The sequence below is a fragment of the Flammeovirga sp. OC4 genome, from assembly GCF_000812565.1.
Taxonomy (GTDB): domain Bacteria; phylum Bacteroidota; class Bacteroidia; order Cytophagales; family Flammeovirgaceae; genus Flammeovirga.
This window is the reverse complement of the sequence record NZ_JTAM01000045.1, coordinates 1-57,671: the sequence shown is the minus strand read 5'-3', so window position 1 is coordinate 57,671 and position 57,671 is coordinate 1. Positions and strand designations below refer to the sequence as shown.

The 57,671-nt window shown below is 34.6% G+C and carries 43 protein-coding genes; 12 read left to right on the top strand and 31 right to left on the bottom strand.

The annotated features are described in order from the left end of the window. Nucleotides 1-83 precede the first annotated feature (83 nt). Together PL77_RS19955 and PL77_RS19950 are read left to right on the top strand one after the other, a co-directional pair. Nucleotides 84-4,013, top strand: coding sequence for an Ig-like domain-containing protein (locus PL77_RS19955; RefSeq protein WP_172665909.1), 3,930 nt, complete (start codon nucleotides 84-86; stop codon nucleotides 4,011-4,013). 72 nt (nucleotides 4,014-4,085) lie between these two features. Next, nucleotides 4,086-5,030, top strand: a complete 945-nt coding sequence (locus tag PL77_RS19950) for a hypothetical protein (RefSeq protein WP_044209356.1) — start codon at nucleotides 4,086-4,088, stop codon at nucleotides 5,028-5,030. A 135-nt stretch (nucleotides 5,031-5,165) separates the two neighbouring features. Here the strand turns inward: PL77_RS19950 and PL77_RS19945 are convergent, their stop codons facing one another. The 21 genes from PL77_RS19945 to PL77_RS19845 all read right to left on the bottom strand — a co-directional run bounded on the left by PL77_RS19945 (nucleotide 5,166) and on the right by PL77_RS19845 (nucleotide 30,426). Continuing rightward, the gene (locus tag PL77_RS19945) at nucleotides 5,166-6,194 is read right to left on the bottom strand and encodes a DUF3667 domain-containing protein (protein WP_044209353.1); all 1,029 of its coding nucleotides are present in this window, start codon (nucleotides 6,192-6,194) and stop codon (nucleotides 5,166-5,168) included. A gap of 93 nt (nucleotides 6,195-6,287) precedes the next feature. Then, nucleotides 6,288-8,213, bottom strand: a complete 1,926-nt coding sequence (locus tag PL77_RS19940) for a 7TM diverse intracellular signaling domain-containing protein (RefSeq protein WP_044209350.1) — start codon at nucleotides 8,211-8,213, stop codon at nucleotides 6,288-6,290. Between the two features lie 484 nt (nucleotides 8,214-8,697). Then, on the bottom strand, nucleotides 8,698-9,777 hold the full coding sequence (locus PL77_RS19935) for an iron-containing alcohol dehydrogenase family protein (protein WP_044209347.1): 1,080 nt from the start codon (nucleotides 9,775-9,777) through the stop codon (nucleotides 8,698-8,700). A gap of 6 nt (nucleotides 9,778-9,783) precedes the next feature. Then, complete coding sequence (locus PL77_RS19930; protein ID WP_044209345.1) at nucleotides 9,784-10,977, bottom strand: DegT/DnrJ/EryC1/StrS aminotransferase family protein; 1,194 nt, start codon at nucleotides 10,975-10,977, stop codon at nucleotides 9,784-9,786. Nucleotides 10,978-11,265: 288 nt separating this feature from the next. Continuing rightward, nucleotides 11,266-12,330, bottom strand: a complete 1,065-nt coding sequence (locus tag PL77_RS19925) for a hypothetical protein (protein WP_044209343.1) — start codon at nucleotides 12,328-12,330, stop codon at nucleotides 11,266-11,268. Nucleotides 12,331-12,618: 288 nt separating this feature from the next. Next, nucleotides 12,619-13,449 (bottom strand): hypothetical protein, encoded by an 831-nt coding sequence (locus PL77_RS19920; RefSeq protein ID WP_052444584.1) that lies wholly within the window; start codon nucleotides 13,447-13,449, stop codon nucleotides 12,619-12,621. A 240-nt stretch (nucleotides 13,450-13,689) separates the two neighbouring features. Next, complete coding sequence (locus tag PL77_RS19915; RefSeq protein ID WP_156152451.1) at nucleotides 13,690-15,654, bottom strand: hypothetical protein; 1,965 nt, start codon at nucleotides 15,652-15,654, stop codon at nucleotides 13,690-13,692. Nucleotides 15,655-15,874: 220 nt separating this feature from the next. Then, the gene (locus tag PL77_RS19910) at nucleotides 15,875-17,902 is read right to left on the bottom strand and encodes a LysM peptidoglycan-binding domain-containing protein (protein ID WP_044209337.1); all 2,028 of its coding nucleotides are present in this window, start codon (nucleotides 17,900-17,902) and stop codon (nucleotides 15,875-15,877) included. Between the two features lie 236 nt (nucleotides 17,903-18,138). Then, nucleotides 18,139-18,780: an O-methyltransferase gene (locus PL77_RS19905; protein WP_044209334.1), complete on the bottom strand. Its 642-nt coding sequence runs from the start codon at nucleotides 18,778-18,780 to the stop codon at nucleotides 18,139-18,141. A gap of 18 nt (nucleotides 18,781-18,798) precedes the next feature. Beyond that, the gene (locus tag PL77_RS19900; RefSeq protein ID WP_044209332.1) at nucleotides 18,799-19,284 is read right to left on the bottom strand and encodes a PaaI family thioesterase; all 486 of its coding nucleotides are present in this window, start codon (nucleotides 19,282-19,284) and stop codon (nucleotides 18,799-18,801) included. Nucleotide 19,285: 1 nt separating this feature from the next. Next, nucleotides 19,286-20,002 carry an RluA family pseudouridine synthase gene (locus tag PL77_RS19895; protein WP_044209328.1) on the bottom strand — a complete coding sequence of 239 codons (717 nt, stop codon included), beginning with the start codon at nucleotides 20,000-20,002 and terminating at the stop codon, nucleotides 19,286-19,288. Then, nucleotides 19,983-21,050: a cell wall metabolism sensor histidine kinase WalK gene (locus PL77_RS19890; protein ID WP_044209325.1), complete on the bottom strand. Its 1,068-nt coding sequence runs from the start codon at nucleotides 21,048-21,050 to the stop codon at nucleotides 19,983-19,985. The genes PL77_RS19895 and PL77_RS19890 overlap by 20 nt, the downstream gene beginning before the upstream one ends. A 103-nt stretch (nucleotides 21,051-21,153) precedes the next feature. Next, a complete protein-coding gene (locus PL77_RS19885) occupies nucleotides 21,154-21,843 on the bottom strand; it encodes a response regulator transcription factor (RefSeq protein WP_044209323.1) in 690 nt (229 codons plus the stop codon). Nucleotides 21,844-21,990: 147 nt separating this feature from the next. Further along, a complete protein-coding gene (locus PL77_RS19880; protein WP_044209321.1) occupies nucleotides 21,991-24,288 on the bottom strand; it encodes a peptidylprolyl isomerase in 2,298 nt (765 codons plus the stop codon). 190 nt (nucleotides 24,289-24,478) lie between these two features. Continuing rightward, nucleotides 24,479-25,459: an outer membrane protein assembly factor BamD gene (locus PL77_RS19875; RefSeq protein ID WP_052444583.1), complete on the bottom strand. Its 981-nt coding sequence runs from the start codon at nucleotides 25,457-25,459 to the stop codon at nucleotides 24,479-24,481. Nucleotides 25,460-25,766: 307 nt separating this feature from the next. Beyond that, nucleotides 25,767-26,780, bottom strand: coding sequence for a DUF4097 family beta strand repeat-containing protein (locus PL77_RS19870; RefSeq protein WP_044209319.1), 1,014 nt, complete (start codon nucleotides 26,778-26,780; stop codon nucleotides 25,767-25,769). Continuing rightward, nucleotides 26,752-27,531, bottom strand: coding sequence for a hypothetical protein (locus tag PL77_RS19865; protein WP_044209316.1), 780 nt, complete (start codon nucleotides 27,529-27,531; stop codon nucleotides 26,752-26,754). The genes PL77_RS19870 and PL77_RS19865 overlap by 29 nt, the downstream gene beginning before the upstream one ends. A 12-nt stretch (nucleotides 27,532-27,543) precedes the next feature. Then, nucleotides 27,544-28,071, bottom strand: a complete 528-nt coding sequence (locus PL77_RS19860; RefSeq protein WP_044209314.1) for an RNA polymerase sigma factor — start codon at nucleotides 28,069-28,071, stop codon at nucleotides 27,544-27,546. Nucleotides 28,072-28,238: 167 nt separating this feature from the next. Then, nucleotides 28,239-28,661 carry a Fur family transcriptional regulator gene (locus tag PL77_RS19855; protein ID WP_044209311.1) on the bottom strand — a complete coding sequence of 141 codons (423 nt, stop codon included), beginning with the start codon at nucleotides 28,659-28,661 and terminating at the stop codon, nucleotides 28,239-28,241. A gap of 145 nt (nucleotides 28,662-28,806) precedes the next feature. Next, nucleotides 28,807-29,436, bottom strand: a complete 630-nt coding sequence (locus tag PL77_RS19850; RefSeq protein ID WP_044209308.1) for a hypothetical protein — start codon at nucleotides 29,434-29,436, stop codon at nucleotides 28,807-28,809. A 45-nt stretch (nucleotides 29,437-29,481) separates the two neighbouring features. Next, complete coding sequence (locus PL77_RS19845) at nucleotides 29,482-30,426, bottom strand: MlaD family protein (protein ID WP_044209306.1); 945 nt, start codon at nucleotides 30,424-30,426, stop codon at nucleotides 29,482-29,484. Nucleotides 30,427-30,690: 264 nt separating this feature from the next. Between PL77_RS19845 and PL77_RS19840 the strand changes: the two genes are divergently transcribed. After that, nucleotides 30,691-33,696 (top strand): putative LPS assembly protein LptD, encoded by a 3,006-nt coding sequence (locus PL77_RS19840; protein WP_156152450.1) that lies wholly within the window; start codon nucleotides 30,691-30,693, stop codon nucleotides 33,694-33,696. A gap of 13 nt (nucleotides 33,697-33,709) precedes the next feature. Continuing rightward, nucleotides 33,710-34,228, top strand: a complete 519-nt coding sequence (locus PL77_RS19835; RefSeq protein WP_044209302.1) for a thioesterase family protein — start codon at nucleotides 33,710-33,712, stop codon at nucleotides 34,226-34,228. 514 nt (nucleotides 34,229-34,742) lie between these two features. Here the strand turns inward: PL77_RS19835 and PL77_RS30880 are convergent. The 3 genes from PL77_RS30880 to PL77_RS19820 all read right to left on the bottom strand — a co-directional run bounded on the left by PL77_RS30880 (nucleotide 34,743) and on the right by PL77_RS19820 (nucleotide 39,165). After that, complete coding sequence (locus PL77_RS30880; protein WP_172665908.1) at nucleotides 34,743-35,465, bottom strand: response regulator transcription factor; 723 nt, start codon at nucleotides 35,463-35,465, stop codon at nucleotides 34,743-34,745. A 69-nt stretch (nucleotides 35,466-35,534) separates the two neighbouring features. Beyond that, complete coding sequence (locus PL77_RS19825) at nucleotides 35,535-38,222, bottom strand: CHAT domain-containing protein (RefSeq protein ID WP_044209300.1); 2,688 nt, start codon at nucleotides 38,220-38,222, stop codon at nucleotides 35,535-35,537. A 4-nt stretch (nucleotides 38,223-38,226) separates the two neighbouring features. Further along, nucleotides 38,227-39,165: a hypothetical protein gene (locus PL77_RS19820; RefSeq protein WP_044209298.1), complete on the bottom strand. Its 939-nt coding sequence runs from the start codon at nucleotides 39,163-39,165 to the stop codon at nucleotides 38,227-38,229. A 140-nt stretch (nucleotides 39,166-39,305) separates the two neighbouring features. On the opposite strand from PL77_RS19820, the gene PL77_RS19815 reads away from it, so the two are divergent. Then, nucleotides 39,306-41,111 carry a glycoside hydrolase family 3 protein gene (locus PL77_RS19815; RefSeq protein WP_172665907.1) on the top strand — a complete coding sequence of 602 codons (1,806 nt, stop codon included), beginning with the start codon at nucleotides 39,306-39,308 and terminating at the stop codon, nucleotides 41,109-41,111. Continuing rightward, on the top strand, nucleotides 41,104-42,300 hold the full coding sequence (locus tag PL77_RS19810) for an exo-beta-N-acetylmuramidase NamZ domain-containing protein (RefSeq protein WP_052444580.1): 1,197 nt from the start codon (nucleotides 41,104-41,106) through the stop codon (nucleotides 42,298-42,300). Before PL77_RS19815 ends, PL77_RS19810 begins: the two co-directional genes overlap by 8 nt. Nucleotides 42,301-42,313: 13 nt before the next feature. Here the strand turns inward: PL77_RS19810 and PL77_RS19805 are convergent, their stop codons facing one another. Further along, nucleotides 42,314-42,553, bottom strand: coding sequence for a VF530 family DNA-binding protein (locus PL77_RS19805; protein WP_044209297.1), 240 nt, complete (start codon nucleotides 42,551-42,553; stop codon nucleotides 42,314-42,316). A 620-nt stretch (nucleotides 42,554-43,173) separates the two neighbouring features. On the opposite strand from PL77_RS19805, the gene PL77_RS19800 reads away from it, so the two are divergent. Further along, a complete protein-coding gene (locus tag PL77_RS19800; RefSeq protein WP_044209295.1) occupies nucleotides 43,174-43,557 on the top strand; it encodes a VOC family protein in 384 nt (127 codons plus the stop codon). A gap of 439 nt (nucleotides 43,558-43,996) precedes the next feature. Here the strand turns inward: PL77_RS19800 and PL77_RS19795 are convergent, their stop codons facing one another. From PL77_RS19795 to PL77_RS19780, 4 genes are all read right to left on the bottom strand, one after another. After that, nucleotides 43,997-44,860 carry a hypothetical protein gene (locus PL77_RS19795; RefSeq protein WP_044209293.1) on the bottom strand — a complete coding sequence of 288 codons (864 nt, stop codon included), beginning with the start codon at nucleotides 44,858-44,860 and terminating at the stop codon, nucleotides 43,997-43,999. Between the two features lie 763 nt (nucleotides 44,861-45,623). Next, on the bottom strand, nucleotides 45,624-46,994 hold the full coding sequence (locus tag PL77_RS19790; RefSeq protein ID WP_044209290.1) for a histidine-type phosphatase: 1,371 nt from the start codon (nucleotides 46,992-46,994) through the stop codon (nucleotides 45,624-45,626). 450 nt (nucleotides 46,995-47,444) lie between these two features. After that, on the bottom strand, nucleotides 47,445-47,993 hold the full coding sequence (locus PL77_RS19785; protein ID WP_044209288.1) for an outer membrane beta-barrel protein: 549 nt from the start codon (nucleotides 47,991-47,993) through the stop codon (nucleotides 47,445-47,447). A gap of 114 nt (nucleotides 47,994-48,107) precedes the next feature. Then, nucleotides 48,108-48,734, bottom strand: coding sequence for a hypothetical protein (locus PL77_RS19780; protein ID WP_044209287.1), 627 nt, complete (start codon nucleotides 48,732-48,734; stop codon nucleotides 48,108-48,110). A gap of 328 nt (nucleotides 48,735-49,062) precedes the next feature. Between PL77_RS19780 and PL77_RS19770 the strand changes: the two genes are divergently transcribed. From PL77_RS19770 to PL77_RS19750, 5 genes are read left to right on the top strand one after another with little or no spacing between them, the layout of a single operon-like run. Continuing rightward, nucleotides 49,063-49,275 carry a helix-turn-helix domain-containing protein gene (locus PL77_RS19770; RefSeq protein WP_044209285.1) on the top strand — a complete coding sequence of 71 codons (213 nt, stop codon included), beginning with the start codon at nucleotides 49,063-49,065 and terminating at the stop codon, nucleotides 49,273-49,275. A 13-nt stretch (nucleotides 49,276-49,288) separates the two neighbouring features. Next, on the top strand, nucleotides 49,289-51,352 hold the full coding sequence (locus PL77_RS30875; protein ID WP_052444579.1) for an AAA family ATPase: 2,064 nt from the start codon (nucleotides 49,289-49,291) through the stop codon (nucleotides 51,350-51,352). Nucleotides 51,353-51,354: 2 nt separating this feature from the next. Beyond that, nucleotides 51,355-52,596 (top strand): McrC family protein, encoded by a 1,242-nt coding sequence (locus PL77_RS19760; RefSeq protein WP_044209284.1) that lies wholly within the window; start codon nucleotides 51,355-51,357, stop codon nucleotides 52,594-52,596. A gap of 2 nt (nucleotides 52,597-52,598) precedes the next feature. Further along, a complete protein-coding gene (locus tag PL77_RS19755; RefSeq protein WP_156152449.1) occupies nucleotides 52,599-53,654 on the top strand; it encodes an HNH endonuclease domain-containing protein in 1,056 nt (351 codons plus the stop codon). A gap of 32 nt (nucleotides 53,655-53,686) precedes the next feature. Next, nucleotides 53,687-54,313 carry a bifunctional 2-polyprenyl-6-hydroxyphenol methylase/3-demethylubiquinol 3-O-methyltransferase UbiG gene (locus PL77_RS19750; protein WP_052444578.1) on the top strand — a complete coding sequence of 209 codons (627 nt, stop codon included), beginning with the start codon at nucleotides 53,687-53,689 and terminating at the stop codon, nucleotides 54,311-54,313. Between the two features lie 46 nt (nucleotides 54,314-54,359). Here the strand turns inward: PL77_RS19750 and PL77_RS19745 are convergent, their stop codons facing one another. Both PL77_RS19745 and PL77_RS19740 read right to left on the bottom strand, forming a co-directional pair. After that, nucleotides 54,360-55,520, bottom strand: a complete 1,161-nt coding sequence (locus PL77_RS19745; protein ID WP_044209280.1) for a hypothetical protein — start codon at nucleotides 55,518-55,520, stop codon at nucleotides 54,360-54,362. Nucleotides 55,521-55,609: 89 nt separating this feature from the next. Further along, nucleotides 55,610-57,163: a BCCT family transporter gene (locus PL77_RS19740; RefSeq protein ID WP_156152448.1), complete on the bottom strand. Its 1,554-nt coding sequence runs from the start codon at nucleotides 57,161-57,163 to the stop codon at nucleotides 55,610-55,612. Between the last annotated feature and the right edge of the window lie 508 nt (nucleotides 57,164-57,671).

The window sequence follows — 57,671 nt, the reverse complement described above, 5'->3', positions numbered from 1 at the left end:
AACATAAGCTTGGGATCTAATACCGGTCAATAATGATCATGAGGTCCCAAGCTCCCTTTATAACACTATTAATCAGTATGACAATGAATCGAATTATTATTATTAGCGTATTGTTGCTACTATCATTGGGGGGATACGCCCAAGAAGCAGTAACAATTACTTACGACTTTCAAAATGGTTTTGGTGCTTCGACTACAGGAATTGGGGATCATGTGATTTATCCTCAAAGAGCAATTGTCGGTGGATCAAAATTAGTAAATCAAGGGATTACAGAGAATATGGCTGTAACCCAAATCACCAATAACAACGCTACAAATTATAGTAATACTTTTTTCCGTTTTGATATCCATACCAATACAGGAGCTAAGTTTAAAATTAACAAGGTAAGAGTGATCCAGAAATCAGATCACGCAGGAGATCCAAATGCTATTGGAGAAGATGGCACAGGTAATACTTACATGTTTAGAATTGGAACTCAAACAAACGGTAACGCTATCTCAAATAGTGATCCTGAGCAATCGTCAGGAAATCTATTGTTTTCAGATGAGTTAGAAGAAACGGAATACATTCCTCATGAGAATTACAGCAACGTTAAAAACGGAGAGTACCTTTCTGTTTATTTGACTGGTCGAGGAGAGAGAGTAGGCGGAAACCCTATTCCCGAAGAAGATGGAGGAGGAGTTTATGAGGATGATATTTTCAATTGGTATGTAGACAAAGTAATCATTGAGGGTGAATACGTGGCAGGTCTTTCAATCCCAACTTTTGAAATAGATTATGCTTTAGATAATAAAGACATGACAGCAGTTTCTACCAATCAAAATATTTCTGCAACTGAGATGACGAGACAAGGAGGTGAGTCACAATGGAAGCAAGATAAAACGTTTAGTATGCGTTTGGCCAATAATAACAATAACCTAGGTTTTAATAAAGTTGGTTTTATTTACGATATGACTGTTGCAGAAGGCTACAAAGCGATGATTCATAATTATGAATTAATATTTGCAGGGTCTGGAGAATACAGTAAATCAAGGGCATATAGAGCTTCTATTTATCATGATAAAGCAAGAGACGGGGGAGGAACAAGAGTCGATTATTATCAGCTTGATGTTTTATCAGGAGTAGAAAAATATGGAAATGGGGTCAATGAAATGGACTTTATGAGTGGACTTTTCCAAGATAACTTAGTTTTTGAAGATAGTTACTCATTTATGGTGGGTTTGAACAGAACAGGTAAAACGGATGGTTCATCACTAAGAGAATATTTTACTTTTGATCACGTCAGTATTCGTGGTACTGTAGTCCCAACAGATGCTTATGAACTTTACAGTGAAATAGTAGCAGGGCAAGATTTATTGGTCAATGCTGTCATTGGTACTGGCGATACAGAGTATCTACAAGAAATTGTAAATCGCTATAAAGAAGCTTTACAAGCGGCAGTTGATTTTACTTTTGATGAGACAAAAACATCAGCGGAATTAACAGCGAAGAAAACGGAAGTAGAAGTGTTAAATGAGCATTTCAGAAACAATACAAATAGCCGTAGTAATGTAGCTCCTGTAGTTCAGGAAGTGACTTTATCAACTACAAAAGGAGAGGCGGTGCAATTCAGTTTAGAAGGTACAGATGCTGACAATGATATTATTAAACTAAGTATCAAAACACAGCCTCAAAATGGAGTACTTGAAATGGTAGGTGATGCTTACAAGTACACACCAAATCAAAACTATCAAGGAATTGAAACTTTCACTTATGTGGCAAATGACGGTCGTACAGACAGTAATGAAGGTACAATAGCTATCACTGTAATGAATGAAGGGAATAGTGCCCCTGTTGCTGTATCTCAAACATTGGATATTATTTCAGGCAATGAGTTGAACATCACTTTGGAGGCTACAGATGCTGATGGAGATGACTTAACGTATGAAATTGTAACTGACGTAGCCAATGGTACTTTAACAGGTGATGTACCTAATTTAAAGTATGTATCTAATGCAGACTTTGAGGGTGAAGATAGTTTTACATTTAGAGCTTTTGATGGAATTGCGTACAGTGAGGCAGTGAAAGTGACTATTACTGTAAACCCTGTTCCAAATACGGCCCCACAAGCAAAAGATCAAGTCGTGAAAGTAATGTCTGCTCAAAGTGTAGCAATCACTTTAGAGGCAACAGATGCTGATGAAGATCCACTAACGTATGAGTTGGTGACTGAGCCATCAAACGGTACATTAACAGGGGAATTACCAAATCTGACTTATGTATCCGATGCAGGATTTGTAGGTGATGATAGTTTTACTTTTAAAGCTTTCGATGGTACAGATTATAGTAATGTTGCTACTGTTGAAATTGTAGTGAGTGATCTACCTAATACAGCTCCAGTGGCAGTGGATCAAGATTTATCGGTTACTTCTGAACAGAATTTATCTGTTGTATTAGAAGCTACTGATGCAGACGGAGATGCTGTTACGTATGAAATTGTGGACCAACCAACAAATGGTACATTAACAGGTGAATTACCGAACCTAACTTATGTATCCGATGCAGGATTTGTAGGTGATGATAGCTTTACTTTCAAAGCATTTGATGGTGTGGCTTATAGTAATGTAGCCACTATAAGTATCACTATTGAAGCAATTCCAAATACAGCTCCAGTTGCTAAAAGTCAAGAGGTGGAAGTGACTTCTGAAGAGTCCATCAATATTACTTTAGAAGCAACTGACGCTGAGGATGACGAACTAACTTTTGAGTTGGTTGATGAGCCTACTAACGGGACTTTGACAGGAGATTTACCTGATTTGATTTATGTTTCTAATGCAGGTTTTGAGGGTAATGATAGCTTTACTTTTAAAGTAACAGATGGGCAAGTGTATAGTGAAGTAGCTACTGTAAGCATCACTGTCAACCCAATTCCAAATAACGCTCCACTAGCTATTGCACAAAATCTGGAAGTAATGTCTACAGCTTCACTTCAAGTAACATTAACGGCAACGGATGAGGATGGAGATGATTTATCGTATGAGCTTGTTGATCAGCCTTCGAATGGAACATTGACGGGTGAATTACCAAATTTAACCTATCAATCCAATGACGGATTTGATGGTACTGATACATTTACTTTTAAAGCATTTGATGGTAAAGATTACAGTAATACGGCCACAGTAACCATTACAGTAACACCGTTTGTCAATAACAAACCTGTTGTAAATGATCAAGAGTTTTTATTCAATCAAGGAGAGACCGTTTCTTTTGTACTAACAGGCTCGGATGATGATAACAATGATCTGACATTTAGTATTGTAAATCAACCTACTAACGGAACAATAACTGGTGATGTACCTAACTTAAGCTACACACCTAATGAAGGGTTCCATGGAGAAGATCATTTGACTTTTGTAGCCAAGGACGGTTTTGAAAATAGCGAAACAGGAACAATTACATTTTTGGTTAGAAATACTGGAGAAGAAGAAGAGGAAAATAACGCACCTGTTGTAGAAGATATCACAGTAGAAGTAAGAAATTCTAGTGCTGTATTTATCGAACTAAAAGGTACTGATCAAGATGGTGATGATTTGAGTTACCATATTATCAAAAATGTGACTTCAGGTCGATTAGATCTTTTGGGTAGTAGCGTAGAATATTACCCGGAAGCGGGCTTTGAAGGAGAAGTGACTTTCACTTATGTAGCCAATGATGGAAAAACCGAAAGTAATATAGGTACAGTTACGATCACCGTTACAAATGATGATGTAACGAGTATTGAAGATGAATTAGCACAAGATTTAGAGGTGACTTATACCAATGATGGTATTCAAATTAAAGATAAATCTCAAAGGAGTCAGTTTGTAGCATTGGCACTTTATAATTTGGATGGGCAGGTACTTTTGAGTGAAGAGCATCAAATTCCATCTAATGGTTCAGTAACAATTCCATATCAATTCAATAAAAATAACTTATACCTCATCAAAGTGGGTGTGGGTAGTCAATTCCTAATTAGGAAGGTAATTTTCAAGTAATTAGTGAAAAGTGTGTAATAAATAGGTTGCTGAAATGACTTGGTGGCCTATTTTCTTTCAAACATTAAAAAGATGAGAATCAAACAAATAACAGCGGTACTTCTGTCTGCACTAATGTTGGTGGGGTGTGTAAACGCCAACAAAAAGAAGACAAACAATATTGTACAAACTCCATCGAATGAGAAGTACAAGGGCAATTTGGAAATTGTAATTGCTGATGTAAAGCAAGCACAAATCCACAATAAATTAAAGGATACGACGCAGATCAATCATTTATTGGACGGTTTTGAAAAGATGCAAGTAGATGGTGTCCGTATCACAATCTTTGGTGAAGAGGTGAACCCTAACCCAAAGATGTATGATTACCTATACCATGAAGCAAAAGCCAGAGGATTTAAGATATTCGCCAATCCTGCACTTTGGGAAGGTGCTCGTAGAATTGTCAACAGAATCAATAAGGGTAAAAATACTGGCCAAAAAGTATTAGGAGATGATCAAGCCACTGATTTATTAGTAGAGCGTATCTTGAAGTTCTCTAAAGAATATCCCGTAGATTGGATTTGTCCTTTTAATGAAGATGGGCAGCCAGGTCAATATTGGACGGCAAGCCAAATCAGTGAAACCTATCAAAGATTGGCTGAAAATAATATTGAAGCTCAATTAATAGGTCCATGTACTTGGGGCGTGGGTTCAGGAACGAAGATCTTGAACAAAACAGATATCAAAGATTACATTGCTGTAGCAACAACACATAACCTTGGGTTTGAACACAACAAGTGGTCTAAATTCTTTAAGTCGGCCAAAGGCTTGAAAGTATGGGATTCAGAAACCAATATGAACAAGAAATTTAAAGATAAGGATATCCGAATTGAAGCAGCTATTAAAGCAGGAGTTAACGGCCTTGTTCTTTATGATTCTTGGAAAGGAATAGATTTAAAAACGGGAGATTTGAATGAAGAGGGAGAGAAGTGGGTTGAAAAATACCTAGAGAAAGAAGTAAAAGTCTCTAAAATCTAAAAATAAAGACGTCTATCCAATTTTAGCATGCTTGTAATTGATATGAAGTTACAAGCATGCTTTTTTATTGTCTTCGCTTTGTGTTTAGAACAAAAGTGAGGAAGAAAGAACCTTAAAATTAGATCCTATAAAACTCTAAAAAATCAATAAGCTAATCAGAATTTCAAATAAAATGATCCAGAAAATCATAAAACTATGAAATGAAGATGCTACAAATAACTTAATAATAGTCTTACTCCATCCTTGCTTATAGAATTTTTTAAACATCAATAATACCATTACCATCCAATAAATAAATAGCCCATTAGCTACCCAACTCATCGTTTCCCATGGAATTAGAGTAGACAGTATGATAGCCCCAAAAATGAACAAAGAAAAGGCATGTAGATGAACGGAGAGCAGCAAATGTTGAATGTATAAATTTTCCTTATTTCGGATGTATAAAAGTTTTAAGTACAACCCAAACAAAGGAACTAACAACATAATTGCAATAGGAATATTTTCTATAACCGTTTGAAAAAAAGTAACCCCTTTTTCTTTATAAAAATATTGAGCCTGCTTTATCATTTTCACTTGATACCACGATGTAATACCCAATGAATCTTCTATAGTTTGATCATCTACGGTTTCGGTTTCTCGAATAAACCACATGATATCTCGAAGCCTTTTATCATCTTCCTCCGAAATAAGTTCATCGTTTTCTTCATGATTTGGGTACTCATTTTTTATCGAATCTACTAAAGCTTCTACTTTATCTGATTTGTCATTTCCTTCATCGATATCTATGGAGAGAAATTTTTCGTTTCTATCTTTTGGTAAATGCTTTTCAAGGTCCAAGCTGAAAGAGTGCTTGTCAATAATGACATTGTTGAAAATGAAGAGGAAGAATAAACTTGAAATCAGATACAATCGGACGGGATGTACATAACTTTGTCGTCTTCCTTTTAGAAACTCTTCAGTGAGAAATTGAGGTTTAGTGAAAAACGGGATAAAAGTGTGCTTTAATTTAGAGTCAATACCAAAAGCTTCATTGATATAGTCTTTGATGATGGTGAGAAAGTTGGTGTTGTAATCTGCCCTGCTTTGACCACATGAAGGGCAATAATGCTCACCCGGTGAAAATTCATGACCACAGTTAGTACAGTTTAAATCTTGCTTTGTCATTTATAATTATTTAAGAGAAGGAAGTTTAGTCATTTAAAAAAGCATGCTCAATTTTGAAAAGGTAATTGGAACATGCTTTTAAAAATAGATTTATTATGGAAGAAAACCAATTAGCAACATATCATCGATCTGTTTTTGATTCCCTTTCCATTGTTCAATATCAGCTTCAATTTTTTGTCCTTGTGTTTCCACGTTGAGATCACCGTATTTTTGTATGATATCAAGAAGGCCTTTTTTCATTAATTTTTTACCTTTTTCCCCGCCAAACTGATCCTGTATACCATCAGAGAAAATGTAAAATCCTTTAATATCATCCGTGAGTGGAATATGATGAGACGTAAATCTCATGGCATCATAGTGTGGATGAATGTTTCCTCCAACAGATTTCTTATCTCCTTTTATTGTTTCTATTTTGTTGTCCTCTCTCAAGATCACAAGAGGGTTTTTAGCTCCGGCGTAGTATAGGTTTTCTTTTGTATCATCCCAAATACAAAGAGAAATATCCATCCCTTCCTTATTGTTATTATTTTTTTGGTTGAAATTTTTCTTTACATGTTCATCCAACTGATCTAATACTTCATTGGGTGAAGGTGACTTTGAGGCTGCCACAATCTCTCTGAGTAAATTACTTGCCATCATAGAGACGAATGCACCTGGTACACCGTGCCCCGTACAATCTACCGCTGCAAAGAAATGGTGATCACCCATTTTCTCATACCAGTAAATATCACCACTTACAACATCTTTAGGTTTGTAGTAGATGAAGAAGGACTGAATATTAGCCTTTAGTTCTTCGTCAGTTGGTAGTATAGATTTTTGAATTCTTTGAGCATAGTTAATAGAAGATTCCAAGTCAGAATTCTTCTTATTGATCATCTCATTTTGTTGATATACTTGCTCTACCAATACACTTAATTCCTCGTTTGTAGCGTTGAGTTCCTCAGTCCTTTCCGTAACTTTCTCTTCCAGTATCTTATTCTGATTGATGATAAGATTACTTTTCTCCATCTCCAACTCATTAATTTTCTGACCAATTGCAAGGGCTAAGAAGAACATCTCGAAAGTAGAGCCAATTTGCCAAGCATAGTCCGTGAGTTTGTTATAAGGAATGATATCAGCACCAGCCAATACAAATACCACAGCAGCACACAAATAACAGTTAAAGGCAATTAAGAAAAGGCGAGCTTCTTTTTTCCCTTTATTGATCAATGTGATTGAAGAGTACAGCATAATGATGGCTCCAAAAAGCCCACCGATCTGATTGAGGATGGAACAAGCCAAATTAAAACCAAAAAGAACAGCAAGTATAGCAATTCCAAATACACCCATCCCTGTATAATACAAAGCTCTAAGCTTTGGCAGGGTCTGTTTGATCTTAAGGAATTTATAGCCAAAAACGACAGAAGCTAGCCCTGCAATGGCAGGCCACATTGGTCCTCTTTTCGCAATAAAATGTATATTTCCCCATAAGTGTGCATCGTGCCCCTGGAAGTGTGCAACCATCAGCCCAACGGCTAATACATATAAAACATAATACAGGTAGGTATCATCTTTCACACTAAAGTAAACAAACAGGTTATAGATCAACATAATGAGAATGAATCCATAATAAATACCGTCTGCTATACTTGTGTCATATACATATTGCAAATAGGATTTTGAAGATCCATAATACAACCAAAATTGAAGATAATTGGCATCTATTTTTAGATAAAAATAGCGGTCTGGATTAAAATCACTATTGATATTAAAATAGGTATTTGGAATCTTATATTCTTTGTCAAAAAAGTTTTTGGTGTACCCATCCTCTTGTAAATCATAGACAGCATCATCAATAGGAGTGTATAAGTTTACCTCCTCAATTAATGCGGTTTTTAAATGTAAAATAGGTTCATGGAAATTATTCTGAAGCTTAAAACGAATCCAGATAGTAGCTTTGTTATTTCCGAAGTTTAAAACTTTTTCACCTAAATTTTTAAACTCTTTATTTTGTATCGTATTTATATCAAATTGATGCAATTAATCTATGAATACCTCTGTTTTATCACTAATATTAATGGGGGTAGAGGCGTAAGTAGACGTTAATTGAGCTAATAAGATAAATAGAAAAACTAGTTTGTATTTATTCATTTTAGTTTAGATAGATGGAAAAGTAAAATGCAAGTACATTGTCTTACATAATATAAAAATCAAAAAAGTCACATCTTAACAAGAGTGCATTCTCATATAATACAGCTCTAATTTATTAAAACTAGGGCAAAAATAATATAAAAAGTAGTTGAAAGTTAATGAAATAATAGCATTTCAGATTTTAATATTACAAAAAAGAGTTGTAGGATATTGATAGATAGTGAATTAAAGTCTTTTTGGTGATTTTGGTTACTCTAGGGAGGTTATAGGTGATCGATAGGCGTTTATAGTGCAGTAAGTTCAAATTGAAAACAAAAAAGGTAAGCCTATAACAAATTACAGACTTACCTTAAAAATGAAAGATTATGGATGATTATAATCTTCTATATAATTTCTTGATATCCTCTTTTGTCCACTTCTCTTTCCAATCAAGACCAATAGCGTGGTTCCACATGTGAGGAAGGTTGTAAGCAACTTCAGCCATAGCATCAATTGTCTCTTCAGACCATTCTTTCGAAAGACCTTGAGGAAGATCAACATTGTGCTTCTCAATCATTGACTTGAATTCGTTTACAGCATCACCATAGAATTCCTCTAAGTGATAGAATGCTAAACAGTTTGCATAACCATGTCTTGTACCTAAGATTTTTGATAAACCATAAGATAAAGCGTGACATGCACCCACCTCTGAGTATGTTAAGCTAAGACCACCGAATAAAGAAGCGATCATTAGTTTTTCATCATTTTCTAGGTTTTGACCTGCGTTTTCACCTAAGTAAACCTCACGGCAAAGTGCTAAAGCTTGGTCACCGTATGCTTTAGAGTAAGCATTGAAGTAAAGACCGCTTTCCGCTTCGATACAGTGGATATAGCAATCCATACCTGTATAGAACCATTGGTTCGTATCCACAGTGCTTAATAACTCAGGGTCAAGAACAGCTTGGTTGAAAACTGTCCAGTCACACTTCAAACCTAATTTCTTAACAGGGCCAGTCAATACTGCTGTCATAGAACATTCAGCACCTGTACCTGCTACTGTAGGAACACCCATGTGATAAACACCCGCTTTCTTCACCAAGTTTAAGCCTTGGTATAATTGTGAAGAACCTTCGTTTGTTACCATCAAAGATAATGCTTTAGCGATGTCCATAATAGAACCACCACCAATACCAATGATACCAGCAGGAACACCTTTCTCAGCAAGAATTTTGTCACGAAGATTATCTACTTGGTCAGTAGTTGGCTCGTATTGATCGATGTCTTCAAAGAAAACCATGTCTTCTGCGTGAGCAGGAATACGATCAGCAAGTTCTTTACCTTCGAAATATTTATCTACGATGAAAACCATAAATTTATCGTTCTCATCACGTTTAGCAGCAAGAATATCGTCAATTTGATTAAACGCACCTTTACCGTAAACGATTTTATCTATGTTTTTAAAATTCTTATGCATGATATATTATTCTACTACTTCAACAACACTTTTTAATTGAGCAACTAATTGATCTGCAAATGCATGGATCTCTTCTTCAGTCCAAGTCGCACGGATACCAATTGATAATAATCTACCAATGATGTTTTGTGACTTTGGAAGCTCAAGGTTGTCCCAATCTTGACGGTGTTCGTAGTCGTGAATCGCTAATTTGTATGGAGATTTTAATGCTTTTAAGTGATCCCATTGGTTGATGAAGTGGTACATGTTCGTATACCAGTAAGCAACACCTTGAACCTCTTTAGAAGCTTTCTCAGCTAATTCAGGAGTTTCCATAAAGAAGTTTAAGAAAGTAGCCGAATCACCTTCTTCGTCTGGAAGACAACGGAAAGTAATGAAAGGTACTTCATTCTTTAATCTCTCTTTTAGGATTGCTTTGTTTTTCTTGTTGTTGGCACGGATCATCTCCAATTTACGCATTTGAGCTACTGCTACAGCTGCGTTCAATTCACCTAATCTGTAGTTGAATCCCATTACAGGGTGAGCTTCCATACCTCTGTTGTCGCCAACGTGAGAGTGACCATGGTCAGAGAACTGAGCCATCACCTCATATTTATCTTTATCGTTTGTAAAGCAAACACCACCTTCACCGGCAGTAGTGATTTTGAAGAAGTCAAATGAAACAGCACCTGCCTCACCGAATAAACCTACGTGTTTTCCTTTGTAGAAAGCACCTAAAGCTTGTCCAGCATCTTCTAAAAGTTTGATATTATGCTTATCACAAACGGCTTTAATTCCGTCTAAGTCAGCTGCAGCACCACACATGTGTACTAATAATACAGCCTTAGTTCTTGGTGTAATAGCAGCTTCGATTGATGCAGCACTTAAGTTTAGTGTCTCATCTACCTCAGCAAATACAGGAATACCACCAGCAAATAATACTGCTTCAATAGGAGCAATAAAAGTAAAAGGAGTACAGATCACTTCATCACCGTGTCCGATTCCAGCAGCAGCCATCATACAAGCTACAGCCGCAGAACCACTTGATACAGCGTGAGCGTGATTAGCACCAGTATATTCTTCAAATAATTGCTCAAATTCACGAGCTTTCCAATGACCGTTACGTTGGTCATCGTGATTGTATCTGAAAAGCATTCCTGACTCTAATACGTCATTTACTTCTTTTCTCTCTTCTGCACCAAAATATTCCGTTCCTGGCATAATTATATAATATTTTTTTACTAAATTTTTTCTATTTCTATAGTGCGGCAAAGGTACAAAAATTTACGATTGGATATATTCATCAAACATGAAATTTTTGGACTTACTCTGAGATATAACATTTCAAAATGCCAATAGGACAAAAAAGACTGTTAATAATTGTTTGAGACTTTATTTTTAGCCTTAGAAACAACTGGAAAGAGAATTAAAAAAGGAGAAAAAGAGCCGAATAGAATAATCTAATCCACGACTCTTTTCCTCCCTCTTACCTCTTAAGGTCTTCCCTCATTATAGCGTAACTCCTTTCAGTACGTTTTTACCTTTAAAACCAAATCTATAGTTCAGACCAAATACAATTTGATTTCTACTTCCTAAGAAAGAATACAACGCTGTAAATTGGTATCTTTTATTGTGCTGGTAATTGATACCTAGTGACATACTCCATGGATAGTATAAAGCTTTGTCAAACTCATAGTATAATGTCATTGGATCTGGGTTGTTTAACAAATTACTTGCACCTTGGTAAATAGGCTCTAAAATCTGTTGTTCAGTAGGGTTTAATTGTCCATACCAAGTATCTAAATTCTGACTTACTCTTTGCTTTCCTTCTGGCGTGATACCCACTAATTTCTCAATATCAACCGATCCTCCACTTGATTTATTTAACCCCAAGTATTGAACACCTACCATCGCGACGATGTTTCTGTAAGGCTTTTTTCTAAAACGGAACATATGTCCCACTCTAGCATTGATTACATTGGTTTTGGTGGCTTTGTCTGTACTACCTGTCCATGTATATACTTGAGTAAAATCGGCAGAAAGCACAATAGGACCAAACCCACCGGCAACTACAGTACCCCAACCTACTGAAGGACCTTCACTTTTTGCCGTGAAATTGGCATTGAAAGGTAATCCTAAACCAACCTCAGTATCAGATTTAATATAACCGCCAATAGCATACAAGTCTAGAAAGGGCAGTAGCCAAAAATCATATCTTGCGGATACAGCTTGAACGTGAGGGGTTACGTTATTGAATCGTGCAAAGCCATCAACATTTAATAGCTTGTTGGCATTTAAACCTACATTAAGGTTACTCACCATTAGGTCCTGTTTTGAATAGGCATAATTTATCATCAATCCATTAGGGAAAGGTAAATCAAAACCCATCTTTCTAAGTTTTGAACCCATGATTGGGTAATGCCAAGGATACTCGGTTCTTTTTAAACTATCAGTATAATTTTGATAGATGTCATCGATGGCAAGATTGGATACAGAACCTTGTCCATATGAATTATTTGAAAGTATGAATAGTGTAAAAACTAAAAGGCCAAATTGTAAAATTTTCTTTTCCATGTTTCGTAGCAGAGATGATTGAATAATGTTTGGATTAAATTCAAATTGGGCTTATTCCCTCATTGATTACATTACAAATATCTTAGTTTGACGACCGAAACAGTTACATAAAAATGTTGATGATTTATACATTTTGATCAAAATTAAACCTGCTGTTAATCAGAGGTTTTGTTTATTCTTGAATTTTATTTTGGTACAGTTGTTTTGGCATGAAACCATAAAAAAGTACCCTCTTCTTAGGAGGGTACTTGATGTGTGTATTGCAACTATATGTAATTAAATTATATACTACTCTGGGAAGATAAAAGTGATGGATGCTCTAAAACCATATTTTGCTTTTTGAGCAGCAGGAGCAGCGACATTGAATCTTGGACCTGCTGATAATTGTACTTTTTGTTTACCTAATGAAGCTACGCCACTAATACTAGGAGTAATCCAGATTGTTGTCGAATTATCCATCCAGTTTTGTGTTAACTCCATCATTGCTGAAGCACCAGCACCTGATTTCCAGTTATATGTAGCAAATGGTTGAAAATAGAATTCGTTTACATCTGCTCTAGCAACATCACCTGCTACACTCCAAATTTGGTTGACTAAGAAACCGTAAGTGAATGCATTTTGTTGTTTCAAGGCAACGAATGTTGGACCCAAACCAAACTTACCTGTTCCTAACATTTTATTAGTAGCGGAAGGAACTAAAAACGCTGGACCAATACCCCAAATCAAACCATTTTTTGTTTTGGCAGGGCTAAAGAATCCACTTAATACCATATCGCCAAGTCCAGATTCTGAATTTCCATATCCTGTAACATTGTCTTGGTGTACCACTGGTAATACCATACGTGTGATAAGGTTAATGTCTTTACTTAGTTTAATTGGGACTACAGGCTGTACATTCATTGTATGTCTGGCACCATCGTGTTCACCAATACCAAAGTCCATATTATTTTGGAAAGGTGCACTGATAAGACTGGCTACCGGATTGGCTAATTTTTTTGCAATTTCTTCATCAGCACTTTTGTCTTGAGCAAAAACTGAGGTTGAACCAACTAAAGCAATAAAACCTACCGTTAAAATGGATTTAATTCTTGATTTAATTTCGTACTTAAAATTTTTCATTTTTATATAGCAATTTTTGAAATGATTAGGGTGAATAAAAAAGGAAACTTCCTCATTTGATCATGATACAAATATCAGCGTTTGAGGATTGGATTAGTTACAGGAAATCTTTATTGATTTGCACATTTTGGTCAAGTTAAAACTTCTTGCAAAATATCTTTAAGCATAAAAAAAGCCCCAATGATACGTATTGAGGCTTTAAATGTGTATGTATTAACTAAAAAACTATTGTTTGTATTCTTACTTATGTTCTAAAGTGATGGTTGCTGATGTGAAGTTGTTTGCAACTTTTACATCTTGATACGCTGCATTGTAGAGGTACAGTGAAATAATAAGAGACACTCTATCTTCAGTGATTACTTCTTTAAATAAGTCACCTTTAGCAATTTGTGTAATTAAAGATTGTACGATATTTTCAACGCCTGTTTCTTGAATATCTATCAATACGTCTTGTATCAAACCACTCACCTTGTCATGATTAATATTGTCCTTGATGATGTCCAATTCGAAGATCATATTGGCAATATTATCAGAAATCAATTTTGTATTAAGATTTGCAAATCCATCTACAACAGGATATAGGAATTGATAAAGATTTTCTTCACTTATAATTCCCGTAATTGCACCATTTATGGCTTTCGCAATTTGAAAGGATAGGTATTCTGCATCTGTATCTTCGATGATAAGAAGTAGTTTTGAAGCAATAAAATCATGTACTACAGGAGACGCGATCTCACCAATTTTACTCATCAAAGAATTGATAACAGGAACAGCTTTTTCATGATCAATTTCTTGAAGAGAACTAATGCCACTCACAATAGTGTTTTGAATGAAATCATGATTCAAGAATTGATTGATGATCAAAGCACTGACCTCTTGTGTAGTCTTCTCTGCTCCACCATTCAATGAAATGACAGGTTTGGCGGCAATGAAAGCGGTTTTCAAAGTGGATTCCATTGCATCATAATCTGGTGATAAAGTAATACCATCAAAAGTATTATTGATCAGAGTAATGATATCCTCAATTTTTCCAGTTGCCTCTTTGGCAAGGTCTCCCATTTTTAAAATCGATGTATCTTCAATTTTCTCTACAAGTGGAAATAATAAACTGTAAAAGCTGTTTTCATTGATCCATTGTTCTTCTACAAGTGTTGTGATTTTATCGGCAACATCATTAATTGTTTCTTGATCTAATGTTGTAAACTCAGTCCATATTTTAGTTGAAATTGCATTGATATTGTCTTCAGATAAGATACTACCAATGAGTGTCATTATAACTCCCGTGATTTTATCAGAACTCTCTTCAGGTGAGGCAACGATTTGGTCTATTTCAGGGTAAATGAGATCATAGATTTTTTCTTTGCTTAAACTATTATGAACTAGTTTTACAATTTCATTACTGATTTTTTGAGTCACTTCTTCAGCGTCAATATCCGTGATTTTATCCAACTCTTTTTGGATCGCCTCAGAAAGTTTTTCTTCCAATCCTAATGACTCAAGGTAATTGAATAATTCTTCTGCAATTTTATCTGCAGTTTCTTCTGGAGGTAAATGTTCAATAAATTCTCCTTTACCAGCAATCCAACCGACTATAGCATCATTAATGATACGTTGGATGGTTTCATTATGATAAAGTAGAGTGGTAATTAATCCTGCAATTTTATCAGGAGTACCATTTGCTGCATATTTTAATAACTTATCGTTGGCACTTTGTATCACCGAAGAAGCAGTTTCTTCATTTACATGTAAAGTGAAATGTTGTAAACTCTCATCATACTTATAGTCATAATTAAGGTCAATGGCTGAATTGGTAATTCTAATTTTATTTGAATTAATAATGAGATACCTACCGATGCTATCTGAAAGAAAATCTAATTCTTTATTAGTGGTAATAATATCTCTATCTACTGTAAATTCATGAATGGTCGCTCTCATATCATCTGAGTTATAGATCATATCATCCAGATCATAGGTGCCCTGTTTGAGCAGGTCCGTTTGAGCAGGCCATAAAATGGGAGGTGCTATACCATCACTTTTGGTAACGATCTCAAAATTATTCAAGTACCATTGATGTTCATTCAGTATAGATTTTGTGTTTTGTACATCTTCAATAACTGGATCGATGGGTTGCTCACAACCTATCATGAACAAATTTACAATAGGCAATAAAAATAGATTTCTAAGTTTTTTTGAAAGGGTCATCATAACGTTTATCTCTTAATTAGATTGAAATGATAGAAATATATGTATTTGATTACCTTACAAAGGTCTTGGATTTATAAAGGAATGACTTATATAAAAAAATTAAGAATTTACACATTATTGTCAATTCGAAAAAAATGGAGAGCTAGAGTAGGAGAGATGATAAAAAAAAGCCTTGGTAAAAAGAGATTACCAAGGCTATTCGTTGAAAGGTTCAATGACTCTATTTTACTTGCAATCGTTGACCAATCTTTATTTCATTTGTTGTCATGCCGTTCAAATCTTTGATTGAACCAACCGTTACACCATATTTTCTAGAAACAGAGAACAGTGTATCACCTTTTTCTACTACGTGATATTCTGCAATACCTGGAGAACTTGCCGTTTCAGTAAATGATTCTTCAGCAAAACTTTCTTCTGGAGCAGTAAGGCGAAGTGTTTGTCCTTCGTTGATGGCTCCACTTGTAGGTAAGTTGTTCCACTTGATCAAGTCTTTATGATAAATACTGTATTTTCTTGAAATAGCAAACAACGTTTCTCCTTTTTGTACTGTATGCGTTGTCGCATTTGTATCAACTGTTTCGCTTACAGTAGGAGTAGCTGCTACTGCTGTAGCAGGTTGAGCTGCAATTACAGTTGTATTTATCACTGTTTCATTTGGTGCTTCCAATGGCTTTTCCGCAGCAGCAACGTTGTAGTTCTCTGCAGCAGGTTGAGTAGCCGCAGCTGCCACTTGATTATAATTATTTTGAGCACCGTTGGCTTTGTCAATTGGAATTTGAAGCATCATACCATTTTTCGGTTGATCTCCAGGGTTTAAACGCCCACGATTCTGAGTATAAATATCATTTTCTGTCAATCCATAAGTTGCCGCAATTGATTTGACAGTTTCGCCCCTTTGAGTAGGGTGAGCGATAATTTGTCCTGTATAAGGTCCTTCAGCATCAATATTAGTATTACCTCTTACGGCATATACACCTGAAGTAGCTGCTGGTCCACTAGCGGCTGATGGATTAGATACATAAATCTTATCACCAGGTTTTAAAGCTTTGTTGTTGTTCCAAGCTTGAAGGTTTTGAGGCGTTACGCCAAATTTACGAGCAATTCCGTAATAAAATTCTCCTTGTTGCACAACATAAGTTTCAGGAGCAGCAGGTTGTTCAATGGCTGCAGGCTCTTGAAAAGCGGGTTGTTCTACAGCTGGCTGTTCAACTGCAGGTTGCTCTGCTCCAACTGTTACAGCACCTACAGTAATCGCTTCTCCTACTGTGATGGCTTGATTGCCAGCTGCAGCTGGAGTAACTGTTACTGCTGCGTTATCAGCAGGAGGAATAATCTCAAAAGAGCTTTCATTAATAGCAGGTTGTTCTGTAGCTACATTTGTTTCTACAGGAGCAGCCGCTACTTCTTCTTTGATTACTTTTTCTTCTTCCTTCCCAACAATTAATACTTGTCCCTCTTCTAAAGACAGATCATCACCAATGTTATTCCAATTTTTCAGGTCCAACATTGTCACATTGTACATTCTAGAAATTGTGAAAACACTTTCACCATCTTGTACTGTATGTGTTTTAGAATTGGGATTTAAAGAAGGAACGCTATCATTGGCCACAATAGAGATGACCGTTGCAGGGTCTGCTATTGTTTCTACTAAAGATGAATCTGCTGTAACCTCTTCTTTTACTTCTTCAGGGATGTCAATCACCTTTGGAGGAACAGATTTAGGTCTTGTTTTTTGTAAGAATAAAACTCTACCTCTTGCTAAAGGCTCGTCAGGTTTCATTCTATTTTTCTTGGCTAAGCTTTTCAGTTTGATACCATATTTTTGAGAAACTTCCCATAAGTTTTTCTCATCAATCGTGGTATGAGTAGCCGTAGTTGCTTTACCCTTTTTTGATTTAAGGTAATAGACATGGCCTTCCATCAAGTCATCATAGGCGTCCATGTCATTGTATTTGTATATCTTTTTTACATCTACATTGAGAGATGTAGCAATTAAAAGCAAGTTTTGATTTTTACCAGCAATAAAAGCAGAGATGCCATTGGCGTCAACAAGAGTAATTTCCTCACCATTAACTATTTTTGAATGAACATTCGTAATGATTGGATAAGGGTTATCTTCCTGAAGCGGGGATTGATAAATGGCATTTTGTGGGTTAACGTTAGTATTAATTTCAGAGGTAATTCCATTAAACGAGCTAAACATTGCACCCACGCTCAAAAGGAAACCAACTGTATATATTTTCTTCATAATGAGGTATTAATTACACCGTAAGTTATAAGATAAACATCATAGGGATTGAAAAGATTAGTTTAAATCTACCTCAGTTCGGTTTGAATACCTTGTAGTAGTAGGTTGAAAACTATTTTGATTAGGATAAAATCAATCTAATGCTCCCATTTTCTTAAATCCTAGTACTTAATCGTTAGAGCAAAAATAATTTTTTTGTATTACTCTTACTAAAAAATAAGTATATTCTTACAAATCTACAATTTTTGAGCCATTAAAATACCATCTCTTAGGGGTAAAATGAAACTTTGGACTCTTTTATCAGAGGCAACTTTTTCATTAAAAGTCTTGATGGCCATTGTCATTTTATCATTAGCAGATTCATCAACTACTTTTCCTTTCCATAACACATTGTCAATCAATAAGAAACCGCCTTCTCTAATCAGTGGGAGACAAAGTTCATAATAAGCATCATTATTCATTTTGTCTGCATCAATAAACACAATGTCAAAATTAGTGTCTAATGAAGGAATAATTTCGAGTGCTTTTCCAATATGTAGATGAATGATGTGATCGAGGTTAGCTTTTCCTATATACTCACGGATGATATTTTCTTTTTCATCATCCACTTCAATAGTGTGTAGTTGACTATTTTCTGGCATCCCTTGTGCCAATGCTATAGCTGCATAGCCTGTAAATGTGCCTATTTCAAGGACATTTTTGGCATTCATACTTTTGGCTAACATGGTCAGGAACAATCCCTGAGGATGTCCTGATACCATGTGAGGCATATTTTCTTGTAAATGAGTGGCTCTGTCTAACTCCTTTAAAATAGGGTTTTCATCCGTAGAAACCTCCTCAATATATTTATCAATCTCAGGGTGAGTGATGTTTAGCATTAAAATAGGGGATATTGATTAATCAATAAAAGGATTCTCACCTTGTTCATCTGCACTGTTGTAAACTCTAATTGCAATGACATCTGCTTCAGCAGTTAAGGTATCGCCAGACCAAGCTTCGCATTTCATTACCACTTTTTTACCTTTTTGTTCCGTTACTCTTGCAATTAGTTTTACAGGAACAGCAATAGGAGTAGGTTTTAAGAATTTAATATTCATTGTGCCTGTTGCATATCTGTACCAAGGTTTTGAGTCTAATGCTCTACCTTCTGATTTATATGCATACGCCATAGCAGTACCCATACAGTGACAATCTATGATAGTCGATAATATACCACCACTTAAGAGGTTGGCCCATCCGTGGTATTTTTCTTCAGCTTGCCAAATACAGTGTGCTTCGTCTCCTTCCCAATACCCTTTGATATGTAAACCATCATCATTTTTCTTCCCACACCCAAAGCAAACATTGCCCTCCATGTGATCTTGAAAATAAGGAGAAATCATATTATTTATATTTTCTAAGTTGAGTAATAACAGCTCTCATATCTTTTGGATATTCTGCTTCTATTGAGATTTCAGTACCATCCACATCTTTAAATTTTAAAGACCTTGCATGAAGTGCTACACGAGACATCAACGGCTGTTCTTCTGTGTTGTTTTTTAAGTTGAATTTTCTGCCTTTAATGACAGATAAATAGGGTTTTTCACCACCATAAACTTCGTCAGAAATAATAGGAGAACCAATATACGCAAGGTGAATACGAATTTGGTGCATTCTTCCTGTTAGCGGTTTACAAGCCACTAAAGAATGAAATTTATAGATTTCCTCAGTTTTAACAATGGTCTGAGAAGGTTTACCTTCAATATCAATCCTCACATTTCCTCTGCCAGAAACAAGAATATTTCTGTCAATCATGTTTCCTTCAAAATTTTCTACACCATCAACTACTGCGTGATAGATTTTCTCTACTTCTCGTTTTTCAAACTGAATAGCAAGGTTTCTATAGGCTTCAGGATTTTTGGCAATAGCCATCACACCTGAAGTTTCCTTGTCTAAACGGTGGCATAACTGCGTATCTCCACCGTATTTTTTGGCTTCTTGGTATACAGTAGGTAGTGTTTTATCTCTATCTTCTAATGATGATATATAAGGAGGTTTATTGACTAAAATATAATTGTCATTTTCAAAAATGATCCACTTCTTAAAATTCGGAATCTTCATTGTTTACTTCTTTGGATAACTTTAAATCGAAAGAAAAAGCTGAGCCTTTTCCTTCTTCACTTTCCAATGTGATGACTGTATCGTGTCTTTCCAAAATATGCTTACAAATGGCCAATCCCAAACCAGATCCTCCTTGTTTTTTCGTTCTACTTTTTTCAACTCTATAGAACCTTTCAAAGAGCCTACTATGGTCTTCTTTAGGAATGCCAATGCCATTATCTTTTACACATACAGTAACCGTATCTTCATTGACCTGCAAAATTACTTTAACAAATCCATTTTTGTTATTATACTTAATTCCGTTAACAACTAAGTTGATTACCACCTGTTTTAGACGGTTGTAATCAGCATCAACATAGATAGGATCATCATTTGGAGCCTCTAAAGTAACAAGAATATTTTTCTTTTCTGCTTTTTGCTCTACTTGTTCTAATACATCAACGATCATCACTTGCAGATCAAACTCTTCAAATTCCATAGAAATCTCTCCAGCTTCTATCTTGGAAACAGTCAAAAGATCTTCTACTAAAATGTTTAATGAGTTGAGTGATTTAGCAGCTTTTTTCAGGAAACGATCTCTCACCTTTTTATCATCTACTGCTCCATCTAAGAGGGTTAGGATAAAACCTTGGGTAGCAAAAATCGGTGTTTTTAGTTCATGTGAAATGTTAGCGAGGAATTCCTTTCTGTATTCCTCCATTTGCTTCAACTGAGCAATTTCCTCTTCCTTCATCTCAGCATAATTCTTAATCTGCGACTTAATGCCAGAAATAGGATTCTTTTCTTTCTGCATTAAATTAAATGTGTCAGGAGAGGAGATCTGTTTATTTCTTAATTCATGAATTTGTCGATGGATATTACCTACCTCCTTAAAGAAGATGAATTCTAATACAAAATAGGTCAGTAGGAAAGAGGAGGAGAATGAAATGAGCATTCCCACCAAAATACCTGTATGTTCAATACCTGTTGTAATGGAAAGAAAGGCACCAGTAATACCTCCAATACAAAGGGCTAGTAATAATGAAACTGATCTGGCGTTGAAAAACATAAAATGATGTTGGAAAATAAAACCTCATGACCTAAGAAAGGTAATGAGGTTTTTTGATTTATTAGTATGATTTAGAGTAGGATTATAGGGAAAATGAATTTTCCTAAATTTCAAATTTATAACCAACCCCTTTTACAGTTTTGATATATCCTTCTCCAATTTTTTCTCTCACTCTTCTGATGTGAACATCAACAGTTCTTGCTAATACATACACATCAGTACCCCAAATGTTTCTCAATAGATCATCTCTATTAAAGACTTTATTTGGACTTTCTGCTAAGAAGTAAAGCAATTCAAACTCTTTCTTAGGAAGTGTTTTTGCTTCACCGTCGATGTACAAGGTATAGCTTGACTTATCGATAGAGAATTTATCAATATTGATGACATCTTTTTTCTTAGAAGAAGATTTATTCTTTCTTTTGAAAATAGACTCAATTCTCTTCATTAAAGCTCTTGGCTTTACGGGTTTCACGATATAATCGTCAGCACCAACATCAAATGCAGCTACTTCTGAATACTCCTCCGCACGTGCTGTTAAGAAGATCACATGAGCATCTGATAATTCAGGATTCTCTTTGATCTGTCTACACGCTTCCACACCATCCATCACTGGCATCATAATATCTAAAATGATCAGTTCAGGGTGAAACTCCTTGGCTACACCAACCGCTTGCTTTCCGTCGTTAGCGGTCTTCACGTTGTACCCTTCTTTTTGTAAGTTGTAACTTAAAATCTCTACAATATCCGGCTCATCGTCCACCACAAGAATTTTTCTTTCGAGATCTGCTGCCATTTTAATTTGAAATTGATGTTAATTTATAATCTGAATTTAGCTCTAATTTAGAGTGGAAAGTTCATTCTTCAAAGAAATAAGGTCATCCGGAGGGATATACTTGTAATCTATTTACTGTTTGTTAACATTAAATTCAAAGAATGAGTATTATATGCTTTGTTCTTTTTGGTAGAGCGAATTTAACTGCATAGAATCAATCACAACATTGTGCTTGTGATATAACTCTTTTACCCAGTTTTTCTCAAGGTATTCTTGATAATTGGCAATAACGCTCCCTTTACACTCGTCCAATGATTTTACACTTGGAGCTAAGATATCTTTAATCTCAACGATGAAGAATCTATTGCTCTCTTCAAAAGTATATCTTCCTTTTTCTAATTTCAGGTGATCCATGTGTGGAATTTCATCTTTTACAAAAGTACCTTCTTTAAACGATACAGAAAGGTTGTTGTTACTGTTCTTTTGTTGTACAAAATCAGCTGTATTTGTTGAGTAGTATTTTACATCGACAACACCAATTGCACCTTCTTCAAAGTTAGATTTGATTCTGTCTTCTGAAACGCCATTAGCAACGTATTGATTGATGATTTTTTGGAGACGCTTACTTTTCATGGATTTGTACTCTCCTTTGTTCACTTCTACATTAAGGAGTACAAATAGAGATTTATCTTGCTTCAATACTTCAGCACTTTTCTTTATATCACTAAGTCTACTTTTGTAGAGGTATGAGCTGTTTTTCTTGAAAGTGATAGTAGAAACATCAGAAGGATACACTTGATAGTAGTTAGAATCCAACATCTCAATGGTTTCTGCCATTATTTGCTTACTTCCCGTATTATAAATAGACATCACTGCTCTAGTATCCCACATGTAGCTGTTCTTGTTCGCTTCATAATAGGCTTCCAAAGCATCCGCATCTTGACTCGCTTTATTCCATACACAATCTTCCATTACTCTAAATAATAATAGACCGTCTTGGTATTCTTGTGCTAAGTGCTTGTACTCTGGATATTTTTCAGGAAGGTTTTCTTTTTCTACCTCCAATAATACCAACTCAGAGTATTTGTTAAAATGATCTTCTAAAACTTCTTCTAAATCATCATTTTTAGAAGTCTTTTCATGTTCAACAAGGTAGTCTAAGAAATCATTGACCGTAACATCTTTTCCTTTAAGTGTGAAAACTTTCTTCTTTAAGGTTTTAATGTCAATCTCTTCCGATTTTTTCCACTCATTCGTTAAATAACTACTGTCTACTAAAGAATACGCAAGTGTCTTATGTTCGTCAATAACAGTGTAGCTATTGTCTTTTTTCAGTTTCTTAATAAAATCTTTTCTACTGGTTTGTGATCTACTATCTCTTTTTACTTTTGTCACCAAGCCAGGGTACATTGTTTCATAAGGGGCAACAGGCTCTTTTTTGTATAAACGGATAATATGCCATCCAAAATCAGTTTTCACCGGCTGGGCAATTTCACCAACTTTCTGCAAAGAACTCACACCTTCTAAGAATTGAGGAGGGAAGCGTACTTCACTTACCGGAGGAAGAATACCATTATTTTGTGATGATCTTTTGTCATCTGAGAAATTTGTACACAATGCATTCCAATCGCCACCATTTTGTAAGCTGTCATAAATACTAAATACTTTTTGCTTCGCAATTTCCTGTTTCTCCTTTGTATCTCTTGGACCACTATTGATCATGATATGTTGAACTTGTAGGTTTCCAAAGCGTTCTCTCTTATCATTTACTTTTAATAGATGGTATCCAAAACGTGTTTTGATTATATCAGAAACACTATCAATTTCCGTGTTGAAAGCAGCCTCTTCAAAAGGGTAGACCATTTGTAAAGAAGTAAAATAGCCTAAGTTACCTTTATTTCTTTTTGCAGAAGGATCTTCAGAATATTGAAAAGCCAACTCTTCAAAGTCTTTTCCTTCTTGAAGTTCTTTTTTGATGGATAAAACTTTATTGTAGGCGGCTAATGTATCCTCAGGAGATGCACCTTCTTCTAACTTTATTAAAAGGTGAGAAGCATTGACCTCAATTTTTTGTCTTTCGTAAGCTTGTTTTACTAAACTGTCATTAAATACAGATTCGGTCAGGTAAGGCTCCTCTAGTTGATGTAAATACATCTTGTATTCTGATTGGAAATCAGGAAGAGTATCATATCCTAAAGCAACAGCTTCTGCTACTTTTAGTTTAAATTTGATGAAAAGATCAAGGTAGTTGTCTACGCTTTCCTGAGAATAATAGGTGCTGTCATTGACATAGTTTTTCTCGTATAGATAGACAAAGTTTTCTTTTGATATATTGTCGCCATCAATACTGATGATTTTTTCTTCTTTGGTTAAGTTTGATTTCTTCCCGAATGGTGAATTAGCACAACTAAAAAATGATAGGGAAGTTGTAATTAATAAGAAAAAATTTAATGTGTATTTTAACATAACTTGATTAAAAAAATTCCAACAAAAGTAGTAGGAAAGTGAAGGACGATTTAAACCGCCGGTTGTGTGTTCAATGTATTACTACTTGAGAAAGTTTGTTTATGAACTTAAATATGTCTCTTTTCTCTGAAAAATTCAAACGAAAAAAGCCACCCAATTGATTTAGGTGGCTTCTCTGTAAGGATTTGATTTATTTATCTCCTCTTTCTGCTTCTTGCGTTTGTTCTAAATTCTTAGATCTCTTTCGCTTTTCTCTCTTAGACTCTTTCGGTCCTTGTTCTTCCAATTTCTTGGCTTCTGCTTGAGAGATTTTACCAGCAGCAGCTTCTTCTTCAATTTTAGCTTTCTCTTTTTCCCAAGCTTCTTTCTTTTGCATGTGCTTTTTCAGTTCCTTATCTACGCTTACTTTAAGCTTAGTAGCATCAGCGTAAGAACTTGCATTTGAATATCGAGCGCCAAACTTCTTGTACGTTTTTAATGACTCTTCAAAACGTTCTTGTTGTTTGTCGAAAACAGAAATTTTAGCCAATTCGTATTCAGCTTCCATTTTCTTATACATCACCTCAGGTTTAAAATCTGAGTCAGGGAAATCTTTCATGAAGTTATCATAAGCAATTGCGGCAGCTTTATAATAACGTAAGTGAGAATATTGCTTTGAAATTTCAAAAGCTTTCAATTCCAACCTAGCTCTTAGCTCATCAATCAAGTCATTACATTGAGTAGCATACTGACTTGTAGGGTATCTGTTGATGAAGTTCTGTAACTCTTCAATAGCAGTTTCAGTACCTGACTGATCCAAGTTGTAGTCCGGCGTATCTTTGTATAAAGAGTAACCGTTCATAAATAAAGCCTCCTCTGCAAACGGGCTTCGGTTATACGTTTCATAGAAACTTTTGAAGTGATGAGAAGCAATCAAATATTGCTTTTGCTCATATTGACTATAAGCATAGTAAAATTGAATTTTCTCATATTCGGCTGCACCAACAAATGCACCCATAATGTCTTCAAATAAAACAGAAGCTTTATAGAAGTCTTTATTATCGTAATAATTTAGAGCAGCATCATATTTTTCGTTGATGTCTCTACTTTTTGATATTTTCGAAAACTTAGAACAAGAGAAGGAAAATGTACCTAAAATTGCACAAGCTAGTATGATCTTCTTTCTTAACATAACTGCAAAACTAGATTTGTGTACCCTTAAATAAAAAGGAAAGCATGGCTTTGTCTCTAAAAAGTTTGTAATCTATTGATTTAGGGAGAATTAAAATTTTGGCACAATTCATATTTTTTTGTATCCAATAAAAATTTAGCGTAAAAATAACAGAATAAGTACCTAGTCAAAAATAAGTGCATGAAAAAAGTGAGGTAATACACTCTTGATTTTAAAAGTACACTTAATCTGCATTAGGTCATTGCTAAAAACAAAGACCCCCTTTTTGTGCAAAAGGAGGTCTTAGCGATAAAATTATTTTTTGATTTTAGTTGAATTTAATACTTCCGTAAGCTGATTTGACATAGATTTTTTTGCCAGAATCTTTTCTAATTCTATACCCTTCGTATTCAGATGAAGTATTGCGTTCTATGGACTTGTAGATTTCTACTCCTTCGGCATTGTTTTTAAAACTGCCATATCGAGTTTCTGCATTGAACTGGAAAGGAGTATCTTCGTCAAAACCAATTTTGATGGATCCATAAGCGGCATCTGCATTGATTTCATTAAAAGAACTAGCCACTTCATTGACTTTTATACTGCCATAGTCTGATTCGTAATTCAGAGATTTTCTCAGAGTATTGACTTCGAAGTTTGAATAAGCACTTTCTCCTTCGATTGATCCTGCCGTACCGATATTGATATTTCCATACTTGTCGTCAATTTCCAATTTATTCGCTTGTCCAATATTTAATTTGCCAAGGTACCTAGATCTGATTTCGCCTTTTTCAATAAAATCAATATCGCCACTACCATAACTGATTTTTATCTCATTGGAAGGGCCATTCAAGTCCTTTGTTTTCAATGAACCATACGCTACCTCAAGTACTGAAGTGCCGTCAATGGACTCGGTAGTAATTGAGCCATATTTATTGTAAAAGTCGATATTAATATCTTGAGGTGCAGTGATAGTATAGATGATTTTAAACCCTTTCTTATTATTGATGTTTGTAGAACTTGGTACGATGGTCTCAAATTTTACATTATTTCCAGAAGATTGGTTGACGATTCTAATTTCATCCAATAAGGTAATTGCCTTTTTTTCTGAAGTATGCCATGCTTGGACTTTTGCTTCTACCACTACATTTTTTTGACTAGGTGAAGTTTCTAAAATGATATCTCCAAACTTGTTTTCAATACTGATCAAAGATGTTTTATCAATCTTATTGAAGGTCTCTGTTGTTATTTTCTCTTTTAAATTAGGATGCTGAGCAAAACCTAATGAGATCGTTAAGAAGAAAATAAAAAATGTACTATATATTATATTGCTTTTTGTTTTCATGATTCCTCTTTGGTTTAGTAGAGTTGATAATAATTTCCATTTGTTTGTTGAGTAGCTCGATTTGAAGCTCTAAGTTGATCACCATTTGTTTTCTGACAATCGCTGGTTCAGCACTCAGAGAAGCTTCTCTTTTGAGTGCTTTGTAGTTCTTTTGCAGGTGTTTTAATTGTACATTAAAATCATCCAAAAGCTTCACATCTTCAAAATCTAAAGCAGTGATTTGTGTTTTTTTATTGGAAATAAGCGTCATGTAATAATCTTCTGCTTGTTCCCATTCTTCGTTTTGAGGTTGAACATTAATCGTATTTTTACCCGAATTAAAATTGCTGTTGCCAAACCATCCGATACCGACACCAATGATCAAAATTGCAGCGATTGAAAGCCATTGTTTACTGAATTGTAATTTTACTTCCTTTGTGGCAGTTTTCTGGCCCTCCTCATCCTTCTCCAATTCGTTTTCAATTTTGTCCCAAAGTCCTTTTGGAGCGTCAAACTTATCAAATGATGAATTTTCAATGACGTCGTCAATCAAGTGTTCTTGAAGAGGTTCATCATAGAGTTCCTTTTCAATTCTTGTCCACACTTCATCAGAAGGTTCAAGGTGGTCTTTTATATCGGATCTTGAACGAACAACTTCTCTTTCAAGGTTGTCGTTTAATATTTCTTTAAATCTTTGATCACATCCTTCAGAGGGCGTTAAGACATCTAACTTTCCTCTGTTTTCCAGGATGAACTTTTCAATTTTATCCATCGTTAAGAGAATTTAGAGTGATACTTTTAAAATTTCTTTCAGTTTCTTTTTAGCTCTGCTGTATTGAGATTTAGAAGCAGATTCACTGATATTTAAAATTTGAGATATCTCCTTATGGTCATATCCTTCTAACAAATACAAAGAAAAAACAATACGATAACCGTCGGGTAAGAGTTGAATAGCCTCGCGAATTCTATCAATATTCAATATCAAATCAATATCCTGTTCACCATCATTTTCGATTTGCTCTGGAATTCGACCTTCTTCCATTTCTACAAGTTCAAGACGTCTCTTTTTTACGTGATTAATGGAGTGATTGACTACAATCCTTTTGAGCCATGAGCCAAATGAAGAAGTACCTTTGAACTGATCAAGGTTCCGAAAAGCACTTAAAAATGCCTCTTGTAGTATGTCTTCGGCCTCTTCAAGATTATTGATGATGCGAACACATATATTGTACATTGCCTTCGAATATTGTTGATAGAGTTCAAATTGAGCTTTTCTATCGCCCTCTTTGCATCTTTCTATTATCGCTGTCATAATTTTTTCTTTGTTTACCTTAAAGACAGCATAAGATACCTAGGGTTGCATGAGAAATTAAAAAAGTAGCAAATTATTTTAAAGCAGTGATTAAAATTTTATTACAAATTAAAAATGAAGTAAGTGTTGACGAAGAGGAGTAAATCAAAGTAATATCAAATTAAGTATTACTCTTTACAATTTTTGCAAATACCCACAATCAAATAGTTGGTCTCCTTTGCAGTATATCCTTCAGGTAATTTTACCGGAACAATTGGCAAGTCATCCATGCACTCAGTATCACCACAAACTTGACATTTAAAATGTATGTGCTCGTGATTATGTTCAGTACTTGTGCAGTGGTCGGTATTACATATAGCGTATTTCACTATAGAAGTCTCATCAATTACTCGGTGGATAATTCCTTTATCAATAAATGTTTTGAGTGTACGGTAAATAGTCGCACGATCGCACAGGCCAATCAGTTTCTCTTCAATGATATTTTCACTTAAAGCAACATTGCTGTTCATGAAGATATCAATAATACTTATCCTTCCGTTTGTTCTACGCAGTTTGTAGTTGTTTAATATTTCTATGGCTTGTGTACTCATACTGCAAAATTAATTTATCGCGTATGAAATACATATTCAGATTTCAAAATTTTTTCATTTTATGTATATAAATAACAAAAAAAGCCTTACTACTCTTCATTTTCGAAGGATAGTAAGGCCGTTTTTTTAGTTCAAGAACTTTAATTTAGTCAATTACAGAACCTGACCTAACAACGAATGATTCGCAGAAAGCATGAAAGATGGGTACATTATCAATTTCTAATGCAGTACCAATTTCTTTAATTTTTTCTAACTCTACTTCTGTGATTGCTCTTTCATTTAATAAGTCATCATCTTCTTCCATAAATAAGAAAGAAATGAACTTGACAAAGATAAATGGGGCATTCAGAATATCTCTTTTAAGATCACCTGTTAATGAGTTAGGGTTTTTAAGCGTTTCCAAAACAACATTGTTCTCTTTTAAAGAAGAGTGCATTGTAATTTTGATCAATTTGTAAAAACGATTTTCCCATTCAGAGAAGTTGTAAGAAAGGTACTTTAACGCAGGAGCAAGAGGGTCGTTCTTTTGGAAGAAACTTCTTCTTGACAGCTTACGAGCTTTTCTTCTTAAAGTGATTTCCTCATAGTGGCTTACACTGCCGTTGGCTAGTGCAATACCAATGGATGGCGTGATCAAGATGATCGAAATAAAATCATCATCACTTAGATCCATAAATGCAGGGTCCACTTTTAAGAAGTCTTTCTTAAGTGCTTGCATTTCATTAAAGAAATCCGCGTCTCTAACGAGCGTAATTAATTCACTACCTGTAATCATTTATATATTGTCGTTTAATTTTTTGTTAGTACAAAATACGTATATCTATTTTTTCTTTTCTTTAGGTGCTTTGTCTTTCTTTCCAAAAACAGAGAAGTGTACATATCTCTTTGGGTGTGCTTGGAAATCGATGAATAAAGAATCTAAATCAGCCATTGTTTTGACCAATTGATCATGAAGTTCTCTTTCTGTTAGTAAAGCACCTACAGTACCATTTGGATTATTAACGTTTTCTAAGGTCTTGTTGGCTGAAGCTAAAAGTTGTTGTGCCTCTTTTACAGTTTGAGCTAAAGGAGCATCATTTAAAGAATCAGCAAGGTGATCCATTTTTACTAAAATAGGTTCCAATTGCTTAGAAGCTGATGCGAATTCGCTTGACATGACCTGTAAGTTGGCTAAAGTCTTGTCCAAACCTCCATTGTCTACTTTTTTCATAATAGAATTGGCAGAGGCCAAAGTGGCATCAGCAGTGACGCCTGCTGTTCTAAATTGAGACATCATCTGCTTGGCAGTATCAAGAGTAGCCTCTAAATTGGCAAAAAGTGGGTCCATTTTTTCAACAATAGAAGCCACCATACCATTTTCAACACCACCTGCAATTGTACTTTCAGGAGTGGCGAGTTCACCAGTTCCAGTACCCTTTAGTATAACCTGTTTGTCGCCTAACATACCTTTGTCAGCAATTACGGCAACAGTATTTTTGTAAACTTTAATGTCTTCATTGATATCTAAAGACACTCTCACCATATTATTTTGGTTTTGTAATAGCTCCATGCTCGAGACTCTTCCAACTATGTAGCCGTTTATGGTGACATTATTAGAGACTTGAAGGTCTGCGGCACTTGGGTATTCGACATAAAAAGTATTTTGGTTTGAAAAAATGTCGATCCCTTTTAAGAAGTTATAACCGAAGTAAAGCACGAAGGCCGAGATAGTTGCGAAAATACCTACTTTTACTTCGTGTGAAAATTCAACTTTGATTGTGGACACAATTATAATATTTGATTTGAAATCTTATTTGTTCTAATGTAGCTTGCAGCTTAATTATGACATCTCAAATTTATCAAAGAATATCATTTATTCTATATTTCTTTCCATTTTTGATAATGAAGACTCGAAATAATAGCTTAAATTTGTCAAATATGACTTTCATATAATGTCATCTGATACATGATTCGTACTTTGTTCAAAAAAATAGATATACTTAATTTTTTGCAAAACCTATTGTTTGGTCTAACCGGAGCTTTATTTTTTATGATGTTTATATCATCAGAAGCAAAGGCTAGCAAATATGCTTTCGACTTGGAAGAAGAAGAAGCGTATTTTAGAATTTATAATGACACTGCCAAAAGTAGGCAGGCAGCTAGACAATTAGCCGTTACTTTGAATAGGCTAAATGCTGGTGCTAAAAATGAACTTATATCCAATTATGCAATTGCAATGAAAGCTTTTGCGGATTCCGTTCTATTTAGAGGAGATAGAGATCTTCAACAAGTACGTGAAGATTTGGCAGAACCGGAGATCGTTGATCGAATCAATCAGTTAGACGCCGCCTTAAAATCTACCGACCCTGATGATTGGGAAGAAGCCAAGACATCTGGTGTATTTGACGATCTAGAAGAAGTAATTTTCAATTATAGTGATTACGATCTTCCACAAGAAGACATGATTGAAACACTAGATCTTTGGAAAAAGGAGGGAGATGATGCTATTGCCGCCACCGAAGATGCTTTTGAATCACCTGTTGATTATACCTCAGACTCATCCAATTTTGTGATGCGTACACAAACCATGTATATGGTGGGTAATGCCGAAGTAGAATTTGGTGAGCAAAAGCTGAATGCCGGAGATATACAAATGAACTTTGTAACCCATATTGTCCGAGCTCAAGGTATTCCAGATTCCACGGGAAAGATTGTCGAAAAACCTATCTTTAAGGATGGTGAGAAGACATTCAATGCTAATGAAATGATCTATAACTATGAAACGGAAAAAGGTCTAATCAAAGGTATTGTGACAGAAGAAAGTGATGGTATTATTACTTCACAAGTGGTGAAAAAAACTGCCGGACCAGAGATGTATATGGGAGACAACGTTTATACAACCTGTCGTTTGGAACATCCTCACTTTGGTTTTAGAACAAAAAAATTAAAAGTAGTACCTGAAAAAAGTATTGTATCAGGACCTTTCTTGGTTGAATTAAATGAATCCCCTTTACCATTGGGATTTTTATTTGGACTTTTCCCTGCTACTTCAGATAACACTTCTGGTTTTGTAATGCCTACTTATGGTGAGTCTACAGATAGAGGTTTTTATTTAAGAGAGGGTGGTGTTTTCTTGGCACTAACAGATTACTTTAACTTGACTGTTTTAGGTACGGCCTACTCTTTAGGTGGGTGGGGTTTGAATGTGTCATCTAACTATCGTAAAAGATATGCCTTTAGTGGTAACACTAGGTTCTCCTTTGTAAATAACCTTTTTCAAGAAAATGATGGGTCGATTACGGTAAGAAATGATTATCAAATTCAATGGTCGCACTCTCAAGAAAGTAAAAAGAACTCAAGGTTTTCAGCAAACATTAATATCGCGAACTCAGATTATAACAGAAACAACTCTTTGAATCCAGGTGACTTTTTACAGTCTTCAATGAACTCATCGATCAGTTATAGTAACAACTTTGCGGTTGGAAATGTCAATATGTCTACAACGGCTCAGACACGTTATCAACAAAACGTTCAGACAGGTGAGGCTTCTATTACTCCAGAAGCCAGTTTTAACGTAGCTCGTACAAGACCTTTTAAATCTTTATTTAAGAAGTCTAATGCGATTTCTGAGATTGGTTTCACTTATAATATGAGAGCATCTGGCTCGGTGACCAACAAGCCAGGACAAGGAAGATTGCCTTTCGATGTAATTGGTGATGACGGTGATATTTCAGATGGTACAGACGAATCGGGAAGATACCCTGATTTATTGACCAATTTTGGAGATTATTCTGATGATTTCAAATGGGGTGTTACCCATGATTTGCCGGTGTCTACCCAAATGAAGGTTCTAAAGTATTTTACTTTTTCACCAAGCTTCAGTTACAAAGAATACTGGCACCCTTTCAAGTATGATTATACTTTTATTGAAGAGGAAAACGCAGTATTGGTAGATACAACAAACGAATTGACAAGATATCAAGAATATAGTACAGCAGTAGGTTTCAACACCAACATGTTTATGTTTTATAACATGAAAGGAGGTTCGGTGATCCGTCATACTATTCAGCCTAACGTTTCGATGAGTTTTAGACCTGATTTTGGAGATCCACGATTTGATTACTACCAAAATGTTCAAACTTCGACTACGGATACAAACGGTCGTGAAATGTTTAGATCAGAAGGTGGTTTAGTCGGAAAACCATCGTCGGGTAGGAGTAATAACCTGAGTTTCTCCATCAATAACATCTTGGAATTGAAGTCCGGTAAAAAGGACGAAGAAACCGGAAAGGCGAAGAAAACAATGCTTTTGAACAACTTGCAAATTTCATCAGGTTACGACTTTGAACGAGATTCATTGAATTGGTCCGATATCAGTGCTGGTTTCAGAACAACGCTTTTCAAGAAAGTAGATGTTTCGGTACAGTCGCGTTGGAACCCTTACAAATACGAAATTGTATCAACAGCCTATGATGAGGATCTCAAAAAAGAAGTAGTGAAAAGTCAATATAAATCAAAAGAACTTCTTTGGGATACAGATGGTCAGTTGGCGAGTTTAAGTAACCTTACCGTTTCATTGGGTACTCGATTAGCACCAAGAGGAGCAAAGAAGAAACAAGAAGAAAAATTGGATCAGTTACAGCCAAGAAATGAGATGGAACGTCAGATGCTGGAGCAGATGAAAAGAAACCCTGATCTCTATCTAGATTTTGATATTCCATGGTCGCTTTCATTAAACTATAACCTAAACTATAATAAGACAGGTGAAGCAGAACCGACCGTAACACAAACGTTTACTTTCTCAGGTGATGTATCACTGACACCAAAATGGAAATTTGCTTTCCGTTCAGGTTATGACTTTAAAGAAGGTGCTTTCTCCTATACTTCGTTTGATATTACAAGAGATTTACACTGTTGGCAACTCACTGCGAACTGGATTCCATTTGGTCCTCGACAATCATATAATATCACTATTGCGGTGAAGGCTGCAATGTTGCAAGATTTGAAATGGGAGAGACGTAACTCATGGATTGACCGTAACGACAGATTCCAATAAAATAAACCTATTTATGCCTTTTTATCACGATTTACAGAAAAGTTATCCGAAGGAAACGGAGTCGAGAGTAATTATTCGTTTTCAAGATTGTGATCCTTTCAGACATTTAAATAACTCTAAGTATTTTGATTATTTCTTCAATGCTAGAGAGGATAGGGTACCACAATTGTACGGTTATAACACTGCAGACATTTATAAAGAATTTGGTACAGGTTGGGTGATTTTCAATCATCAAATTTCTTACTTGCGACCTGCTGCAGTTGGAGAGTGGGTAAGAATAAAGTCAAGTATCATTCATGTAGATCATAATTCCATTGTGGTAGAATACTATATGATGAATGATGCGAAAACACAACTTAAAACGGTATTGTGGTCTAAAATGAGGTATATTGAGGCAAATACTGGAAAAAGTACTGATCACCAAGAAGCCGTTTTTGAATATTTGGATACGATCCGAAATAAGGATGTGGATATTTCAAAAACTTCTTTTGAGGAAAGAATTACACAGTTGAAAGAGAAGATTATTAAATAATCTCTATTCAAAATATTGTAAACTAAGTTATCGTTGATTCTAGTAGTTCGCTTTATAAGGAATAAGTGGTTGTGTATAGTGGTTCGCGAGGACGTTGCAATGCAATGTCTCTACAGAATTGCATTTTAGACGATAATTATAAAACACTTTACTTTTGATCTGTAATCAGAGAATCATTTAGTAGTTACTCACCCGGCCTTGAAGGGAAAAGCGTTAAGAATTTCATGTATTGAGCCGTTAAAAATGATTTTGTTGTTTGAGCTTTAGCGAGTTTGAAATCATTTAGGCGAGAGGAGTGGAATTTAGCTTTTGACTTCTAAGCCTAGCTTTTTTGCTTCGTTTTTTCAGCAATGGAAAAAATGAAGAAGAAGGGAGCTTGAAAGTAAATCATAGAAAAATTGTAGAAATGGTGATTGATAGTTAGCGATCACTTAGCTTAAATGGGAAATCTGGGGTAGGTATTAAAAAAGGTTTTTAACAGCATTGATATGTTGCTAAAAACCTTTTACTTTTTCTACGCTGAGGTTCTAGTTGTGGTGGAGATGGCATAGGAAATCTCCTTTGTGATTTTATCTAAGTCTGATGCACTTGTTTTCAAGTGAGTGAGAATCTCCTTGTTGTAGCCACTGTCTTGTTCATTGAATAATTCCAATAATCCCATTATTCTGCACAAAGGACCTCTTACTTTGTGTGAATTGATATGGCAGTATTTCTCAATTGCTTCATTCTGACTTTTCAACATTGCCTTTACTGTTTCTAGCTCATTTGAGATGGGTGAACTTGTCAGATTAGAATGCACCGTTTCAATACTATGATTGATGTTTTGCATAAACATCATAATTTCTCTTTTTAGTACATCAATACGGGCCATTCTTGCGGTAATGCTACTAATAAGTTCCTCATGCGTAAAAGGTTTTGTGAGGTAGTCATCAGCCATTAAATCCATGCCTCTTCTGATATCCTGTTTATCACTTTTGGCAGAGAGGAAAATAAAAGGAACACCTACAGCTAATGGATTTTTTCTTAACTCCTGCAAGAAAATATATCCATTCATTTGAGGCATCATGATATCACAAAGAATGATATCAGGCATTCTATTTTCAATCATTTCAAGTGCTTCAAGTCCTCCTTGTGCGGCTAATACATTAAAGTCATTAATCTCAAGTAAGTCGATAATACTGTCTAGTAGATTTTTCTCATCATCAATTACTAATACTGTGGTTTCGTTACTCTTCATAAAAAGAATAGTTTTTGGGAAAAACATTTATAGTCAATTCCAACAACAACCCACAGCATTCAGAAGTTCCTAATGATGACCAATTAATGTGAATGGAGCCCAATAATATGGACTGAAGTAAAGACCATCTTGGATAAGTTTAATTTTAGCTTTTTGAAGTGAGGTAGAAATAGACTCTCCTGCCGTAATTCCACTATAAAAATGTTTCATTAATAAAGCCGTAGAGTAATCATTGATGTTCCAAAGGGAAACAATAGAATTCTTTGCTCCAGCATATTTTAATGCTCTCGATAGACCGATTAATCCTTCACCCTTACTTAATTTACCCATACCTGTTTCGCAGGCAGACAGCGTCACCAAATTGACATCTAAATCAAGATTATAAATGTCAGCTGCGTATAGAAGTCCCTCATGACCTTCTTCGTCTAATAAATAGATAAAAGATTGATTAGGGTGCTCTGAATCTACAAATCCATGCGTTGCGAAGTGAAGGTAGTTGTACGTGTTGACACTATCACTTTTTAGGATACTTTTTCTAGCATTTGCATAGGTGTAATTTTGAGCATTCCATCCTTTAGTTCTGAATAAAGCACCAATCTCGTTGACTTCAGAAAGTGTACCGTATAAGCTACTCAAGATTTCTGTACCGGAACTGTCTGTGAAATTTACGGGAGCCCAACTTGCAAAGCTTGGCGTAACATCTTCTTCTTGAGTAGTTGAAAAAGCAAGAGTAGCCGAGAAATTATAGTTGACGGCAAATTTGTTGACAAGGAAAGGGTATTTGTTGAAAGGTAAATTCTTATCCGTTACTTCTTCTGTTAAGAGTAAATCCATCGGGATGTTGTTGATTTGTCCATCCAATAAAAATGTAATCTTATTGATATTATCAGAGAATGTAAATGGAAATAAAATTGGTGACAGGTAATTGGTCGACATGATGATGATTTCATCAAAATTGAATTTCAAGCCTGTCTCCAAACTAATAATTTCATCTTTTACGTTATCATCAAAAACTTCTGTAAATAGTTTGATGCTTCCCTTAGTGATCACAAAAATGTAAAGTAACTCTTCTTTTTCCGCTATAAAGTAGCTGATCAGTGCTTCATTACTTCCTATATTTTCTTGAATTTCACCATAAGAGATATTTTCCTGCTTGTATTTTAATTCATAATACTTCGGATATTCCTTTTCCAGAGCACTTACGTGTGCCTTTAACTCACTTTGAGTTTCAAATAATTGCTCTTCTAATGATTGTACCTCAGAAGGATTACAATTAAGAATTTGTTGCTCCAAGGCACTCACTTCTTCCAATAAGAGGTTCTCTTTTTCTAATAAAGAAGATGGAATACCAGAAAAGGATTTTGCGTTTGTTTCTTGTATGGATGCTAACAATGTGGCAGCCTTACTCCATTCCACAAAATTAAAAGCTTCCTTAATCCATTTTTCAGAATTGATAGAGGCTTTAGAAAGTGCTAGGCACAATGTGATACCACTTGAATAGATATCATTGGTGACAGCACTTAATCGTATTTTATCAGCGTTATTTCTTTGAGTAGTTCTTACATTTTGAATCGTATGATGTGCAAGTTTTAAACCTTCAACGCCAACTATTAAATCACTTCGTTTTAGTGTTTTAGTATAATGCAGTTTTTCAAGGGCTTCCGCTTTTTTCTGTAATAACACAATATTGATAAACGGGCTAATGAAGTCTTCTCCAGAAGGTTGACTGTTGATATTCGTATCATTAAAATTGGTGTTATTGGCAATCAATGCTTCTTGGTATAATCGGAGGGCTTCTTTGGTGTTTCCCGCTTCGAAATTGATTTCTCCTTTTTTAAGGAAGATATTTGCAATTTCAGGATGTTTAGCACCGAAGATGGACTGATATTGAGAAAGTGCTAAATCATAAAATTCGACTGCTAACTCTGGTTGATTACTTTTTAAATAAGCATCAGCCATGTTTACATAAGCAAATGCTATATTCGGATGTTGTTCACCATACGTTTTACCCCAAATACTTGCTGCTTTTTCAAAAGAGGAAATTGCTTTGTCTAGCATGAAATTCTTTTGAAAGACAATGCCAATGTTGATGTAGATCGAAGCCATACTTGGATGGTTTTCTTCAGGGTAAATCTCGTTATAAACCTTTAAGGCTTCTTCGTAATAATATTGTGCTTTATAGGAATCAGTAGCACTGTAGACTAATCCTAAATTTAAATTGATATTGGCTGCACCGATTTTGTCATTGGCTTGCTCGTTCAGCATCAGTGCTTGTTTGAGGTAGTCAGAGGCTTCGTCGATTGCTCCAAGTTGCCAATAGGCAATGCCTGTTAGGGAAAAGTTTTCAATTTTGAGCGTGTTTAAGAGTTGACTTTCCTTAAACTTATTCAGTAATAATGTTCCTTCTTCCAGTACTTTTATGGCTTCATTAGGATACCCTTGATTTTGATAAAGGAACCCTTTTGCATTGAGCACTTCAATATATGTCAGTGAATTTTTATCAATATTATCGTCTAAAATTTGGAATGCTTTGGTGTATAAACCTAGTTGTCCAAAGTTTTTTCCCAACCATGCTTTTTGTCTATTCTTTAATGTTTTGGTAGAGGAATTGGGGATTTTATGAAGTAATGCAACCGACTTATCAAAATCACCATATTCATAATAAGAGATGGCACTATCTAGCCATACATTTTGACTGAATAATGAAAGAGGAAGTAGAAGTAAGTAGGTAGTATAAAAAAATAGTTTTTTGTTCATTGTCTTAGAATTGATGTTTCAATAGTAGGTTAAAAACGTAATCTCTCGCTAAACCGTCAGGGTTAAACGGACGTTGTACCGCCGCATATCCAGCTACAGCACCCATACTAAAATAAGGAGAGAAGTTATAACTTCCTTCAACAAGAATATTGAGGGCTAGACCATCTGATCCCTCAAAATCATAATTCCCATTATTTAGGCTTTCTACATAGCCATTTTCTAATTTATAAATAGCCAATACAGAAGGAGATAGCGACCATTTTGAAGTTCTTAAAGTATATTTAACCCTTCCTGAAACGTCCGCTTTACGATCTAAGTGACGAGTGGCAGGGTACCAATTTTGCATCCATTTATAATTAGGCTGTTCAGACCAATAATCAGGGTCGTATTCGTGTTTCGACGCAGTAGTCAGCGGTTGTTGGTAACCAAAAGAGAAATGCCATGCTTTTGATGAAATCGCAAAACCGAAAAGGGCATCGTAAGTTCCCAATGAAGTATTGAAATACATCGGCAATGGTAAACCGTTGAGTGAGATATCAGCATCCGACGTTGGGATTTTACCACCTATTACCGTAGAGATTTGCCATTTATCAGTTTGCAGCAAAGCGTAACTGTAAGCCAACGTAATGTCACCAAGTCCGCTTGTCCTTGTCAAAGGGCTTTCTTTGATGGCGTAATTTGTTTTGATCTGAAAACTATTTCTTCTATTCAGATGATAGTTGACAGAAAGTCCAATACCTCTATCGGTTTGATTGTCTTGATAAAGCTGATAATACAATAGATAATCTACTGTAAATTTATTTTCAAAATACGAGAGGTTCTCTCCATCATTTTCTGGGTTAAGTGCTCCTGTGGTACAAATACCTGCATCACTACAACCTTGAGCGTAAATTAGATTTTGATGGAATAAAAAAAGTGCGAAAACAATTGCAAAAAAATACATCACTGAAAAGAAAGTAAATAAACAATGTTTTTTGATAAGAGAGTTATTAATTTAGTGTTTTGAGCTAACAGAAAAAACACTTATATCCGAAATATATGCCTAATTTCTTGAAATCAATACTTTTTTTGAAGGTCTTTCTTGTGATAAGCACAATTGTAACAGCACAAAAGAAGCATTTTCCCTCTTTTTTTAATGCCTCTATGGAGGATTTACATTGGGTAGACTCGGTTTGGAATTCATTAGATGATGATGAAAAAATAGCACAATTATTTATAGTACCGCATTATACCTCAAATAGTTATGCTGAGGTAGAAGGCTTGGTGAAAAAATATAACGTGGGCGGTGTTATCTTCTTTAAAGGCAGAGCTGAAACTCAAATCAATGCCATCAATAATTTGAATAAAGTGGCAAAGACACCTTTAGTGTATACTTTGGATGCAGAATGGGGTTTGGGGATGCGCTTACCAAAAGACGGTATTTCTTATCCTTATGCTATGACTTTGGGAGCGATTGAAGATGATCAATTGATTTTTGAAATGGGAGTTCAGATGGCAGAACAGTTAAAGAGGGTAGGAGTAGGAGTAAGTTATGGTCCCGTTGTGGATTTAAATAACAACCCTTTAAACCCAGTGATCAATTACAGGTCTTTTGGGGAAAATAAAGAAAAAGTAGCTGCAAAAGCGATTCAATATATGTATGGTCTTCAATCTCAAAATGTCTTGGCTGTCGGAAAACATTTTCCAGGACACGGAGACACGAGTGTCGATTCTCATAAAGATTTGCCCGTGATACCGCATGATGTGGCAAGGTTGGATTCTATGGAACTATATCCTTATAAAAAATTAATAGAAGCAGGTGTCGGAGGGGTAATGACCGCTCATTTAAGTGTGCCCGTTTGGGATGATCAACCCTCTTCCTTATCTCCAAAAATTGTGACAGAGATATTAAGAGATTCATTAGCTTTTAATGGTTTGGTGTTTACGGATGGGATTTTGATGAATGCGATTACTAAAAGGTTCCAAAAATACGGGGTAGCGGATGCAAAAGCATTAGTAGCCGGTAATGATGTGGTAGAGTTTACCAATCATATTGGTGATGCTATTGATGCCGTGAAAGATGAAATTGAAAAGGGGAATTTATCTTGGGAAGAAATTGATCAAAAGGGATGGCGTATGCTATTGATGAAAAAATGGACGGGAGCACATCAAGTCACTTCAATTTCTACTGCACGTTTAAAAGAAGATTTACACCCTTTAAAAGCAACTCACTTAATTCAGAATATAGCCGATGAGGCTGTGACACTTTTACAATATGAAGGAGGTTTGCCATTGAAAACCAATAGTGGAAAAATCGCCGTGGTCAATATTGGAACGCGGGAATATTCAGAATTGACGACCACTTTGGAACGTCAAGGTTTGGAAGTGACTTCATTTTACTTATCAAAAAATGCATCGATCAGTACCGTAAATGCATTAATCAAGAAACTAAAAAATTATGATACTGTTATTAGTCAGTTGTCAGGTTTTTATATGACGCAAGGAGCGAAAGATATTGCTGTCGAATTGGAAAAAGGCAAAGCTTCACCGGCATTAAAATATCCTTATAAAATCACCTACACTCAGGTGAAATACATTGAAATGGCCAATCTTTTACCTCAACATTTTACAGTAGTTTTGGGTAATGCCTATGTACTTCGTTCATTTCAAGGTATTGAAAAACAAAACGGTATTATAGTCACGTATCAAAATTCAAAAGCACTTCGAAATGCCGTAGCAAAAATGATGATTGGTAAAATTCAACCCAAAGGAACTTTACCTGTAACAATAGATACAAGATACAAAGAAGGAACCTCTTATAAATCTTTTGAAAATCCGAATATTAAAGCAGTAGAAAGAGAACATATTTCTACATTGTCCATCCCTAAAATCAATAAAACCGATGTATAAATTATTAGTATTTCCATTTCTTATTTTATTGAATTTTGCTTGTACTGCCGAAACACAACAAAAGGTGGAACATAAAGTAGAAATTATACCTGAGATCATCACTGGAGCGGAGCAAACGGATCAATATTTACCGTACTTGAAAGATAAAAGAGTGGGGGTTTTAGTCAATCAAACATCCATGATCAAGGAGCAGCATTTAGTGGATTCATTGGTTGCCTTAGGGGTTGATATACAAATGATTTTTGCACCTGAACATGGCTTTAGAGGGAAAGAAGATGCAGGAGCACACGTAAAAGATGCTATCGACCCTTCAACAGGCATTAAGATTTATTCCATTTATGGGAAAAATAAAAGACCCACTCCTGAACTTTTACAGCAGGTGGATATTGTCATTTTTGATATACAAGATGTAGGTTGTCGTTTTTATACCTATATCAGTTCAATGCATTATATGATGGAAGCTTGTGCAGAAGCAGGGAAAGAAATGTTGGTGTTGGACCGACCGAATCCTAATGGAATGCATATTGACGGTCCTGTTTTAGACCCTAAGTTTAAATCTTTTGTGGGAATGCATAAAATTCCCATTCTTCATGGCTTGACAGTAGGAGAGTTGGCACAAATGATCAATGGAGAGCAGTGGTTAAGAAATAAGACCAATTGTGATTTAAAAATAATTCCGGTAAAGAATTATGATCACTCTATGTCCTACAGTTTACCGATAAAACCGTCACCAAACTTGCCTAACGATCAATCCATTTTACTTTATCCTTCCTTATGCTTTTTTGAGGCAACTCCAGTAAGTATTGGAAGAGGGACGGCATTTCCATTTCAAGTGATCGGTTATCCTAATTCAAAATTAGGGGTGTTTGAGTTTACTCCTAAAGCCACTCCAGGTGCCGCATCCAATCCTGTTTTAAAAGACCAATTATGTTTTGGTGAAGATTTAAGAACTATAACGGAAGGTGGATTACAACTTTCTTACCTGATTGATTGGAATCGAAAATTTAAAAACGCTGAAGGGAAATCAGTGATTTCAAAAAATAAATGGATGGACCTTTTATGCGGTACCGATCAGGTTCGTTTGGCTTTGGCAAAAGGAGAGACGGAGTCTGAAATCAAGGTGGCTTGGAAAGAAGGTTTGGATGCTTATAAATTGAAGAGAAAGAAATATTTACTCTACAAGGATTAACGGAAGTAAAGGCTTACTTAGATTGCCTCTTCATTTTTTCAAGGTAGAGTTGTTCTACTTTTTCTCTTGCCCAAGGAGTTCTGCGTAAGAATTTCAAACTTGATTTAACAGAGGGATTATTATAAAAGCAGTTGACAGGTATTCTATGATGTAATTGCTCCCAACCGTAATAATCCACCAAATATTCTACAATATCAGAGAGTTTTATCCCGTGAAGCGGATTGTTAGGCTGTTCTTGTTTTGTGTTTTCCATTTCACAAAAGTATAAAATATAATTATCGATTGTGCATAAACTAATTTTCGTTAACGATTAAATGGGATGTAAAGTCGGTTATCGTTATTCTTCAATCGAGCTTTCTACAAGCATTTATGAGTTCTACTTTTAAGCTTCTTTCTTCTTCGTTTTTGTCTTGAAACAAAAAGAAGCAAAAAATTCAAGGCTTTGAAGTCAAAAGCTAAATTTCATTCCTCTCGCCTAAATGATTTTAAACTCGCTTTGCTCAAACAAGAAAATCATTTTTAACGGCTCAATCCATGAAATTCTTCACGCTTTTCCCTTCAAGGCCGATGGAAGAACTACAAAATGAGTATTTGAATACTCAACTCAATTTCCACTGGCGCAAATGTTAAGCGAAAGCGTCATTTGTGCCCTATAGATCATCAGAAATCTCCTGATTTCTAAATTCCATCAATAGAGTTTTTACAGTTCTGTTAAATATGCCTTTGTTCATCATTAAATACAGACTTAAGTTGTGTGGATGAATGATAAAGTAATAAACCGTGTTAATGTCTAATGTATAAAAAGTTTCCTGATAGTTTTCAAAATGATTACTTTTAAACATTGCTTCACTAATTATTGATAAACTCCAAACAATGAACTTAAATCAAATTACAGTCCCGACTTTAAATGTTCCAGCAGCTATTTCATTTTATCAAAAATTGGGTTTAAAGCTCATTGTACATTCAGACGATCACTATGCCCGTTTTGAATGTGAGAATGGAGCTACTTTTTCTTTACACCTTGTAGATCAACTTCCCCAGGGTGAAGGGACCTATGTTTATTTTGAATGCGATGATTTGGATCAAAAAGTAGAAGAATTAATAGGGAAAGGTATACAGTTTGAAATGATGCCTACCGATCAAAGATGGCTTTGGAGAGAAGCCCGTCTAAAAGACTTGGATGGTAATCGTATCATCTTGTTTTTTGCAGGAGAAAATCGGTTAAATCCTCCTTGGAAGTTGAAGGAAGAAGTGTAATATCAGTACATTGTTAACTAAGTGTTCGTTAACTTCCAATTGGTCTTTTTACAAGATTTTATAAGATCTACTTTTAAGCTTCTTTCTTCTTCGTTTTTGTCTTAAAACAAAAAGAAGCAAAAAATTCAAGGCTTTGAAGTCAAAAGCTAAATTCCATTCATTGAGCCTAAATGATTTTAAACTCGCTGCGCTCAAACAACAAAATCATTTTTAACGGCTCACTTCATGAAATTCTTCACGCTTTTCCCTTCAAGGCCGAAGAAATTACTACAAAAATTATAAGGTAGATAATCCAATGGCACGAATGTTAAACGATAGTGTCATTCGTGGCCTACAGATTATCAGAAATCTCCTTATTTCTGTAATTAATCATAAGTTTCCGAAAATTTAGTTAACAATGTATTAGATGCTCATAAAGTAGTTTATTTTAAATAGGCTTTTAGAATATCACAACACCAGCACCAACTGTAAAACCATTAAATCCAACATCTACAATTTTGGTGTTAAGATAACCGGCCCTTAAGTAGAAGTTTTTCAAATAGCATTTGAGATCAAAATGAATTTCTTGGAATTTAATGTCTTCATCAAAAGTGCCGAAATGCCAGTCGAAATACAGACTAATAGGTTTTGCAATGTATATCTCAGTACCAATGTTGTAATTGTAACCTGTATAATTTTCATCTAAGGATAACGCAGAAAGTCCACCGCCAATCCACAAGTCAATTTCACTTTCAGAGATCAAATGATAACTCAGGTTCATATGATACAGTTCCGCCCGGTCTTCTTTGTCATTTATTTTTTCTGTAATCATATTTGTTCTTAAAAGGAAACTAATTTTTGGAGAAGCATTGAATTGAAGTAAGCCATTAAAACCACTGATTTCTTTCGATTCATTATAATAGTTGCCTTCAAGTATTAATGATGTATGAGTTTCGGCTTCAACGTTTCTGACATATTTTCCGTTGGTTCCATTAGCGTAAGGATATTTTTGCATTCTCAGTGTAGATAATGTAGTCCTTTCTGGGACTTCTTCTAATTCGCTCTCTCCAGCATAGGCTCTAGATCGATTGGTTGGCTGTGCAGGGTAATTTCCTTCAACATTTGAATTATTTCCTGAAGCCATACTTTTTAGAATATTAAAAATCACTTCGCCAGTAGCATTGTTAACTTCATTGTCGCTGACCTTCTCGTGTGGCTTTTCTTTTTTTTGTTTGACACTCTTTTTGAGCTTGTCAATTTTGCCTTGAGCACAAATAGGATTGGAGAGAATAAAGAGGAATAGAATGATGATGTAGAGTTTCATAAAGTATGTTTTTTTGGTTAACTCTATGACATGTGAGCAGAATGAACGGACTATTAAGAAATGGTAAAAAAAGCTTGAAATTGTGAAGAGGAGTGAACTTTGAAATCAAGATAGTTTTTTAAGAAATGGTCGTGTTTATGTTTTAATAGTCATCCTAAATGACCTATGAGGGAGTAATACCCGTTGTGGTACTTATTTCCAATGCATAAAAAATGAAAGAAAATTCCAACTTAAATCGTAGAATCATGAACTACAGAAATAAACAAGGGCATTGTAAAACAACGCCCTCGCCTATGAAGTTTCTCTACTCTTTATTAAAGCGATCGTAAAGAGAAAATATCAGTGTTTGTTACATTGTAAACTAAGTTTTCGAATATTTATGGTATTTAGAAATCAGGAGATTTCTGCTGATCTTTGGGACACGAATGACGCTATCGCTTAACATTCGCGCCAGTGGACTTTCTACCCAATTCATTTGCTACTTCTTTCCTCGGCCTTGAAGGAAAAGCGTTAATAATTTCATGGAATGAGCTGTTAAAAATGATTTTCTTGTTTGAGCAAAGCGAGTTTAAAATCATTTAGGCTCAAGGAATGAAATTTAGCTTTTGACTTTAAAGCTTAGATTTTTTGCTTCATTTTTCATCAATGGAAAAATGAAGAAGAAGGCAGCCTTATATTAGATCCTATAAATGTTTGTAGAAAGGTTGATTAAAAGTTAACGAAAACTTAGTTTACGATGTATGTATATTTCAGAAAAAAACTTTTAAAAATGTGATACAATATCTTTATAATTTGTATCACTGATTTGATAGGGTTGAACAAGGTGAGTCACATAGTCAACATAATCTTCTAGTGCGTATAATCCAGCTTCATTACTATTGATAGGTAAGGTAGCTGGCACTTCATTAAACCTGATTTGTACATAATGTTTTCCTTCTTGTTCCAATAGCATCCAAGTAAGGTTGGTGGCCATCATAGCATAATCACTAGTTGACCAATCGATATGTAATAAATTATTGGCTTTTCTATTGACATCATTTACATTAAGATAAACCAACAAAGGCAAAGTGGTTTCAGCATGTGCGAAATTGAAATAACCCTGATAGTCTAACTTATTTTCCGAAGCCAATTGTAACTGTTGAGTAAGGTGGAGCATCAAGCCAATCGCATTGGAATAAGAAGTCTTTCTTTTGAGGTATCCTGGCCCTTTGGCATAAAATGTTTCAATATCACCTACTTTCGCTAATAACCTTGTTTGTTCATAAGTGAAAATCTTAAAATCAGGACGTTGATTTTCAGGGATGGCAAATGCTATTTTAAAACACTCATAAAGTGCCAAGACAATATCCATTCTTGAGCGGATAGCCTTTTCATTTTCACCGTCTAAATAAAAGACATCATCACGTTCAAACTGTTCTAGAAAGTCAGCTTTAAAGTATTTAGGGAGAATGGTAGAAGCCAATTGGTGGTATTGATCAGAGTTCACAATATCATTGATTTGACTGAGCCATAATGCAGAATCCTTATAAGCCTTGTATTTTGGAGAGACTTTATGGAAACGTAAAAGAGGGTCATTACCTTTTTCAAAATTATTAATCTTCCAATTGTTCTTTCCGCCAATATCCACAAGTCCTTTGATAAAAGAAGCCCTAGAATATTGCGTGCGCAGTTTATAAGTGGCATTACCGATTATTTTATTGGACGACTTAAAAAAAGCACTATCCAAAAGGTACATCCTTTGAGCCATCTCATAGTGTTCTTTACGCCCTAATTGCGTCAATCTACCATACCTTCCAAATTGAAGCATGGTCAGCTCTTTCACCTCTTCTAACAATTTCTTGCCTTCCGCTGTCAATTGATTTTTATGATCCGCATCGTTCATTAAATTAAACAATGCAATATCTTCATTAGGACCACTCATAAATCGTGATCCATGTCGAGCAACGTGTGCAATAAATGAAAGGTTGTAATCTTTTGGTAACTCGATATTTTCAATTGGTGCGGTGTAATTTTGTTTAGATCCAAGGTGCCATTTCGTTTCTTTCACTAGGGGAGTATCTTCAACTTTTTGACAAGCAATCTGAGTTAGTAAAACGAACGTTGTAATTAATGTTGATTTAAAATAATTAATCATTAGTGTAAGATAGAATTTAAATTAGTGACACAAAAATGTAACATTGATGTTACTAAAGCATCATTTGAATGTTAGTTTATAGTTAATAAGTCTTTCAGCGACAATGTTATACTGAATTTACTGAACGATTGATGTCTCACAAAGTATTTCCTAAACTATTCTTTCCAATCGATGAGATTATCTTAGAATAATAGAAACTTAGTCTACCATATTATAAACTAAATTATCGTCAACTTTCAACTGCCTTTTCTAGAAGCATGTATAGGATCAACTTTTTATACTTCCTTCTTCTTTATTTTTATCATTTCACCAAAAGAAGCAATAAGTCAAGGTTGAGAAATCAAAAGCAATTTTATTCCTTGACCTAAATGATTTATTATAGCACCAAAGACAAAACAGCTCACCTCAGTCAATGAGATCAGCTGTTTTTCAATGATTGATAAAATTATTTTAGTTTTTACCACCGCCAAAGTGAATAGCAGTACCCAAACTTAATGTTGAGATGTTATTACTTCCTTGAAGGTTCAATGATTCCCATTCCATTCTGATTTCAAAGGTATCTCCAAGAAGTACACCAGCACCGAGTCCCCACATAAAAGAGGTACTTTTCTCTAGATTACTGATTTCTGGGTATCTATTGTCGTATTGACCAAAGAAGGCACCGGCTTTTGCAAAACCAAACACTGGGCCGATATGAACGGTTCCTTTGGCGGCTACATCCCAGCCTGTAATAGATGTTTCATAAGGGACATCGTTCGCAACAGTTGAAGCAGTTCCTACACTTCTGTAACCACCTTCAACCCCTAAGAATTTATTACCAATACCGCCATATATTTTCCAGCTACCCGTATTGTCGTCTACTTGAAAACTAGTACCATTGATATCGTTTAAGTCTTGATTGATGAAAGAGTTACCACCAGATGCACCAAGATAAAATTGTGCTTGAGCATTCACCGAGAAGAACAATAATGTACCTAATAAAAAGAATAAATTTTTCATGAACTTTTATGATTTAAATTGAAATTATAACCTCTTTAACGGTGTGAATAGGAGGTGATTTATATAAAATTCAACTGTAAATCATTAAAATTCGATCGTATTCATTGCTTTGCACTAAGATGAGAACTGATCGCTTAATTGTCTGTTGGCGATATCTTTTATTTCCTCAATTTTATAGAGTAGAAGTCGTTGCTTTTCACTGATCACTAAAAACAATGCTTGGACATTTTTCTTTAACTGCGAAAGTACCTCACGTTTTTCCTTGATATCATTGATAACATATTGTATTTGTTCGAGTGCATCTGCATCAATATTTATGGCTTTGACCTTATCCTTAATGAAAATATTTTTGGTAATCGTATAATACATTCTTTCTACTTCTTTCAACAATTCTAAACTGGAAGAAGGCATTTCCTCGTTCAATTTTAAAGCGTTGGTAACAAGGTGGTCATTTTCATACAACTTCGCCAACGCTTGTCGATGAATATCAAAATAATTGAAGAGTTGACAATTCCTCACCTTGGTTAGTTCCTCCAACCGTTTCAGTTCTTCACGAACAATGTCAAATTCTTTATACAAGCTTTCTGTTTCAGAAGAAATCAAAAGACCTTCTTCAATTTGAGATTTGTGATACCCATTCAACTCCAATAGCTGACGTATTTTGGGTGTATTTAGAGCATTTGAAAAAGTAAAGTGGGCACGTTCTAGAATTTTCCTCTCATTTTTTTTAGCAATTGACATGATTAAGTGGTTTTAAGTTTTGCTTACGCACCACAGACCATCATTGATTTGAAATTCAACTACAAATTAATTTTAAATAGGGGATATGAATATAGATCAAATATGAATCTTAGAGCAGTGAGAATAAGCTTAGTTTTTGAAAAAGTTAACTACACTGATGATAATCAATGTATTGTAAGGTTAGCTGTTTTTTTGGAGAATGTCAAGCCTTTTTATGATCTATTTTAGAGAAATCTTGATGTGATTAATAACCAATTGAGTTAAAAACTTCTCCTATTGTAGACAATAGTCCGTTGTATGATCGTCTACAATCTATGAATTTTAATTCATGGAAAATATTAATGTCCGGTTCGGGATTAGAGTAAGAAAACTACGTAATCAAAAAAAGATTTCCCAAGAGAAATTTGCAAACGAGATTGGTATTGATCGTACATATATGACTGATATTGAAAACGGTAAAAGAAATGTTTCTTTGGTGATTATTGAGAAGATTGCAAAGGGATTTGGGTTGAGTGTATCGGAGATATTGGAAAGACTATAATAAATTAAAGCAAATGGAAGACTTCAAAAAATGGTTAACTAAAAAACATCCGGATTCTGGAACTACTCATTCCTATATGAGAGCTATTGAGATTCTTAATGATTACTTTCAAAAGAATCTTTATTCTTTTGAGGTTGAAGAATTAGAATTGTTACTTATTGATGTGAAAGCTAAACAAAAAGAAGAAGAAGGAGCCTTTTATAATTCAAAATCAACGTCTTATGGAAAGAAGGGATATTACTCAGCTGCAATTACATCCTTTATTGATTTTTTAAAAAACTACAATAGAGAGAAGAAATATTGGTTATATGCTCCTGGAGAAGGAGCCAAAAAGTGGGAAGAGTTCTATTCTAATGAAATAATTGGTTTAGGATGGGATCAAATTGGAGATTTACATAATTACCCCTCTAAGGAAGCTCTCCAAGAAATAATAATGAAAACATATGAAGGTGATAATCCATTTAATCAAGTTTTAGCGAATTGGGACTTCTATCAGAATATGAATATTGGTGACATAGTAATCGCTAAAAATGGTAGAAAGGAATTAATTGGTTATGGTGAAGTTATTTCAGAATACTTTTATGATTCAAGTAGACTCGATTATCAAAAATGCCGAAAGGTAAAATGGTTGAGAAAAGGTAATTGGAAAGTTGATTTCAATTTAGTTTTAAAAACACTAACAGATGTTACAACATATAAATCTGGTTTATATCCAGGTGAAAAATATTATGATGTATTATTAAAAATTATGAATGGAGAACTAATTCAAAAACAACTTGACAAAACATATTTACCAAAAAATCAAATTCTTTTTGGTCCTCCAGGTACAGGGAAAACATATAATACAATAAATAAAGCTTTAGAAATTATTGATGGCTCATCACCTTTAAATAGAAATGATGCAAAGATTAGATATGATGAGTTAATTAAATCAGGTAATATTGTTTTTACTACTTTTCATCAGAGTATGAGTTATGAAGATTTTGTTGAAGGGATAAAACCTTTAACAAAAGGAGATGATTTAAGGTACGAAATTACAGATGGAATTTTTAAAATGATATGTAGTGAAGCTCAATCTGAATTTAATTCATACACTAATAATTCAACTTTTAAACAAGCCTTTTCATGCCTTGTATCAGAATGGGAAGAATCAGATACTGATTTAGTAAAAGTTAATACAAGTTCTAATTCTTCTTACTTTGAGTTATATGACCTTTCTACATCGACAATTCGTTTTAGAAAGAAAAATGGAAGTGAAAAACATACTTTAAGTAAGAAAACCCTTGAAAGATTTTACAATAATGAAGCCTCTGATTTCAAAGGTGGTTTAAATGTATACTACAAACCATTATCTGATAAATTAAAATCATATCAAATTGATAATAAAAACAAATCAACTAATGGTACCTATATTCTTATCATAGATGAAATAAATAGAGGTAATGTATCAGCAATCTTCGGAGAATTAATTACTCTATTAGAGGAAAGCAAACGTATTGGTGAAGAAGAAGAATTAAAAGTCACATTGCCTTACAGTAAGGAAGAGTTTGGTGTTCCTAATAATCTATATATTATAGGAACAATGAATACAGCTGACCGTTCTGTTGAAGCCCTAGATACAGCTTTGAGAAGACGTTTTGTATTTGAAGAAATAATGCCAAATTATGATGTGCTAAATGAACGTAATGTTCAAGTTGGAGAAACTATCTTTTCACTTCGGAGAATTCTTGAAGTAATTAATAAACGTATAACAATCTTATTGGATAGAGATCATCAAATTGGACATAGCTACTTTATAAAAGTCACAGATGAGCATTCTTTAAAACTAGCTTTTGCAAAAGAAATTATACCTCTTTTACAAGAGTATTTTTATAATGATTATGTAAAAATTGCATTGGTTTTAGGAACTGGTTTTTGTGTAAAAGTAGAAACAAGTGACTACAGTAATTTATTAGCTTCTATTGATGATAGTGAAATAACAGATTTATATTCTAATCAAACTGTATATCAACTTAAAGATATCAATAAGATAGATAACTTTGAGTCTGCACTTAATATTCTTTTAAAGAAAGAATAAATATGAAAAATAAAGCAGTATTCACAGTATTTGAACACCAAACTTTAAAAGTTGGAGATAAAGTAAATGATGTCATTTTTTTAGAAAAGCACCTAAAGGCATTAGTTAAATATTATGGCAATGGATTGTCTTATTTTGATTTAGTACATAAAGGAGTGAAATTTTGTCATTTTGTTGGTGTTATAAAGATCAATGATATAACTATTGAAATTTTACCTAAAGTCGATAAAGGATCAGAAAAAGCTGAATGGAGAAAATTATTGATTGATATGTTAAGAGTTGTGGGAGCGTTTAATATAGCAGCTCCTTCAACTTCTTCTTTATCTCTAAAAAATAATTTTATTCTTGATTTGTACTTTGAGTTATTTCTTAAAGAAGTGGAGTATCTTGTTCATTTGGGATTAATTAAACAATATCGTCAACAAGATAGTAACCAAAAGGTATTAAAAGGGAAATTACAATTATCAAAACACCTCAGAAAAAATATAGTCCATAAAGAGCAATTTTTTGTGAATCATACGGTTTATGATGTTCAACATAAAGTTCATCAATTATTATATAAGACATTAAGGTTAATCTATGATACTTCTTCAAATCCGTTGATAGAAGGTAAGGTAAAGCAATTGTTATTTTATTTTCCTCAAATGCCTGATATCAAAGTAAGAGATACAGAATTTCAGAGAATTATTATTAACCGAAAGCTTAAAAATTATGAACAAGCATTAGATATAGCACAGCTTTTATTATTAAACTATCATCCTGATTTAGCAAAGGGCGAGAATGACGTTTTAGCTTTAATGTTCAATATGAATGATCTTTGGGAACGATTTGTATGTGTTACTTTACAACGAAAACTAAAAGATTATAATGTAAAAGGGCAAGTCAATAAGCTTTTTTGGAAAGGGCAAAAAAATGGACAATCATATATGCGACCAGATATTTTGTTGGAGCATAAAAGTAAAAATTTAAGAGTGGTTCTAGATACAAAATGGAAACATATTGAAAAAGCGACTCCAAATTCAAATGATCTTAGACAACTATATGCTTACTCTCATTTTTTCAACGCGGATAAAGTAGCACTTGTTTATCCTGGTAATATTGATTTAAATTCAGGTTACTATCAAGAAGGAAATAAAGAATGTGCAATTATTCAGATCAGGTGTTCGTCAAATATAAATACGTTCATAGAAAGTATTTTGACTAACCTTAATTGTTGGTTGCCAAAACTAAACCATCAAAACTAATTATGAGAAGAGAATTTCAATCAACATTGAAAAAAGTATCAACTAGCTATAAATTTTATTGGATCTTAGGTTTATTAAAATGTGTGGTGAATCAAAATAAAAATGAATTTAAGTTTGCTGAGATAGTAGTAGAGATATTCTGCTTAGTATGGTATCCTATTAATTATTATAAGTTAAATTTTGGAATTCAGGATCAACTAGAAAATATCATTTTAACGATTAAGAGGGATTATCATCTAAAGGATGATATAAAAGAGCATCAATTACGAGACTTTTTATATTCTAAAATTAATGAAAGAGACTTTTTGAAGTATGTAAATACTTTATGTTCATTTGTTCCTTATCGTTTTTTAAGTCCATGGTTCGAGATTAGAGGTATACATGATAGGAAAAAAAATAAAAAGATAATTGAACTTCAAAATTCAGTAGAAAACCTACCTTATAAAATTGATGAATTAAATAAAAAGATAATTTGTTCCGAAAAGTTTTTGGAGTGGATCAATACAGATCGTTCCTATGTTGAGACTTATGTTTTATTTGAGTTATTAAAATATTTGCAAGCTAGGAACCCTAATGTACCAAGTATTATAAATAAGATATTTCGACCACAATCAAGAAATCTGACTACTCCAACAAAATTGTGGAAAGGTTTTATATCAATGAATCCTAAAACAAAATCAATTTTTTCTTGTAACAATCTCTATTTAGTTAATGATTTGAGCATAGATCACTTTCTTCCTTGGAGTTTTGTTACACATGATCAAATATGGAATTTACATCCTATCGAAAAGACAACTAATAGTTCTAAGAATAATATATTGCCAAGTGAAATTTATACAGAACCATTTATACTCCTTCAATACGATTTTACAAGGTATCTTTTAGATCAAAAAACAAATATTAAAGCACTAGAAGATTATTACTCTTTATTTAAAATTAATAGAACTGAATTAGAAACTATTCAAATAGAGTCATTTATAATGATTTTTAAAAAGGTCTATAATCCATTAATAGAAATTGCAGAGAGTATGGGTTATGAAAAAGGTTGGAGATTCTAACTTAACGATCAACAAATTGAAAACGATTCATTATGCTAAAAAATACAACAGTTAAACATCATCCCGAACTTACGGCAATTCATCGTAAAAGTATATCCTTTCCCTCACGTTTTTTACATGAAAAACAGCTTCTAAAAGGGAAGGTCCTTGATTTTGGTGCTGGGCATGGAAAAGATGTGGAAGAATTATCCAATAAAGGTGTAAATATAGAGCAGTATGATAAGTTTTATGCTCCAATATTCCCCAATAAAAAATATGATACAATTATTTGTCATTATGTGTTGAATGTGGTCGAGAAGGAAGAGCAGACTAGAGTGTTGGCGGAAGTTGCCTATCTACTGAAACCTGGAGGAAAAGCCTACTTTACGGTAAGGAAGGATTTAGCAAAGGAAGGAATTAGAATGCATGCAATTCACAAATTACCAACTTATCAATGTAATGTTGTGCTTCCATTTCTATCTATTTTGAGAACGAAGCATTGTGAAATTTATGAATATCAAAAACCAACAGAAAGTAATCTTTTGATGGAGACGGTGAGTGTGAAAGTGTATACTGGCAGGTATGGATATGAAATAGTTGAGAAGAAGAGGTTTGAGGGAAAAGCTAAAAGAGCGAAAGAAATTCTTAATGAATTGCTAAAATCAGGGAGGTATAAATAAGAAAGGACTTACCGTAATAAGTCCTCTCAAACTGTATTTTCAATTCTTAAAAATAAAACCCAAAGTTGATATTAAAACGCATATGCCAATCGGCATCTTCAGTACCGTATGCAAGAGCGGTATTGAAATCTGGACCTAACCAAGGTTGGTTTTTACCGACAGCGGCATCAACATAAATATACATTAAACCTGCGGTGACTAAACACCCTGTCACGTTTTGATAGGAATCATAGAAAGCTTCTTCTGTTTTATTGATCATACCAAAATCATTATAAAACTGTAGGGAAGAAACAGGTCCCCATTCTACAGGTTGCGTAAAACTAAGACCTAGTGTATAGGTTGAAGCTTCAGCGGCTACAAGATAAGGAGCACCGTAAGCCGTCAATGCTACTACATCTGTTCGTTCACCATCAGGTGCGTGAGGTGATTTTTTGTAATGTGAAGCCTGTGCTTTGAGGTTCCACTTTCTGAAGTTCATTTCATAATGAAACGCTACCGCGTAGTGTGTACCTGTGCTTCGAGTATCTAAGTTGTAAAGCCCTCCAAATAATCCTGAAAGACCAAGTTGATGTGTGAAATCATCACTACCTAGTTTTCTGAGGATTCTTGCATTGAACTGATTGACTTCCTTATTTCTGTATTGCAGATTACCATCTCCATTTTCATCCATAGATCCAACATCATAGGCATATCGACTATTGGAAACATCTGAATTTCCTCCAAAATCAAGTTCTTCTGCGTTTTTAAAGAAGGCCAAATTATAGACCCATTTATCATCATCATGGCTGAACTTTAAACCCATATCATGATCATCTTCCAAACCAACGTAATAGTTGATACTGAAAAACCAGTTATGTGAGTTGTAGGTCGTAATTCCAAAAGGAACTTGAGTAAGGCCTAATTGAATTTCATTTTTTTCAGAAAGCTCATAATCAAACCAACCTTGCTTTACAAACATTCCACCAAAGGATTGAGAATAGAAACGTACTTCAGCATTGAGTCCAAGTCCTTTATAGGAAGCAGTGGGCTTAATCGCGAACATATCGTATCCAAATTCACCCCCTGTGTCTTGGTGAGTTTCTTTCCATGTGGAATTATTATAGTTGAAACGGAGTGCACCTCCAATATTTATTTCTGGTTTTTCTTGTGCGTAAGTTGAAATAGAAATCGTAAAAATTAAAGTATAAAAGGAGTAGAAATATTTCATCTAAAAATAGTTTAAGTACAAGTAGTTGAACGGAATAAAAGGATAAAAAGTCAGCCTATTGTAGTGATAAGCTGACTTCTGTATAAAGGTTATTTTTTTGATTTGTAATGTTCATCATAGTAATCAGAAAGTGCCTTGTAGAAGCTAAAGCACATAATGATAATGATGATGGAAAACGGCAATCCGGTCAAAATAGAGGCCGTCTGTAATGCTGTTAAGCCTCCACCTACTAATAAAATACCTGCTATCAGTCCTTCCATGGTAGCCCAGAAGATTTTTTGGCCAACTGGAGCGTCATGTCTTCCTCCAGAAGTCAATGTGTCGACCACAAATGAACCTGAGTCAGAAGAAGTGACAAAGAAACTAGTCACCAAAATAACGGTAAGGATAGAAGCAAAAGTAGTGAAAGGGTATTGCTCTAATAAGAAGTAGATAGCTGTTGCTATATTTTTATTTACAGCTTCAGTAATAGCATGATTTCCTGTTAATTCCTGATACAAAGCACTACCGCCAAATACACTTAACCAAAGGAAGGTTAGTAACGATGGAACGATAAGTACACCCAATACAAATTCTTTGATCGTTCTTCCTTTTGAAATACGTGCAATGAAAATACCTACAAATGGAGACCATGAAATCCACCATGCCCAATAAAATACTGTCCATGAGTTTTGCCAGTTTTTATCTGTTCCTACTCCTTTGTATGAATTAGTCCAGAAACTTAATTCGAAAAACTCATAAACGTAATACCCTAAGTTTTGAACAAAAGACTTTAAGATAAATAAAGTGGGACCAACCAATAAAACCATCAACATAAGTCCTAAAGCCAATCGCATATTCCACTCACTTAGCATTCTGATTCCTTTATCAAGACCAAGCACAAGTGATAAAGTAGCAAAGAGCGTAATGATAGCAATTAATATCAATTCTACAGTGTTGGTAGTAGGGATATCAAATAGATAATTTAATCCTGCATTGACTTGTTGAACTCCAAATCCCAATGATGTGGCAAGTCCAAATAATGTGGCAATTACCGCAATGATGTCAATCAGATCACCAATAGGACCATATATTTTTTTCCCTAGTAAAGGGAAGAAGATAGAACGTACAGTTAGTGGAAGTTTTAAGTTAAAAGTAAAAAAGGCCAAAGCTAATCCCACAACAGCATACAACGCCCAAGCATGTACACCCCAGTGTAAAAATGTAATGCCCATTGCTTTTTCTGCAGCCATTGCTTCAGAACCTCCTTCTTTCAAGAAAGGGTTCCCATTAAAGTGAAAAACGGGTTCTGCTACCGACCAGAATAGTAATCCAATACCCATTCCGGCACTAAAAAGCATGGCAAACCAAGCGGTTTGTGAAAACTCAGGTTCAGCATCTTTTCCTCCAATTTTTACTTTCCCGTATTTGCTGAAGCCTAAATAAATGGCATAAAAAAGTAGTCCATTCACCAATAAAATAAATAGCCAACCGACATTATTGGCTACAGTTGTTTGTGTATTTTTGAACCATTCTTCCATCGGTTCACCTACTACTAAGGTACTAATGACCAACGTGGCGATGATAAGTATGGACGTAATGGAAACGGTAGCATTTGCTTTAATGCCCCAAAAGGTTTTTTGATCACTTCTTAGGTGACTCATAAAGGTTTTTATGTTTTTAATTCTAAAAGCTGATATGCTTCTATGATTTCATGAGACTATTCAAAATCACGAGATGAAAAATAGCTACCATTATTAAAGGTGATAATGTAAGACAACCAAAATCATATATTATGATCTCAAAAATTGAGAAAATAATACCTCATAAAATCTAATCAATTGTTTTAAAATTAGGGATTATTGTATCAAAAATAAATATTATGAGACTTTATTAAGAAATAACCTCTATGAGTGTAGTATTTTATTGAGATAATCTATTTCTACGTTAATCCTTCCTTTTCACAATTGTAGATCCTGGCTGATTCATCAAAGCGTTTTTACATGTGCCTCTGTTTAATACGTTGTAAACTAAGTTTTCGAATATTTATGATTTTTAGAAATCAGGAGATTTCTGTTGATCTGTAGGACACGAATGCCGCTAACGCTTAACATTCGCGCCAGTGGCATTCTACCCAATTCGTTTGGCAGTACTTTCCTCGGCCTTGAAGGG

Bases quoted from the DNA above. Each gene is read 5' to 3' on its own strand.
- PL77_RS19955 (WP_172665909.1), top strand. From the start codon at position 84: ATGAATCGAATTATTATTATTAGCGTATTGTTGCTACTATCATTGGGG.
- PL77_RS19950 (WP_044209356.1), top strand. From the start codon at position 4,086: ATGAGAATCAAACAAATAACAGCGGTACTTCTGTCTGCACTAATGTTG.
- PL77_RS19945 (WP_044209353.1), bottom strand. From the start codon at position 6,194: ATGACAAAGCAAGATTTAAACTGTACTAACTGTGGTCATGAATTTTCA.
- PL77_RS19935 (WP_044209347.1), bottom strand. From the start codon at position 9,777: ATGCATAAGAATTTTAAAAACATAGATAAAATCGTTTACGGTAAAGGT.
- PL77_RS19930 (WP_044209345.1), bottom strand. From the start codon at position 10,977: ATGCCAGGAACGGAATATTTTGGTGCAGAAGAGAGAAAAGAAGTAAAT.
- PL77_RS19925 (WP_044209343.1), bottom strand. From the start codon at position 12,330: ATGGAAAAGAAAATTTTACAATTTGGCCTTTTAGTTTTTACACTATTC.
- PL77_RS19920 (WP_052444584.1), bottom strand. From the start codon at position 13,449: ATGAAAAATTTTAAGTACGAAATTAAATCAAGAATTAAATCCATTTTA.
- PL77_RS19915 (WP_156152451.1), bottom strand. From the start codon at position 15,654: ATGATGACCCTTTCAAAAAAACTTAGAAATCTATTTTTATTGCCTATT.
- PL77_RS19910 (WP_044209337.1), bottom strand. From the start codon at position 17,902: ATGAAGAAAATATATACAGTTGGTTTCCTTTTGAGCGTGGGTGCAATG.
- PL77_RS19905 (WP_044209334.1), bottom strand. From the start codon at position 18,780: ATGCTAAACATCACTCACCCTGAGATTGATAAATATATTGAGGAGGTT.
- PL77_RS19900 (WP_044209332.1), bottom strand. From the start codon at position 19,284: ATGATTTCTCCTTATTTTCAAGATCACATGGAGGGCAATGTTTGCTTT.
- PL77_RS19895 (WP_044209328.1), bottom strand. From the start codon at position 20,002: ATGAAGATTCCGAATTTTAAGAAGTGGATCATTTTTGAAAATGACAAT.
- PL77_RS19890 (WP_044209325.1), bottom strand. From the start codon at position 21,050: ATGTTTTTCAACGCCAGATCAGTTTCATTATTACTAGCCCTTTGTATT.
- PL77_RS19885 (WP_044209323.1), bottom strand. From the start codon at position 21,843: ATGGCAGCAGATCTCGAAAGAAAAATTCTTGTGGTGGACGATGAGCCG.
- PL77_RS19880 (WP_044209321.1), bottom strand. From the start codon at position 24,288: ATGTTAAAATACACATTAAATTTTTTCTTATTAATTACAACTTCCCTA.
- PL77_RS19875 (WP_052444583.1), bottom strand. From the start codon at position 25,459: ATGTTAAGAAAGAAGATCATACTAGCTTGTGCAATTTTAGGTACATTT.
- PL77_RS19870 (WP_044209319.1), bottom strand. From the start codon at position 26,780: ATGAAAACAAAAAGCAATATAATATATAGTACATTTTTTATTTTCTTC.
- PL77_RS19865 (WP_044209316.1), bottom strand. From the start codon at position 27,531: ATGGATAAAATTGAAAAGTTCATCCTGGAAAACAGAGGAAAGTTAGAT.
- PL77_RS19860 (WP_044209314.1), bottom strand. From the start codon at position 28,071: ATGACAGCGATAATAGAAAGATGCAAAGAGGGCGATAGAAAAGCTCAA.
- PL77_RS19855 (WP_044209311.1), bottom strand. From the start codon at position 28,661: ATGAGTACACAAGCCATAGAAATATTAAACAACTACAAACTGCGTAGA.
- PL77_RS19850 (WP_044209308.1), bottom strand. From the start codon at position 29,436: ATGATTACAGGTAGTGAATTAATTACGCTCGTTAGAGACGCGGATTTC.
- PL77_RS19840 (WP_156152450.1), top strand. From the start codon at position 30,691: ATGATGTTTATATCATCAGAAGCAAAGGCTAGCAAATATGCTTTCGAC.
- PL77_RS19835 (WP_044209302.1), top strand. From the start codon at position 33,710: ATGCCTTTTTATCACGATTTACAGAAAAGTTATCCGAAGGAAACGGAG.
- PL77_RS30880 (WP_172665908.1), bottom strand. From the start codon at position 35,465: ATGAAGAGTAACGAAACCACAGTATTAGTAATTGATGATGAGAAAAAT.
- PL77_RS19825 (WP_044209300.1), bottom strand. From the start codon at position 38,222: ATGAACAAAAAACTATTTTTTTATACTACCTACTTACTTCTACTTCCT.
- PL77_RS19820 (WP_044209298.1), bottom strand. From the start codon at position 39,165: ATGTATTTTTTTGCAATTGTTTTCGCACTTTTTTTATTCCATCAAAAT.
- PL77_RS19810 (WP_052444580.1), top strand. From the start codon at position 41,104: ATGTATAAATTATTAGTATTTCCATTTCTTATTTTATTGAATTTTGCT.
- PL77_RS19805 (WP_044209297.1), bottom strand. From the start codon at position 42,553: ATGGAAAACACAAAACAAGAACAGCCTAACAATCCGCTTCACGGGATA.
- PL77_RS19800 (WP_044209295.1), top strand. From the start codon at position 43,174: ATGAACTTAAATCAAATTACAGTCCCGACTTTAAATGTTCCAGCAGCT.
- PL77_RS19795 (WP_044209293.1), bottom strand. From the start codon at position 44,860: ATGAAACTCTACATCATCATTCTATTCCTCTTTATTCTCTCCAATCCT.
- PL77_RS19790 (WP_044209290.1), bottom strand. From the start codon at position 46,994: ATGATTAATTATTTTAAATCAACATTAATTACAACGTTCGTTTTACTA.
- PL77_RS19785 (WP_044209288.1), bottom strand. From the start codon at position 47,993: ATGAAAAATTTATTCTTTTTATTAGGTACATTATTGTTCTTCTCGGTG.
- PL77_RS19780 (WP_044209287.1), bottom strand. From the start codon at position 48,734: ATGTCAATTGCTAAAAAAAATGAGAGGAAAATTCTAGAACGTGCCCAC.
- PL77_RS19770 (WP_044209285.1), top strand. From the start codon at position 49,063: ATGGAAAATATTAATGTCCGGTTCGGGATTAGAGTAAGAAAACTACGT.
- PL77_RS30875 (WP_052444579.1), top strand. From the start codon at position 49,289: ATGGAAGACTTCAAAAAATGGTTAACTAAAAAACATCCGGATTCTGGA.
- PL77_RS19760 (WP_044209284.1), top strand. From the start codon at position 51,355: ATGAAAAATAAAGCAGTATTCACAGTATTTGAACACCAAACTTTAAAA.
- PL77_RS19755 (WP_156152449.1), top strand. From the start codon at position 52,599: ATGAGAAGAGAATTTCAATCAACATTGAAAAAAGTATCAACTAGCTAT.
- PL77_RS19750 (WP_052444578.1), top strand. From the start codon at position 53,687: ATGCTAAAAAATACAACAGTTAAACATCATCCCGAACTTACGGCAATT.
- PL77_RS19745 (WP_044209280.1), bottom strand. From the start codon at position 55,520: ATGAAATATTTCTACTCCTTTTATACTTTAATTTTTACGATTTCTATT.
- PL77_RS19740 (WP_156152448.1), bottom strand. From the start codon at position 57,163: ATGAGTCACCTAAGAAGTGATCAAAAAACCTTTTGGGGCATTAAAGCA.